Annotated in this window: 54 protein-coding genes and 1 pseudogene (2 of these 55 running past the window's edge); 27 read left to right on the forward strand and 28 right to left on the reverse strand. The window is 52.9% G+C overall.

The window, feature by feature from the left end; genetic code table 11:
• Nucleotides 1-617 carry the start of an NAD(P)/FAD-dependent oxidoreductase gene (locus WMO26_RS01030; RefSeq protein WP_349217680.1) on the reverse strand. The gene continues 943 nt to the left of window position 1, outside the view, so 617 of the gene's 1560 nt are visible here — the first part of the coding sequence; its start codon is at nt 615-617; the stop codon falls past the left edge of the window.
• Between WMO26_RS01030 and WMO26_RS13655 the strand changes: the two genes are divergently transcribed.
• Nucleotides 601-1005 (forward strand): hypothetical protein, encoded by a 405-nt coding sequence (locus WMO26_RS13655; protein WP_349217681.1) that lies wholly within the window; start codon nt 601-603, stop codon nt 1003-1005. The two genes, WMO26_RS01030 and WMO26_RS13655, sit on opposite strands and share 17 nt — an antisense overlap.
• A gap of 264 nt (nt 1006-1269) precedes the next feature.
• Here WMO26_RS13655 and WMO26_RS01040 read toward each other — a convergent pair whose 3' ends face one another.
• The 10 genes and pseudogenes from WMO26_RS01040 to WMO26_RS01085 all read right to left on the reverse strand — a co-directional run bounded on the left by WMO26_RS01040 (nt 1270) and on the right by WMO26_RS01085 (nt 12424).
• Nucleotides 1270-2688 carry an arabinose isomerase gene (locus WMO26_RS01040; RefSeq protein WP_349217682.1) on the reverse strand — a complete coding sequence of 473 codons (1419 nt, stop codon included), beginning with the start codon at nt 2686-2688 and terminating at the stop codon, nt 1270-1272.
• Between the two features lie 44 nt (nt 2689-2732).
• Nucleotides 2733-3275 (reverse strand): flavodoxin family protein, encoded by a 543-nt coding sequence (locus tag WMO26_RS01045; RefSeq protein ID WP_349217683.1) that lies wholly within the window; start codon nt 3273-3275, stop codon nt 2733-2735.
• Nucleotides 3276-3566: 291 nt separating this feature from the next.
• Entirely contained in the window at nt 3567-4796 is a 1230-nt protein-coding gene (gene rlmD, locus WMO26_RS01050; protein WP_349217684.1) for a 23S rRNA (uracil(1939)-C(5))-methyltransferase RlmD, read from the reverse strand.
• Between the two features lie 1025 nt (nt 4797-5821).
• A pseudogene (locus WMO26_RS01055) lies at nt 5822-6118 on the reverse strand (macro domain-containing protein); the annotation flags it as partial.
• A gap of 58 nt (nt 6119-6176) precedes the next feature.
• Nucleotides 6177-7904 carry a recombinase family protein gene (locus tag WMO26_RS01060; RefSeq protein ID WP_085531220.1) on the reverse strand — a complete coding sequence of 576 codons (1728 nt, stop codon included), beginning with the start codon at nt 7902-7904 and terminating at the stop codon, nt 6177-6179.
• Nucleotides 7904-8206, reverse strand: coding sequence for a hypothetical protein (locus WMO26_RS01065; protein ID WP_085531218.1), 303 nt, complete (start codon nt 8204-8206; stop codon nt 7904-7906). Before WMO26_RS01065 ends, WMO26_RS01060 begins: the two co-directional genes overlap by 1 nt.
• A gap of 18 nt (nt 8207-8224) precedes the next feature.
• Nucleotides 8225-9514, reverse strand: coding sequence for a plasmid recombination protein (locus WMO26_RS01070; RefSeq protein ID WP_109258815.1), 1290 nt, complete (start codon nt 9512-9514; stop codon nt 8225-8227).
• 326 nt (nt 9515-9840) lie between these two features.
• Entirely contained in the window at nt 9841-10056 is a 216-nt protein-coding gene (locus WMO26_RS01075; RefSeq protein WP_109258817.1) for a phosphoribosylglycinamide formyltransferase, read from the reverse strand.
• 399 nt (nt 10057-10455) lie between these two features.
• Nucleotides 10456-11829: a DNA primase family protein gene (locus WMO26_RS01080; RefSeq protein ID WP_243141398.1), complete on the reverse strand. Its 1374-nt coding sequence runs from the start codon at nt 11827-11829 to the stop codon at nt 10456-10458.
• A complete protein-coding gene (locus WMO26_RS01085) occupies nt 11813-12424 on the reverse strand; it encodes a CHC2 zinc finger domain-containing protein (RefSeq protein ID WP_109258819.1) in 612 nt (203 codons plus the stop codon). Before WMO26_RS01085 ends, WMO26_RS01080 begins: the two co-directional genes overlap by 17 nt.
• Before the next feature lie 220 nt (nt 12425-12644).
• Here WMO26_RS01085 and WMO26_RS01090 point away from each other — a divergent pair, with 220 nt between their 5' ends.
• The 7 genes from WMO26_RS01090 (at nt 12645) to WMO26_RS01120 (ending at nt 20596) form a co-directional block, all read left to right on the forward strand.
• Entirely contained in the window at nt 12645-13748 is a 1104-nt protein-coding gene (locus WMO26_RS01090) for a DUF6076 domain-containing protein (RefSeq protein WP_270441385.1), read from the forward strand.
• Between the two features lie 25 nt (nt 13749-13773).
• Nucleotides 13774-14718 (forward strand): DUF3658 domain-containing protein, encoded by a 945-nt coding sequence (locus WMO26_RS01095; protein ID WP_274271614.1) that lies wholly within the window; start codon nt 13774-13776, stop codon nt 14716-14718.
• Nucleotides 14719-14782: 64 nt separating this feature from the next.
• Nucleotides 14783-15970 carry a sigma-70 family RNA polymerase sigma factor gene (locus tag WMO26_RS01100; RefSeq protein ID WP_270441399.1) on the forward strand — a complete coding sequence of 396 codons (1188 nt, stop codon included), beginning with the start codon at nt 14783-14785 and terminating at the stop codon, nt 15968-15970.
• 77 nt (nt 15971-16047) lie between these two features.
• Nucleotides 16048-16815, forward strand: coding sequence for an ABC transporter ATP-binding protein (locus WMO26_RS01105; protein ID WP_270441397.1), 768 nt, complete (start codon nt 16048-16050; stop codon nt 16813-16815).
• The gene (locus WMO26_RS01110) at nt 16805-18877 is read left to right on the forward strand and encodes an FtsX-like permease family protein (protein WP_085531198.1); all 2073 of its coding nucleotides are present in this window, start codon (nt 16805-16807) and stop codon (nt 18875-18877) included. The genes WMO26_RS01105 and WMO26_RS01110 overlap by 11 nt, the downstream gene beginning before the upstream one ends.
• A 19-nt stretch (nt 18878-18896) precedes the next feature.
• Nucleotides 18897-19574, forward strand: a complete 678-nt coding sequence (locus WMO26_RS01115; RefSeq protein WP_085531196.1) for a response regulator transcription factor — start codon at nt 18897-18899, stop codon at nt 19572-19574.
• The gene (locus WMO26_RS01120; protein WP_085531194.1) at nt 19571-20596 is read left to right on the forward strand and encodes a sensor histidine kinase; all 1026 of its coding nucleotides are present in this window, start codon (nt 19571-19573) and stop codon (nt 20594-20596) included. Before WMO26_RS01115 ends, WMO26_RS01120 begins: the two co-directional genes overlap by 4 nt.
• Nucleotides 20597-20645: 49 nt before the next feature.
• Here WMO26_RS01120 and WMO26_RS01125 read toward each other — a convergent pair whose 3' ends face one another.
• The 3 genes from WMO26_RS01125 to WMO26_RS01135 form a co-directional block, all read right to left on the reverse strand.
• Entirely contained in the window at nt 20646-20894 is a 249-nt protein-coding gene (locus tag WMO26_RS01125) for a DUF6061 family protein (RefSeq protein ID WP_085531192.1), read from the reverse strand.
• Between the two features lie 96 nt (nt 20895-20990).
• Entirely contained in the window at nt 20991-21350 is a 360-nt protein-coding gene (locus WMO26_RS01130) for a macro domain-containing protein (RefSeq protein WP_349217685.1), read from the reverse strand.
• A gap of 171 nt (nt 21351-21521) precedes the next feature.
• Entirely contained in the window at nt 21522-22313 is a 792-nt protein-coding gene (locus WMO26_RS01135; protein WP_349217686.1) for a hypothetical protein, read from the reverse strand.
• A gap of 209 nt (nt 22314-22522) precedes the next feature.
• On the opposite strand from WMO26_RS01135, the gene WMO26_RS01140 reads away from it, so the two are divergent.
• The 7 genes from WMO26_RS01140 to WMO26_RS01170 all read left to right on the forward strand — a co-directional run bounded on the left by WMO26_RS01140 (nt 22523) and on the right by WMO26_RS01170 (nt 29821).
• Nucleotides 22523-23353 carry a ClpP family protease gene (locus tag WMO26_RS01140; protein ID WP_349217687.1) on the forward strand — a complete coding sequence of 277 codons (831 nt, stop codon included), beginning with the start codon at nt 22523-22525 and terminating at the stop codon, nt 23351-23353.
• Nucleotides 23347-23580 (forward strand): YlzJ-like family protein, encoded by a 234-nt coding sequence (locus WMO26_RS01145; protein ID WP_349217688.1) that lies wholly within the window; start codon nt 23347-23349, stop codon nt 23578-23580. The genes WMO26_RS01140 and WMO26_RS01145 overlap by 7 nt, the downstream gene beginning before the upstream one ends.
• 101 nt (nt 23581-23681) lie before the next feature.
• Nucleotides 23682-26237: an FtsK/SpoIIIE family DNA translocase gene (locus tag WMO26_RS01150; RefSeq protein WP_349217689.1), complete on the forward strand. Its 2556-nt coding sequence runs from the start codon at nt 23682-23684 to the stop codon at nt 26235-26237.
• A gap of 17 nt (nt 26238-26254) precedes the next feature.
• Nucleotides 26255-28132: a YgiQ family radical SAM protein gene (locus WMO26_RS01155; protein ID WP_349217690.1), complete on the forward strand. Its 1878-nt coding sequence runs from the start codon at nt 26255-26257 to the stop codon at nt 28130-28132.
• Nucleotides 28095-29000, forward strand: coding sequence for a ComEC/Rec2 family competence protein (locus WMO26_RS01160; RefSeq protein WP_349217691.1), 906 nt, complete (start codon nt 28095-28097; stop codon nt 28998-29000). Before WMO26_RS01155 ends, WMO26_RS01160 begins: the two co-directional genes overlap by 38 nt.
• Before the next feature lie 12 nt (nt 29001-29012).
• Nucleotides 29013-29222 (forward strand): DUF3006 domain-containing protein, encoded by a 210-nt coding sequence (locus tag WMO26_RS01165; RefSeq protein ID WP_349217692.1) that lies wholly within the window; start codon nt 29013-29015, stop codon nt 29220-29222.
• A gap of 20 nt (nt 29223-29242) precedes the next feature.
• On the forward strand, nt 29243-29821 hold the full coding sequence (locus WMO26_RS01170) for a prepilin-type N-terminal cleavage/methylation domain-containing protein (protein WP_349217693.1): 579 nt from the start codon (nt 29243-29245) through the stop codon (nt 29819-29821).
• A gap of 206 nt (nt 29822-30027) precedes the next feature.
• On the opposite strand, the gene WMO26_RS01175 is transcribed toward WMO26_RS01170, so the two are convergent.
• Together WMO26_RS01175 and WMO26_RS01180 are read right to left on the reverse strand one after the other, a co-directional pair.
• On the reverse strand, nt 30028-30597 hold the full coding sequence (locus WMO26_RS01175; protein ID WP_349217694.1) for a manganese efflux pump MntP: 570 nt from the start codon (nt 30595-30597) through the stop codon (nt 30028-30030).
• A 241-nt stretch (nt 30598-30838) separates the two neighbouring features.
• Nucleotides 30839-32911, reverse strand: coding sequence for an RNA degradosome polyphosphate kinase (locus WMO26_RS01180; RefSeq protein WP_349217695.1), 2073 nt, complete (start codon nt 32909-32911; stop codon nt 30839-30841).
• A gap of 200 nt (nt 32912-33111) precedes the next feature.
• Between WMO26_RS01180 and ispF the strand changes: the two genes are divergently transcribed.
• The 9 genes from ispF (at nt 33112) to ilvD (ending at nt 43080) form a co-directional block, all read left to right on the forward strand.
• Complete coding sequence (gene ispF, locus WMO26_RS01185; protein WP_349217696.1) at nt 33112-33609, forward strand: 2-C-methyl-D-erythritol 2,4-cyclodiphosphate synthase; 498 nt, start codon at nt 33112-33114, stop codon at nt 33607-33609.
• 114 nt (nt 33610-33723) lie between these two features.
• On the forward strand, nt 33724-33951 hold the full coding sequence (locus WMO26_RS01190; RefSeq protein ID WP_349217697.1) for a putative Se/S carrier protein: 228 nt from the start codon (nt 33724-33726) through the stop codon (nt 33949-33951).
• Entirely contained in the window at nt 33948-35129 is a 1182-nt protein-coding gene (locus WMO26_RS01195) for an aminotransferase class V-fold PLP-dependent enzyme (RefSeq protein ID WP_349217698.1), read from the forward strand. Before WMO26_RS01190 ends, WMO26_RS01195 begins: the two co-directional genes overlap by 4 nt.
• Before the next feature lie 142 nt (nt 35130-35271).
• The gene (gene cdaA / locus WMO26_RS01200; RefSeq protein ID WP_349217699.1) at nt 35272-36138 is read left to right on the forward strand and encodes a diadenylate cyclase CdaA; all 867 of its coding nucleotides are present in this window, start codon (nt 35272-35274) and stop codon (nt 36136-36138) included.
• A complete protein-coding gene (locus WMO26_RS01205; protein ID WP_349217700.1) occupies nt 36135-37481 on the forward strand; it encodes a CdaR family protein in 1347 nt (448 codons plus the stop codon). The genes cdaA and WMO26_RS01205 overlap by 4 nt, the downstream gene beginning before the upstream one ends.
• A gap of 501 nt (nt 37482-37982) precedes the next feature.
• On the forward strand, nt 37983-39644 hold the full coding sequence (ilvB, locus tag WMO26_RS01210; RefSeq protein WP_349217886.1) for a biosynthetic-type acetolactate synthase large subunit: 1662 nt from the start codon (nt 37983-37985) through the stop codon (nt 39642-39644).
• 61 nt (nt 39645-39705) lie between these two features.
• Nucleotides 39706-40212 (forward strand): acetolactate synthase small subunit, encoded by a 507-nt coding sequence (gene ilvN / locus WMO26_RS01215; RefSeq protein WP_349217701.1) that lies wholly within the window; start codon nt 39706-39708, stop codon nt 40210-40212.
• 59 nt (nt 40213-40271) lie between these two features.
• The gene (gene ilvC, locus WMO26_RS01220; RefSeq protein ID WP_349217702.1) at nt 40272-41267 is read left to right on the forward strand and encodes a ketol-acid reductoisomerase; all 996 of its coding nucleotides are present in this window, start codon (nt 40272-40274) and stop codon (nt 41265-41267) included.
• A gap of 145 nt (nt 41268-41412) precedes the next feature.
• Nucleotides 41413-43080, forward strand: a complete 1668-nt coding sequence (gene ilvD, locus WMO26_RS01225; RefSeq protein ID WP_349217703.1) for a dihydroxy-acid dehydratase — start codon at nt 41413-41415, stop codon at nt 43078-43080.
• 77 nt (nt 43081-43157) lie between these two features.
• Here the strand turns inward: ilvD and WMO26_RS01230 are convergent, their stop codons facing one another.
• Both WMO26_RS01230 and gdhA read right to left on the reverse strand, forming a co-directional pair.
• Complete coding sequence (locus WMO26_RS01230; RefSeq protein ID WP_349217704.1) at nt 43158-43790, reverse strand: hypothetical protein; 633 nt, start codon at nt 43788-43790, stop codon at nt 43158-43160.
• Between the two features lie 112 nt (nt 43791-43902).
• A complete protein-coding gene (gdhA, locus tag WMO26_RS01235) occupies nt 43903-45234 on the reverse strand; it encodes an NADP-specific glutamate dehydrogenase (protein ID WP_349217705.1) in 1332 nt (443 codons plus the stop codon).
• Nucleotides 45235-45453: 219 nt separating this feature from the next.
• Between gdhA and WMO26_RS01240 the strand changes: the two genes are divergently transcribed.
• Nucleotides 45454-45633: a hypothetical protein gene (locus tag WMO26_RS01240; protein WP_349217706.1), complete on the forward strand. Its 180-nt coding sequence runs from the start codon at nt 45454-45456 to the stop codon at nt 45631-45633.
• A 26-nt stretch (nt 45634-45659) separates the two neighbouring features.
• Here the strand turns inward: WMO26_RS01240 and WMO26_RS01245 are convergent, their stop codons facing one another.
• Both WMO26_RS01245 and WMO26_RS01250 read right to left on the reverse strand, forming a co-directional pair.
• Nucleotides 45660-46670, reverse strand: a complete 1011-nt coding sequence (locus WMO26_RS01245) for a tyrosine recombinase XerC (RefSeq protein ID WP_349217707.1) — start codon at nt 46668-46670, stop codon at nt 45660-45662.
• A gap of 230 nt (nt 46671-46900) precedes the next feature.
• Complete coding sequence (locus tag WMO26_RS01250) at nt 46901-47701, reverse strand: ZIP family metal transporter (RefSeq protein ID WP_349217708.1); 801 nt, start codon at nt 47699-47701, stop codon at nt 46901-46903.
• Nucleotides 47702-48071: 370 nt separating this feature from the next.
• Here WMO26_RS01250 and WMO26_RS01255 point away from each other — a divergent pair, with 370 nt between their 5' ends.
• Nucleotides 48072-48353, forward strand: coding sequence for a hypothetical protein (locus WMO26_RS01255; protein WP_349217709.1), 282 nt, complete (start codon nt 48072-48074; stop codon nt 48351-48353).
• A 75-nt stretch (nt 48354-48428) separates the two neighbouring features.
• Here WMO26_RS01255 and WMO26_RS01260 read toward each other — a convergent pair whose 3' ends face one another.
• The 4 genes from WMO26_RS01260 to WMO26_RS01275 form a co-directional block, all read right to left on the reverse strand.
• A complete protein-coding gene (locus tag WMO26_RS01260; protein ID WP_349217710.1) occupies nt 48429-49385 on the reverse strand; it encodes a D-2-hydroxyacid dehydrogenase in 957 nt (318 codons plus the stop codon).
• 45 nt (nt 49386-49430) lie between these two features.
• On the reverse strand, nt 49431-51371 hold the full coding sequence (gene thrS / locus WMO26_RS01265; RefSeq protein WP_349217711.1) for a threonine--tRNA ligase: 1941 nt from the start codon (nt 51369-51371) through the stop codon (nt 49431-49433).
• A 359-nt stretch (nt 51372-51730) separates the two neighbouring features.
• A complete protein-coding gene (locus tag WMO26_RS01270; RefSeq protein ID WP_349217712.1) occupies nt 51731-52915 on the reverse strand; it encodes an ABC transporter permease in 1185 nt (394 codons plus the stop codon).
• A gap of 1 nt (nt 52916) precedes the next feature.
• Entirely contained in the window at nt 52917-53936 is a 1020-nt protein-coding gene (locus WMO26_RS01275; protein ID WP_349217713.1) for an efflux RND transporter periplasmic adaptor subunit, read from the reverse strand.
• Between the two features lie 248 nt (nt 53937-54184).
• Between WMO26_RS01275 and WMO26_RS01280 the strand changes: the two genes are divergently transcribed.
• Nucleotides 54185-54364, forward strand: a complete 180-nt coding sequence (locus tag WMO26_RS01280) for a hypothetical protein (RefSeq protein WP_349217714.1) — start codon at nt 54185-54187, stop codon at nt 54362-54364.
• On the opposite strand, the gene radA is transcribed toward WMO26_RS01280, so the two are convergent.
• The 4 genes in view from radA to hisE are tightly spaced (at most 60 nt apart) and all read right to left on the reverse strand, a layout consistent with a single transcriptional unit that may run on beyond the window.
• Nucleotides 54315-55679, reverse strand: coding sequence for a DNA repair protein RadA (gene radA / locus WMO26_RS01285; protein ID WP_349217715.1), 1365 nt, complete (start codon nt 55677-55679; stop codon nt 54315-54317). The two genes, WMO26_RS01280 and radA, sit on opposite strands and share 50 nt — an antisense overlap.
• A 27-nt stretch (nt 55680-55706) precedes the next feature.
• Complete coding sequence (locus WMO26_RS01290) at nt 55707-56417, reverse strand: N-acetylmuramoyl-L-alanine amidase (RefSeq protein WP_349217716.1); 711 nt, start codon at nt 56415-56417, stop codon at nt 55707-55709.
• Nucleotides 56418-56461: 44 nt separating this feature from the next.
• Nucleotides 56462-57046 carry a hypothetical protein gene (locus WMO26_RS01295; protein WP_349217717.1) on the reverse strand — a complete coding sequence of 195 codons (585 nt, stop codon included), beginning with the start codon at nt 57044-57046 and terminating at the stop codon, nt 56462-56464.
• A 60-nt stretch (nt 57047-57106) separates the two neighbouring features.
• Nucleotides 57107-57335 carry the 3' portion of a phosphoribosyl-ATP diphosphatase gene (gene hisE / locus WMO26_RS01300; protein WP_349217718.1) on the reverse strand. Its footprint extends 98 nt past the window's final position, so 229 of the gene's 327 nt are visible here — the last part of the coding sequence; the start codon falls outside the window, past its right edge; its stop codon occupies nt 57107-57109.

Genomic DNA, 57335 nt, shown 5'->3' on the forward strand with positions numbered 1-57335 from the left:
AATCCCTTTACACGCTGCGCACCCCATTCTGCCGACATTTGGGAAGGGTGACGGCCCCAGACCTTCTCGGTGTACGACTCGAAGAACATGCTGTAGAGCACTTTGCCGAAGCGGTTTACATAAAAATCCTCCAGAGATTGTTCCTTTCGTTTGTACACGAGTGATTTCAAATAACTGAAGCCAGCACCCATGGTCTGCAGAAAGCCCATGTTGCGCAAGGTCTGCACCTTAAGGCTCACCGGGTAATCGAAGAACTTCTTCCTATAGTAGATTCGGGAAACCCGGTCGCGCACCAGCATAACCCGGTCTTCCTCCTCCGGGTCGGGCCCACGGTCCGCTAAAGGCTTCGAACGGTCGAGCACATAGTCGTCAAAAGAAGGGGCGCCCTGCAGCGGCATGAGGGAGAACCACCAGTCCATCACCCGCTTGTCCTTGGAAAAGAAACGGTGTCCGCCGATGTCCATGCGGTTTCCATGATATCGCACCGTGCGCGAGATGCCGCCGATTTCCTGGGATTCCTCCAGAATCACCACTTCGTATTGCTCCGGCGCCTTCAAAAGCTCAAAGGCAGCGGTCAGACCGGCCGGCCCGGCGCCGACAATGACGATTTTTTTCAAAGCAATCTCTCCCGTATTACTGATTTGCTCGTTTTCGGTAAAGAATGAAGCGGCGTGCGAGGAAACTCCAGAAGAACATCAGTATAATCGCTATCAGCTTGGAAAACATCATGTAAAACCCGAGAAGGTTGGCACACAGATAAACAGTTACTCCCAATCCGATGACGCCAATGACCGTGTATTCCATGAATTCATCCGCCGGCGGAGCTTTCTTCTGCGCAAAGACAAACTTTTTCGAAACGAATTAATTGACCGGTTATACTCACCAAAAAGCCGGCAGGCGCTGTCACCAGATGATCCGCTTTCCCATACTCATCAATACATAAAGCGTATCGAAATCAGAAACAGCGACAGCGCCGCCGACAAAGGCGTAACGAAAAAGCTGTAGGAAAGAGTAGTCCGTTCTTACAGAAAAAGCGCGCATAGCTCTAAGACGGACACCTCAATTTCGTTGTATATAATAAAGATTATAGCATGAAATCAAGGACAAAACAACAAATCCTTATAATTGTTCTTATTTGCGATTGTGTTTTTGTATATTTTAACACAAATATGTCATCTTGCAGAAGAAAATCACTGTTTTATTTCTCGGCCATTAGCATGGCTTTATTGGTTTTTAAGGCCATTTTTATGTACCTGATGAAGATTTTCCTTATCTGGTCACGATATCAACCGGCACATTGAAAATTTTCGCGACCTTTACAATGGTGTCAATGTGTCTGCCCGTGGCTGCCGCAAAATGGTGAGTAGGTCCGCACTCGCTCCAGCGGTTTACGAACTCTCTTGCCCCACAGGCAAAACGCGTTCTCATATTGGTATCGCCAAAGGAAAGAATCTTTCCTTCCTCATTGACGCCCTCCGCCGCAATGAACTTAAAGTGTCCGTCGCCATCCTGCGTAATGGCAAGATACGTAACCGGGCCGGTATACGGATAGAACTGCGTCAGGTAACCTCCGCCTGTTTTCCCGTGGAATACCTTTACGATCTTCATAGTCGGTTTTTTATCAGAGATATCCGCATCACCGGAGCCGCTGTGTCCAATAATGGCAATATCGTCATTGAAATCAATGGAATACATTTCAGCAAGCTGTCCGGTTCCCGAAATCGTCTTTAAAATACTCATGGCCATGGCAACCTTAATGTCGCCCTCTACCGCGCAGGCCGTTCCCTGCTTAATCAACATGGAGAATGCAGGAATCAGCATGCTGTCGAGAACGCCTGCCTTGCCGGTTGCAAATCCGTCGTAATGGGAGGCGATCAGGCCGAGCTTTTCCGTTTTTACCCACTGCTCAAAAGCTACGACATATTTTGCCATTTCCCATACTTTTTCCACACTGCCGCCGCCTTCGATATCGAAGGTGTCCAGAATGTCCTGGGCTTTGGCGCGAATCGCCTCATCATCCGTAATATCATCGGCAATCGCCCACATCTTCTCCCAATCGAACTGCTTGGTATACAGATGCATTCTTCTGTACAGGTTGGATTCGTCGATGTAAAGATCCATCATGCCGGGATAGGGTCTTCCGATCTGGGCGATGTTCGTATCCCGGAATCTTCTTCTGGTCTGGGCGGCGCGGCACCATTCTTCGATCTCTTTTTGCACACCCGGATCGCCGCCTTCCACCACGCCGGTAATGACCGCATGGCGTTTTCCGTACCGCTCCAGGTCGGCCACCATTTCACCGACAGCGCCGCAGGCATAGCCTTCTCCAAGCCAGGAAGCAATGTCCGTGTGGTCATAATCAAGAGCCTTCAGCTTCTGCAGGTTCACGAGAACCACCGGGACATCCAGATCCTTCACGGCCGGAAGCATGTTGTAGGAGGTAGCATAGGTTAAAAGCTGCAAAAACACCAGGTCAACATCGGCGCCGCGGAACAGATCGCCGGCGGCCTGAGATTGCTCCTTCGTCGTCACCATTCCTCCGTCAATGATTTCCACGGTGTCGGGAAGGCTTTTTTTGAATGCATCATACTGTGCCTCAAATTCAGGCACCAGTGACGGGAACTGAGGCAGATACGCCCCCAGCGCAATAGAGAATACACCGATTTTTGCTTTTGTGTTTACCAACATGATTGTTTGCTCCTTTCATTTATGTACTGCGTAACTATTTATAGTTATGAAATGGATTTTCCCATTTCAAACGCTTTTTTAATTGCCGGATGCTCCCTGATTTCTCCCGCTTCGTTTACGCCGCCTGCAAAAACAGTTCCCGCCAGCCGTGCCCGTTCATAACAAGCGATCCAGCCGTTTAATCCATGAATGGCGCCTTCGTCCACCCCTTCCTCCTCCTCTGCCGCAGCAGAAAGCAGGTAAATATCACGAAATGCATAGTCCGTGGGATAAAGGGAGTTTGCACGGTCGATCAAGGTCTTCATCTGGCCGCTCATCTCATAATAGTAAATCGGGGTGGCCCAGGCAATGGCTTGTGCATCCTTCATTTTCTCAGTAATGGCAAGCGCATCGTCCTGAATCACGCATTTTCCGGTTTTCTGACAGGCCAGACACCCTTTACAAAAAGCAATGGATTTATCCTTCAGCGAAACGAGCTCGACCTGATTGCCTGCTGCTAACGCGCCCTCTGCGAATGCTTCCGCCAGTGTTTGCGAATTGCTCTTGTTTCTCAGACTGGTGCTTAAAATAAGAACTTTTTTAGACAATACACAATCCTCCCCATGTAATAAATTTGGCTCCCTGCCACATTGCAGTATCCTTATATTATAATACTGAAACAGAACAGCAGGTCAAGATGCTTTCGAAATTTTTAAGCTGTTTTCCCAATGAATACAATCGATTGATAAGTAAGAACGTGTACCAAAGACAGCAGGGCTGTGATCATACTATTTTTTAGAGGATGACCACAGCCCTAATAAAGTTATGAAATCAAGGCCCGATATTTCAACTGCTTAATCCGTGCAATTCCAGGAGAGACGCCTTTCTATCGGTCGGATTCATCCCTCTGCTTTTAAATTGATTTCTCCCCTGGTAAGCAAGACCACCGTCTCCACATGATTGGTATGAGGAAACATGTCCACCGGCTGAATATGCCGCACGGCATACCCGTTTTCAGTCAGCTGGCGCAAGTCCCGGGCCAGAGTCTCCGGGTTACAGGAGATGTACACGATCCGCCTGGGTTCAAGCGCCGCCATGGAAGAGAGAAACCTGGGCGTACTGCCCGCCCGGGGCGGGTCGAGAAAAACTACGTCCGCCTGTTCGCCCTCTTTGGCCATTTCGCTTAGAAAATCTCCGGCGTCAGCCCGGGTAAAATAAGCGTTCTTCACCCCGTTGCGGCGGGCGTTGCTGATAGCGTCGCGCACCGCGTCCGGGTTCGATTCCACGCCGATGACCCGGCCGGCCCTGCGGCTGGCGATCAGGCCGATGGTGCCGATGCCGCAGTAGGCGTCGATCACCGTTTCTTTACCGGTCAGGCCGGCAAGCTCCATGGCTTTTTGGTAGAGGACCTCCGTCTGCACGGGATTGACCTGGTAAAAGGATTTGGCTGAAATGCGAAAAACGCACCCGCACAGCGTATCCTCGATATAGCCAGGGCCGTACAATATCCTCTCCGATTCCCCCAGCACCAGACTGGTGTGGTGGCGGTTGACATTCATGAGCACGGTGGTAATCTGCGGATGCTGCTTGCGCAGCGCTTCCACAAACCGGTTCTTTGCCGGGAAAACCGGCGTTGCGGTCACCAGCACCACCATGATCTGCCCGCTTTGAAAGCCACGCTTGACCAGCACATGGCGCAAAAATCCCGTTTCCCGGTCCTCGTCGTAGGGCAGGAGCTTAAAGCTTTTGAGCAGGCCGCGGATGGTGACGATAATTTCGTCCGCCTTCCTGTCCTCGATCAGGCAGTCGTTAACGTTGACCACCCGATGGGTGCTCGATTGATAGACGCCCGACCGGATTTTTGATTGGCGCCGGTCATACGAAAAGGCCGCCTGGACTTTGTTGCGATAGTGGTACGGGTCCTCCATACCGAGGATCGGCTGGACCGGCCCGTATGCGCCAAGCAGGCGCTGTACCAGCCCTTGCTTGAAGGCAAGCTGACGGGAATACTCCATGTTTTGCAGCTGGCAGCCGCCGCATTTCTTCGCAACCGGGCATAAAAGCAAATTGGTCTGTGCTTCCGGTCTGCGGGGAGGAACCGCCGCTTTTCTTTGATCACTTGCTCTCAAGTTGCATCCTCTTTTCTGACGGCTCACGGCCGGTTCTTTGAGAAAAGTATACCACAGATTCCGGAGTTCGGATACCGTTTCTTTTTTCGATCCGCAAGATCGAGAAAGATCGGATATGTAGTGGAAAAATAGAGCCGATGGCATCCCGCTTTTACCAATTTGGATGTGTCCGACCTTTTGCCCGGCATCTGTCCTGGTTTACCTATACGGGGCCGGAGCAGGAGGAGGCCTACGCCATCAATGCTTCGGTTGATCTTTTCCAAACGGGCGGATGGGACTCGGGCACAGTCGCCGCGCTGGCGGCATGGCAAGGAGCCGCATCGAAATCGGTTGTTCCATACAGTGGTGAGGGGGTAGACGTGAGCCTGCGCAATGCATCTTTTGCTTGTGAAACCTACATACTCTCGGTTGTGTCCCATTCGCTAAAACCGGTACCAGGCGCCGAATACCGCACGCAGGGGAAAAACGGCAGACCTCTTAGCTTTTTGAAGGACTCAAGGCGGATACGGAATACCTGTTTGAGGCACGCACCGCCTCCACAAGAGAACGCTTTGCATCCTTGTCTGCAAAGGTGGTCTTAACCACGGCTCAGCCCCCGTTCCTGAAGCGCTGACCGGGACGAATGGCCCAGGAAAGCCGGATACCAGCGTTGACGCGCCGGCTGCAGCCGCGGGCGCGATGGGAGCTCTGGCGCTGTAAAAGATAACCATTTTCGTTTTGAAAACAGATAAAAAGGGGAAACGGATTCTTCCGTTTCCCCTTTTTATCTGTTTTCCGCTTGGATCTGCGTCAAAGCTTTGCCGATGTCCTCCTGTAGCACAAGCGATCGGTTTGCGATCTCACGGGGAATCCACCCGTTTGACAAGTTGATCCTCGCATAAACGGGTACTGGATAATGCCAGGGGTGTTATCTCCCACGCCCAGCTCCAGAAAGAGCACAGGGGCGCCCTTGTGCTTTACCAAAAAGTCCTTGTACCGGCCGGCGGCCGCGTGCCAGCCTTCGTCCTCTACGAAGGTTTCATCCAGCAGAAGGCGATGCTTTCCACTCCGCTGGCGGCTGCCAGCGCAAGGCAGGAACGATAACAAGAGGCCAGAAGCTCCCGGTCCTCCCAGACAGGCGATCCCTGCACGATGGGACCCACCGTATGCAAAACAAAGCGGCAGGGTAAATTATAGGCGTTTGTGATTTTCGCCCGGCCTGTGGGTTCTTCCTTTCCCTGGCGCTCCATGATCCGCGCGCATTCCAGGCGAAGCTGCACTCCCGCCGCAGAATGAATTGCATTGTCAATGCAGCCGTGGCAGGGAATAAAACAGCCTAAAAGCGAAGGCTTAATAGTGACAAGTAACTATTTTGTCGCAGAGAACGGTGTGACCCGAAGGTCACGCCGTTTTTCTGCGTTCATAGGTTGTTTGTGTGACAATAGGCTCGGAAATAACGGGAATATCCACATCGTCCACAAAGTTGAAAAAAATCTTCACTTTCTGCTTGCGCTTGCCGCTGGACTTGTCCGGGGCATAGACAACGATCTTCTTGATATACTCGTTCACGATGGTCTGTGTCAGTTCCTCCACATCCACATATTTCTGTGTCAGGGCGATAAAGGCATCCAGACCGTCATTCATTTCTTCCCGCTGTTCCACCCATTCTTCGATAACTTCAATTTCGAGCTTTAACCGTTCCTGTTCGGCTTCATAGTCCGCAGACATCTTTCTGTATCTGTCCTGATTGAGATTTCCAAGAACATAGTCCTCGTACAGCCGGGAGATGATGACATCCAGATCGGCAAGGCGTTTCTTTGCCTGTTCCAGCTTCTTTTTGTCATCCCGGATGCTGCGCTCCTGGTCAGTCCTGCGGCATTGCAGCCATTCCTCCTGAAAACCGTCCACATCGCTTCGGATATACTCATTGACTGCCCGGATGCGTTCCAGAACGATTTCACGAAGCACATCTTCCCGGATATAGTGGGCAGTACAAGTACCACGGTTGCTCTTGTAGTTGTTGCAGACGTAGTGATCCTGCTTGCCCTCAAAGCTTTTGCTTGTGGCAAAGTGGAGCTTGCCGCCGCAATCGGCACAAAACAGAAGCCCTGAGAACAATCCCTGCCGTTCCGCTTTTGCGGGGCGGCGTTTGTTTTTCCTCAGTTCCTGCACCCTGTCAAACTGTGCCTGAGATACAATCGCTTCCTGTGTGTCCGGCAGATAAAACATATTCTCCGGCTCATTGGGAATCCGCTTTTTCAGCTTGTAGGACTTGGAATAAGTCTTGAAGTTGCAGGTACAGCCTGTGTACTCCTGCCGTTCCAAAATCCCTACAATGGACTGGTTGCTCCAGTGGTACGGTCTTTCCGGCATCGGCTTTTTCTTTCGCTTGGCATACAGAGCTTTTGCGGTCAGAATCTGCTTTTCTTCCAGAATCCTTGCAATCTGCTCCGGGCCTTTGCCGTCAATGCAAAGGTCGAAGATGAGCTTGACTACCGGAGCCGCTTCTTCATCCAGAATCCAGTGATCCTTGTCCTCCGGGTCACAGCGGTATCCGTAGGGCGGTTTGCCCATGTGCTTCCCACTGGTTCCTCTCTGCCGCAAACTGACACGGACTTTCTTGCTGGTATCACGGGGATACCACTCGTTGAACAGATTACGGATTGCGGCGAAGCCCTCGCTGTCTCCCCGGTTGCTGTCCACACCGTCATTTACGGCGATAAAGCGGACATCGTAGCTCGGAAAGATAATATCCGTATATTGTCCAACAGTCAGATAGTCACGACCAAATCGGCTGAGGTCTTTGACCAGCCAGCAGCCTACAAGCCCCTGCTTGACAAGCTCAAAGCCCTCCTGCACACCGGGACGATTGAAGTTCGTCCCCGTATAACCGTCATCCACCAGAATTTTCAGGTTTGTATACCCGTGGTCACGGGCATATCGGGTTAAATACTCTCGCTGATTTGCGATACTGTTACTCTCTCCATCTTGGGCATCCTCATTGCTCAAACGACAGTAGAGAATGGTAATTTTCTGCTGATCCAACATAATATCCTCCTTCGGTTGTTGGTCAGCCGACAGTACCGTTGTGCATACTGGAATTATATCATGCTTTTGTGTCGCAGTCATTAACAAATCACCCCCTTGTCAGAAAAAATGAGCCGTTTTACCTTGTCGGCAAGCGGCTCATTCCCGTCACATTCTGTTTCAATCACATACCATGTGTTCCCGATCTTACGCTCAATGGTTTTGCGGAAAGAAGACTGCGCTGTTTCCCAATGCTTGCGGCATTCTTCCAAAAAATCAATGGGCGGCTCAAAAATCGGGTCGAAGCAGGAGTAAATATCAATATAGCCGATGGCATCATTGATTTCTTCCATCGGGGCATCTTCCATAATCATCTTGTTAATTTCCTCTACGGTTTTATTCATAGGCAAATAGTTCCTTTCTTAAATTTCCATATCCTGCCTACGCTTACGGGCAGGGTGCTTATGTTCCTGTGTTTCCTTTCCTCTGGCGAGAATGGCATGAACAAAAGCCCAAACCCTTTCAGACGCAATCTCTATCGCATCCAAGAAAGGCTGGGCTTTCTGTTTCAGTTCCATATATTTTTCGTTTACTGCTTCATACCGCTGTTTCCAGATGGAAATTGTTTTTTCAGCAGAAGCCAGTTTCTCTTTCAAACGCTTATTGTCAGCATTGGCAATAATGCCGTTGACCGCATAGCGTTTGAGTGTATCGCACTGATCCGGCGTGAGCGAGACATTTCCGGTGAGGGCATTTTTCTTGCCCATTTCCTCAATATCCTGCACCGTCAGCGCAATGGTCTTTGCTGCCTTGGTTTCCTTTTGCAGAGCTTCCAGTTTCTTTTTCTGCTTCTCCGTAGCAGCCTTGGCATCCGCCAAACTCTGCTCGGCCTGTTCCACCTGTCCGGTCACAGTTTCCAGGCGGTGCTGTTCGGCCTGTAACTTGAACTGTGTCACCGTCAGATGTTCCTCGGTACTGCCACGCTCTCCACGCTCCACATCGGTATATCCGGCGGCTCGCATGAAATTAAAAAAGTCATCCTGCAGCACACTGTAGGACGACTTCAAAATCTTTTTCCCTTTTGCGTTCAACATCGGATTGCCATCTTCATTGAGAACGGGTTTGGATTCCCATTTCTTACTGCGGCTGACCTGTGTGATCGTTTCTTTTACCGTTCCCCGGAGGAATTCATCCTTGCACCGCTTCGACCACAGGATTTGCTTTTCCACCACCGGGATATAAACCACATGGAGGTGGTAGTGATACACATCCTCGCCCAGGGCTTCGGACATTGCCCGGTTGCGCTCATCGGCGTGCATCACAGCGGAGAGGATATACTGCTCGCCGCCCACAATCTCCACGGCGGCTTTGTAGGCATCGGCATAGAACTGTTTGGCATATTCATAGCCGCCGTGGTTGTGGAAGTAGGCAGAGTTTACATCAAACAGCAGCTCCCCATATTTCACCGCATCGGCTTTCAGACCACGGGTGGAGATAACACCATCTGCAATCATCTGATCGAACATGGCGGCATAGCTGTCGGTAGGTTTCTTGAAGTGGACATTGCGGTGGGTCTGGGTGGTATCAATATCTTGATTGGAGTAGCTGTCTTTTTCTCGCTCGTTATGCTCCTGAACTTTCGCCACATCGTCGAGGGTGGGCAAGTCCTGGTTACGGGCAAAGGTACGGTCAATTCCATCGTTTCTTGCCATAGGTTTTTTCCTTTCTTTCGAGAGTAGCAGACGGGCGGGGCTGCGGGGATGCACTTCTGCGGAAGTGTAATAACCCACTATAACACTTTCATCCATTCTGGCTGCAAAGTGCCGTGGGCTCTCCCGAGGGGGTGTGCGGTCACTGCGGTGACCTCTGCTGACCAAGGCAAAATGTCTGCAACTTTTCCCATGGTCAGCCCGTCTGCATGAAGCTGTTCTGCGGAACGTTTCTTGCAGACGTTGGCAGCGTCTTTCACTGCCATCCATAGGCAGCACTGCGGTGTGCCTATGGGGACGGAAGATGCGAGGGGCTGTTGCCGGGGGCATCACTTCTCCCGTCTTTGCTGCCATACAATGTCGCATCCCAGCACATCGGCAAGCTCCAATACTTCCTTGTATCGGATGCTTTCCCGCTGTAATTTTGCGGACAGGTTGGAAACGCTGTCGCTCCATCCGTACTCGTCCGAGAGCAGGTCAACAACTTCCTGCATGGTCATCCCAGCACGGATGATCTGTGCCTTGATTTCATTGCGTACATTCATATTGAAAAATCCTCCATAATTCTGTTTGTGGTTCGGTACAATCTCTGCACCCCAAAACGGAGCAGATACACCGAACAGTGAAAAATCTGCAATCTCTGAAATCCGTTCAGAATTTTGCTTGTGATGTCCTGTCCATATATGACCATATCCCGCTTTACTGTTTCGTGTGATTTGGTCTGGAAAAATGAAAACATCTATTGTTCCGTGAACAGGGTACACGGTTCAGAGAAGCACGATTTCGTGAAATAGCTTCGTCCTGCGGTCAAAAACTTTGCTGTTTCCATTGCCATTGATTTTCAATACCCGAAAACAGGTTGTCTCTGAAAGCCGTTGTTTCCTATAATGGGAGAAAACAGGGGTAAATGCTGCGTACATACGTACAGAGCATGACTGGCAAAATCAATCCCGCCATTCCTCCGGTACGTACGTACATGACGAAACATCGTAAAACCCATTTATATGAGGTCTTGCCACAGCTTCCACACCCATAAATCCCCACACCCGCCGTCCGGCAGAGTTGGTGATGTTGTTGCAATGTTCCAGATTGAATCTCCCGGCATTGGCAATCATGGCGTCGCTGAAGCTGCGGGCTTTCAGCGGTGCAAGGGAATTTTCTTCGCACCACATCCGGTAGATTTCATAGAAATCCTTGGAGCTGATGGACGCATCCGCTTTGCACCGGATGTATCCCTCCGATTCCATGAAATCAAAGATATTATTATTGTCACGCTTGACCGCTTCCCGGTTTTCCCGGATACGGTCACTCTCTGTGAATTTGAAGTTGTTGGCAACAAGCCGCTGTAAGCCTTCAAATGCCCACAGGAAGATGCCCTCGGCTTCGGCTTTCATCTTCTCCGCAAGGTCAGGATCATCAGCTCTATCCACAGGCTTTTCCTTGGTGGTCAGCACAAGCTGTCTGCGATAAAATCCGTCACTGCGATCATAAAGAGCTTGCAAATCGCCGTTGCTGAACGCAAGCAGCCGGACGAACATCCAGCCCTGATAACTCTGCTTGCCCTTGCGTTCCAAATCCATCTTGCCCTGTGCTGTCACGATGGATTTCACATAGTTGGTCTGGCGCAGAGCTTCCATCCGCATATCATCATCCACGCACAAGAGGATATGTTCCAGATCGGCACGGGCAAAGCGGTTTTCGGAAATCTTTCCGATGCTGCCGTCTTTCATATTCATGCCAAAGATTGCCGAAAGCACCGCACCGATTTGGGATTTACCCTCGCCGCCGTTGCCCTTAATCACCATCATGCGCTGTCCTTTGTTGGAGGGAATCAGGCAGTAGCCGATAAACTCCTGCAAAGTGGGAATGTCCTCTGTATGAAGCAGGTCATCCAGAAAGTTCAGCCAGACCACAGGAGCAGGAGCATCGGGATTGTAGGCAACAGGCAGACGGCTCCGCACGATAGCAGGTCTGCCCTCAGTGAATGTTCCGTTCTGCAGCAGCGTACCGTTGGCAACATGAATCCGATCCTGCTCCGGAGGAAAGTCAGGCACTTGTGCTTCCAGTTTCAGCACCTCCAGAATATTGGTGATCTTCCGGGGGATGTTGTTCACGGCACAGAATTTCAGCTTGTCGTAAATCTCACCCCGGAGAGGGAGATCGTCTGTTACCCGACCATCGGGCGTAAAAAAAGCTCCGTTTGCGAAGATGATTCTGCGCTCACGCAGAAATTCTTCACAGAACAGAGCTTCATTGATGTTCTGCCCGTCAAACCAGATCGGCAGATTCATATCCGGCATTTTACCTTTCTTCCCCATGGGACAACCCCTCCTTTCGTTTCCGTGCCACATAGTTCCGAAGGAAAGCAATCTTGCTCTCCTTCATTAGCTCGTCCACCACGGCAACCCGTTCTTCTAAATCACCGACTGTCAAAATATCTGCCAGATATTCGATATAATCAATCATCTGGCAGGCTTCCACAAAACGGTCATCCAGATCATCGTCCGGTGTTTTCGGTGCATATCGCACTTTCCAATCTTCCAGCAGATGCAGATAATCCATCAGCACCCGGAAGCACAGCATTTCGTCCTCCCGAAACTGACGGATATAGGGACGTTTGGGCTTGAGCATAGCTGCGGAAGTGGGCGGTTTCGGGTCAAGCCCAAAATCCGAAGCCAGCTTTTGTGCTGCTTCATAGCTGCTCAGATCGAACGACCTTGCCACGAAGTCGATCACATCCCCCTTGACTCCGCAGCCAAAGCAGAAGAAATAATCCTCATTCAGCTTCATGCTCGGATGCCTGTCATTGTGGAACGGGCAGCAAGCCATGCCGTTTCGGTTGACTTTCAGCCCGTAGTGTTCGGCGGCTTGCTTTACGCTGATTGCCACCTTGATGGTTTCATAGATTGTCATAGAAAACCTCCGTTCATAGTATTCAGAAAGCACGAAACACCCGCCGTGATTGGCAGGTGTTTCGCTCTTTCTACTATGGTTATGCCGGATTTCTCAAAAAACAGGCTAATAGCAGGACAAGCCTATTTCAAAAAACAGGACAACTTTTCGGAGGATATAGATTTCTTCACATTTGCATGGTATAATTGGAAAAGTAAAAAAACAGGACAAGAGGGCAAGCATGAATCAAGAACTGATGACATTGGATTTTTGGCAGGATACGGTCATATATGAGGGCAAAACATTCCCTGTCGGCACTCTTGCCTGTGATGCGCTGAATGTTCCTGCGGATGCCATTGCAAAGATGAATGAGCAATGCGAAAAAATCAATCTGCTGCTTGGAATGTTGAACGCCGGAGAGGACGCTTCTGCACTCTTTCCTATGGCAAGGGAAGCTGCTCTGGCGATGCTTGATATTCTCAGTAAAACACCGCCGTTCTCCTACATGGATATTCCAAAACACAGAGAACAGATTGAAAAAGTCTTTACTGCGGACAATGCTCTGAAATATATGGAGTTTGCCATAAAAGCCACAACCAACTCCTTGCAGCTTGAAGAAGTTCCGAGATATGCCGATGCGATGATGCTCCAACGCTATACCGCTGTATTCGGGCATCTGGCATACTCCCTTGGGGAATACCAAAAGGCAATGCTTGATTTTGCAGAAAAATCAGACGGCAACGAAGCTGACCGCACCGCAGAGGGCTTTGCAAAAATGTTTGGAAGCTATTTCCCTCCGGACTTTTCTATTACTGAGGGAAATGCCTGGATGTCTACCCTGAACAACTCCGTTCAGTATGTATCTGTCATCCGTCCCGGCGAAAATGTGGCGAAGCTCGTCAAACGGATGCACTATGTGTCCTTTGTAGGGATGTTCCGGTCAGATCTCTTTGAGGGATTGTGTGTCGGTCACGCTCCTAAGAAGTGCCGGATCTGCGGCAAATGGTTTCTGACAACCAACGCAAGGCACACCAAATACTGCGGCGGTTATGCGCCGGGAGATAAGCTGCACCGCACCTGTCGGCAGATCGGCAATCTGAAAGGCAGAGAACAACGGGAGCTTGCGGATGATCATCCAGTGAAGCAGATACATGAGAAGCGTCTGAACACCATAAACCGCTATATAAAGCGTGGTACTCTGGATGAAGATCTTGCGGAGGTCATGAAAAAGCTGGCAAAAGATAAGATGCTCCAGGCATTGAGCAATGTCGCTTATGCCAAGGGCGATTATGAAAAAGAAATGGGACAGGCGGCTTTGAAGAAAGAAGCACTAAAAAGAATTTGAATTTAGCTAAGAGGTGAGCAACGTTATGTTAGAAGTAGTATTTAGCGACAGTGCCGCAGGGACTATGGCGGTTGCGATTGGACATAAGGGTTTTTTAGGCGGAGCAACCAGTGTAATTATCTCTGATGGGACAGTTTCAAAAGAAGAAATAGAAAAGTTCCAGCATCAAGCAGAAGAACGGGAGCGTTCTGGTTGGGAGAATGCTATACCGTTGGAGGGAAATCGTAAGGACATAGTTAATCTTCCGTTGGCATTGTCTGTGGGCAACATCTCCGAAGCAGGAATTTGTTTGGAGCGTGAGTCGGCATTATCTTTGCTACTAAGCATACTGCCCGATATGGCATCTGAAATCGTAACTGAACTTCTCAATACATCCCGAAAGAACTATGCTACGCTACTGGAAAAAGCACAAAACGGAGAGCCGATTCGTGTTTGGGTCGGACGAGAACCAGATGATGTGTGCGGATTGTATTGGCTTCTGGAACAACTACGACCAATCGGCTTTGAAAAATTGGATGTTACCATTGTGGAGCTTCCAATGTGGGAAACAAGACCAGATGGATGCATTGTCCAGTATAACGGTTGGGGAGAAGTTGAACCTTATCACTTGGGACGGATGGCATCTCTTGGAAAGAAGTTGCCAACAAATTACCTTCGTAGTTTGGCTAACCGCTGGAGAGAACTCCAACAGGAAAATTCTCCTCTTCGTGCTGTTATAAACGGCAAACTGGTCAGCGTATCAGAAACTCTGTATGATACATTTATTCTTCGAGAATTGGATACACTGGACGACGAGTTTAAGGAAAGCGTGCTTGTTGGACAGGTTCTTGGAAAGAATCAATTAGGGATCGGTGATGGGTGGATTGCTTTGCGTGTGGAACAATTTATCAAAGAGGGACTTCTGGTCCCAATCACAACTCCTGCACCAAATGCACCTATTTATCACCGTATGTTAAAGAAAATAAAGTAATAAATAACCCATTAGTTGACCACGGGATATTTATGAGTATTACTAAACTGGAAGGAGGTGCGCTATGCTGAATGATTTTACATGGAATATGACTGGATACATACCGAAACATCATGTCAATCCGCACGGTGACGGCATCATTCCCTATGTGGCAGAGCGCATCTTCCAACTGGAACCGGAGCCTCCAGCGGTGGGCAATCTGAACGAATATATCCTGTCTGCCTTGCAGGAAAAGAATTTGCTATATTTCTCATTCTTCCTGCACCACTACGAGCCGCAGCTTAACAAGCGCATTAAAGACTTTCTCGGTGTGGATGGCGGCGATCTGTACGACACAGACCGATTTATAGATATAAAGCTCTCCTGCCGGGAGCAAATGCTCCAAAAGCTGATGGACTATGACCTTGCCAAGGGTGCAGAGTATGCTACATACATTTTCCCGTTCATCCGGGATGCTATGCTCCGTTTTCGCATGGGCGAAGAAAAATGGTCGGTATCCTCTCTGACTAATTACAAAATGATACGCTCAATGGCGTGGCTGTATCATAACACCAAGGATGCGGTCAACGAGTTTTCCAAGAAATACAACTGTGATCTTGCTCTTGCCGAAGACTATCTGAAAGTTGTGCGAGGTATCCGCAATCAGCAGCCATTCTATGTGACAGACGAGAACGGCGAGGAAACAGGCGAGGATGTAGCCCTTGACGATAGCTGGAACTATACCGATATCCTCTGGAACGGCATACAGGCAGAAAAGGTGCAGCGGGCATTTGAGAAACTGAATTACCGGGAACAGACCTTGCTCGAAAAACGGTTAGCAATTTGCATGACCTGTGGGCGAGTTGGCTCATGGAAGAACCGCCCCACTTTTGAAGAATTGGCGATTATGTTTGAGGGCAGCACTGCCAGCGGTGCAGAGCGAGCCTACCGGAAAGCGGCGGACAAACTGACAGAACTGCTGGTTGCCGAAGGTGCGCTCCATGCTGTCCGGCTGAAACAGAAATCCAAAACCAAGCGCAAAAAGAAAAGCGCCGCCGCAATCTACGAATACCAAGCAGACTGCGACGGCGAATGGGGCGAAGTTTCAGTTGATTTTGAGAACGGCACAGCAGAGATTATCCGACTTGCTGATTGGGATACAATTAAAACGAACTGGTTTGCCAAGGAGTCGATCCGGTGTATTTTATCATTGTCGCCTGATGCTCTTACAAAATATATGCTCGTCCCCCTTGAGCCGCCACTTATATCCTGAATCCTTACAACCACTGTAAGTGGTATTTGCTGTGTTCCCATGCTATCATTTTATTACAAATGATAGGAGGTATTCACATGAAACCCATTTTGAATATTGAAAATTTAACAAAAATCTATGGCAATGTGCCAAGTCAAACAAAGGCACTGAATGGGATCACCTTTCAGGTCATGCCGGGAGAGTTTCTTGGCATTATGGGAAGCAGTGGTTCTGGTAAATCCACACTGCTCAATTGTATTGCGACTGTGATTCAACCCACAGGTGGAAGCATTCAGGTGGAGGGCGTTAATCTGCAAGCACTCAAGGGAAGGACTCTTGCAGATTACCGTGGAAAAAAAGTTGGTTATCTATTTCAGAATTTTGAGCTACTGGATAATCTGACCGGACGTGAAAATATACTGCTTCCAACTTCTCTGCATGGGGTATCCGAAGCAGAAAGCAGCCAGCGGCTGAAGCAGTTGGCTGACTATCTGGAAATCACTGATGTTCTGAATAAGTTTCCGTCCAAGATGTCCGGCGGCCAGCGTCAGCGTGTTGCGGCAGCAAGGGCTCTGATCTTACATCCCCAAATGATCCTTGCCGATGAACCGACGGGTGCGCTGGATTCTAAGAACGCAAGAAGTCTTATGGAGAAGCTGTCCGGCCTGAATCGTGACGAACAAGCTACGATCCTGATGGTAACCCATGATTCCAATGCCGCCAGCTTCTGTAAGCGCATCCTGTTCATCCAGGATGGCGTGATCTTTCATGAGCTTCGGCGTGGAGACGAAAGCCAGCAGGAGTTCTACGGGCGCATCCTGAAGGTGATGGCTCAACTGGGAGGGGGTAGCGCAAATGTTCTCTAATCTGATTTTTCGAAACAGTCGCCGCAGCCGAAAGGAAAACGGTCTGTTTTTCAGCTCCCTGGTGATTTCTATTATTGCCTTTTATATGATTCTTTCCATCTCCACACAGGATGTAATGATTTTTTTGCAGAAAATGGAGAGCGACGCAGTGAACAGGCTCTTGCTTCTGATTCCTGTGTTTTACGGAATGACCCTGGGTATTCTTTTCTTTTTGATTTACTTCGCCTGCAAGTATCAATTTGAGCGCAGACGCCACGAGTTTGGTGTCTATCTGATGTTGGGAATGCGCAGAAGCAAACTGTTCTGGATGCTTCTGGCGGAAGATTTCCTGACCAGTATTCTTGCCATGCTCATAGGCTTACCTGTGGCTGTGGTGCTTTCAGAAATTGTCAGTCTTGTCACCGCCAAGCTGGTAGGCATGGGGATCATCGGTCATCAGTTTTCTTTATCCTGGTCTGCGATTGAATGGACGCTGGCAGGATTTCTGGCAATTAAGCTGACGGCACTTCTGATTTTGAGTGGACGAATCAGCCGCCAGGAGATCGGTACTTTGCTATCCCAGCCAACGAACCGCCCCAAAAAGCAAATGCCATCTGTTATCTATGGACTGGCTGCTATATGCGGAAGTGTGATGTTGGCAGTGGCTTACTACATGGCGATTCAGGGAATTGCATGGACAAAGGTAAGTATGATGGGACTGACTTTGCTGTTGGGCATAGTTGGTACGATGCTGCTTTTCTATGGGATGCGTGCGCTGATTGCTTTGATTGTTAAGAAAGGAAAAGGAAATAAGCAGCTTCATGTATTTACCTTCCGGCAGATTCAGGAGAATGTCATTCATCAGTCAAACTCCATGGCCATCAGCTCCCTGCTGATTCTGGCGGCGCTGTGTTGTTTTGGTGCGGGCGTAGGAATTGCAGGAACGAATAACCTGTCTTCTGGCCATGTAATCGACTATACTTTTGAAGATCATACTGCAGAAGACTCATCGCAGGTTCTTCCGAATATAAAGGCAGTCCTGAAAGAAAACAGTTTGGAAAATCAATTTTCAGAGCTTTTTGAAATGAGGGTTGGGCGTATTCGCACCACAGAAGATTATGATAATGCCTACAGCATGGACGCTGTTATGGACTCTCTTCGGAGCCTGCCCCAGTCGGAAGACCGGGATGTCCTTCTGAACAATCTTGGTTATGCCACATACCCATATTTGATTTGTTTATCGGACTATAATCGTTTGTTGGAATTGTCCGGCAAGCCTGTCATTAAATTAAGTGAGGATGAAGCCGCTGTTTATATAGGTTCCGACTTTACTACTGTAAATCGTACCGCAATGCTGAACGACATACTTACTGAACAGCCTGAAACGGAACTGGTTGGCAGTCCGATTTATCTTACTGGAGAGGTTCAGTCTGTAAATTTGATTACGGATCGTTCTATTACTTTGTCCTTTGCATTGATTCTTCCAGATGAAGCCTTCCTCTATCATACCCAAGGAATGTATGATACGTATGTGAATGCGGTACTCAGTGAGCAGGCTATGGAAGGAAATAGCCTTATGACTGCCTATTCCGATCTGAACGAGAAGCTGGACAAAATAGGTATCGAATATGAAAGCTATCTTCAGAATATGGGCCGCCAGCTTTTCTACACCATAGCATCCAGTTATATTACCCTCTATCTTGCGATTGTTTTCTTGGTAGTTGCCAACACCATCGTGGGTGTTCAGTTCCTGATGAGTCAGCAGAAAACCGGGCGCAGATACCAGACTCTGATCCGCCTGGGAGCTACTTACGAAACCCTTTGCCAGTCTGCTGGAAAGCAAATTACCTGGTTTATGGGACTTCCTGTATTGGTTGCAGCTGTCAGCAGTCTGTTTGGAGTCAGGGCGTTATTTACAGGGATACTCTCGTCCCGAACCCGTGGGACAGTGGCTGAAATGATGTTTGTATCTGCTGCTATGATTTTGCTGCTTTGCGTGATAGAATATATTTATATGAGAGTGGTCAAGCACTCCAGTGATCGGTATTTGCTGACACTGATGCAGCCGCAGAGAGAAGAATAATTTGGAAGGAGGTGCTGTCGTGAAAAGAATTGCTGTTGTGGAAGATGAAGTCTATATGCGGGAAGAACTCTGCAATATGCTCCAAAAGGACGGGTATCTTGTGGAGGCAATCACCGAGTTTGAAGATGCCGCTCGGCTCTTGGCAGCCCTCCGTCCTGACCTCGTGATCTTAGACCTGAATTTACCAGAAATCAGTGGCTTTCAAATCTGCCAGGAGTTAAAGAATAAAACCGCTATCCCCATCCTGGTGCTGACTTCCAGAGATCAGGTAAAGGATGAACTGCAAGCGTTCCAGTTGGGTGCAGATGAATATTTGACGAAGCCGTGCAGAAAAGACCGACTTCTCGCCAGGGTATCCAATATTCTCAAAAGGTATGAAGGTCGTACCAACCTCATAGAGGGATTGGACTTCTTGTTGGACCAGCAGACCTACACACTTTATATTCATAACACCTCTGTGGTGCTTCCAAAAAATCAGGGAAAACTGTTGGTTGCTCTTTTGGCAAGTGGTGATGCACTGGTTACAACGGAGCAGCTTTGCATGGCACTGTGGGGAACTACGGAATACATAGATGAAAATGCCTTGCAGGTTAACCTGACCCGGTTGAAAAAAACGATGTCCGCCCTTGAAATGAAGCAGCGAATCGTTGCAGTTCGAGGAATGGGCTACCGTTTGGAAGCGGAGGTGTCTCTATGAAGCAGCTTTGGCACATGATAGAACGGTACTACCCCTGGCTTCTGTTGCTGCTGGGCGTGGATTGCTTTTGCGCTGTCATTCTTTGGATTTCTGACATTCAGGCATTTCAAACCTTGATCGGGTTAGTAGTTCTGACGAGCATCCTTTTGTTTTCAGCGATTCTGTTTGTACTAAACAAGAGGGAGAACACCCACATGGAACTGTTCCGGGATTTCCTCAGTGATCCTACCATCTGCAATGAAGAACGGCTGCTCAGTGCCATTAGTCAGAAAGAAGGAGAATCTGTCCGATTTTTGGCTTCGGTTTTACGGGAATACAAAAACGAGAGTAACAATATGGCGGATGCCCTACGGGACTATGAAGAATACGTGGAGGGCTGGGCACATGAAGCGAAAACGCCCCTATCGTTGCTGACCATGCTCTTGGATAACCGGAACGATGAAATCTCTCCTTCCCTGCAAGCAAAGCTGGATTATGTCCGCAGTCAGCTTCAGGAGGATGTCACGCAGATGCTGTACTATGCCCGGTTGAAGAGCAGTACAAAGGATTACCGATTTGAGGATGTCAATTTGAATGACTGCTTGGGTGAAGTTCTGGAGGACTATGCCCCACTTCTTGAAGAGAAGCAGTTTGTCATTCTCAACAAACTGCAATCTGAAACAGTCTATACAGACCGTAGAGGACTTCAGTTTATGTTGGGACAGATCGTTAGCAATGCCATCAAATATAGCAGCGATAGTCCCATGCTTACGATTTCCATGATACATTCGGAGACCGCAGATATCCTTTCTGTTGAAGATAACGGCATTGGCGTAAAAAAATATGATCTGCCGTACATTTTTCAAAAGGGCTTTACCGGGGATTCTACTGACAGCAGAAAGAAGGCTACCGGTATGGGACTTTACCTGGTTAAGAAGATGGCCGACGATCTAAATCTTCATCTGGAAGCTACTTCCCAGTGGGGAAAGGGCTTCAAGATTGTCATCTTCTTTCCTAAATTGAGATCCAACGGAGGGAAATAATATAAACAGAAAAACGCCCGCAGGATTTTCTCCTGCGGGCAGCGTGTTGTCAGCTATCCAAAGGCTTGTATTCTGTTACAGTTTTCAGATAGGTTTCGGGATCGCCATTCAATATCAAGTCAGCATATGCTATCGGGTCATTGTAGATCAAATAATCCAACTCTGACCGCTGATACATATTGTCTGCAATCTCGTTCTCAACAGCGATAGTGTCAATCGCAATCATTCTGCCGTCCCTGAATTTCAGTTCCACACAGCAATTATCCATAGTGTAAGCACAAGATATTAAGGTTTTCATGGTATGTCCTCCATAATTCGAAATATAAAGCGAAAATCCCGTCTGACTTCCTGTTAGAAATCAGACGGGATTTGTCCGTATGCACCCCGGAAACCGTCAGCTAACAGTTGATAAGTAAATTAGTTCCTTATCACTGTTAAGCCAAGAATTGGCGGCGTTTACAATGGCGTCCGCCTGCAGGGTGGTAATGTCCCCCTGCCACAGGTAGATGCCGTTCTCAATGGGAGAGAGGGAGGAGAGGGAAATCCCTCCTTTTTTCGCCCGTTCCTCTGTGAGATAGGCGTCCTGCACTTCCAGGAACTCTTTCGTAACCGGCTTTGGAGGACGCACGTTCATCAGAGAACGAAGCAGCCGCTTTTGCTCCTCCTGAGAGGATGGAAGCCGGACGCCTTCATAGACGGGGTCTTCTTGGGTCAGTTCGGTAAGAAGGAAATGCAGCCGCTCGGTCTGCGTCATTGCGTTCTCCTTTCTGTTGCCCGAGGCGGGCAGACATACCCTCCTCGAAAGCCCTCTGCCTTGGTAAGCAGAGGGCTTTCGAGGCTATTCAACAGCGATATCAGCCGCCATTTTCCAATCCTTGTCTTACAGCGATCGTTTCTTTGCCTGCAAAGAAATGGCTTTCCGGCGTCAGGCGAAGAAGAAATTCGCCGTCATATCCAGATAATTCTCGCCGCTGTAAGCGGGGCACTGCTTTTTGACTTCTGCCTTAAACGAATCCGCATCCGCGCACGCAGCTGCAATTTGTTTGAGGTTTGTAAGGTAATCAATCTTGGTTTTCGCGTCCTTTAAATCCTCCGGCGTATAATGCGAGGTCAGGATCAGGTCATATCCCTTTTCGATATAGTCCCAAAGCTGCGCGATGATCCCGTCGGCGTGACCGGCGTTTGCCACGATGGAATGGCAGTCGTGGCCGAGCATATGGGTGTAGACGGCGTTGAGCTCCGGGATTTCTACGTCAAAGGCGTCCGCGGTGGGGGTAATGATGAAATCCATGCTGCCAATGGCAATCTTACCCGCGCCAATTACGTTGGTGATGGTATGAACACTGCAGTCGAAGCCATCGCCGAACACATTGGCGAAATTGTCGATCAGGGCCTTGCCGCCTCCATTTCGCGCATACTCCACCGCGTTTTGCGTGGCGTATTTGGGTACATCCGGCAAAAACGTGGCGCCCGCGCCGTGATAAGCCACCAGCATCCCCTCGACCTTCCAGTCCTTCAGATACGTTTGAAGCTCTTTGTTGTTGTCAAAAAAGCAGGGGGACTCGAGCACCACCGCTTTCCCGTTTTTCTCGAAGATGAAAACTTCATTGTCTATCGGGTCGTTGGTTTGGTAGGCATGCAGCCGGACGGCGTCGAAGTCGTAAATATGCATTTCGCCTTTTTCAAGCGTTTTGGTTTGGAATGTGTTCTTGTTCATTGCTTTGCCCTCCCAGGATATTCTTAAAACTGCGCAACGGCCGTTCTGAGCAGCTCCTGCCTTCATTATAGGCGGCCTGCCTTTCTCTGTGAAGTACGCACTTTTTTGTGCTTTGGTTACTTTTAAGTGACCGGCTACCGCGTTTTTTCTGCGCATAGTCTCCACAGCTGCGGTAACACTAAAAGGAGTCTAAAAAAGGGGAGAAAACCATGTCAAAAAAGAAGAAAAACAGTATGCAGAACAAACAAAAAGGAGAAGACCTGCTCGAGCAGAACGCCGATGACAATGATACCCAGGAGAGCGCCGACGATACCCAGGATAACGGCGATAATCAAAACAATGAAAACAACGAGGATACGTCCACCCCTACCCAGGATCAGCAGCAGCAGATCATCAAGATGGGTTCCATCACCACCGCCAAGGGCAAGCACGTCATCCACTGCCTGACGGTGGTAGGCCAGATCGAGGGGCATTATATCCTCCCGCCGCAGAACAAAACCACCAAATACGAACACGTGATCCCTCAGCTGGTGGCCATTGAGGAAGCGCCGGAGATCGAGGGACTGCTCATTCTCTTAAACACAGTGGGCGGCGACATTGAGGCGGGACTTGCCATCGCGGAGCTGATCGCAGGAATGAAAAAGCCTACCGTTTCCCTGGTGTTGGGCGGCGGACATTCCATCGGCGTGCCGCTGGCCGTATCCGCCCGCAAAAGCTTCATCGCCTCCTCGGCTACCATGACCATCCATCCGGTGCGTATGAACGGACTGGTGCTGGGCGTTCCCCAGACGTTCTCCTACTTTGATAAAATGCAGGACCGAATCATCCGTTTTGTCACAGAAAACAGCCGCATCGACGCCGATCGCTTCAAGCAGCTGATGATGACAAGCGGCGAGCTTGTCATGGACGTGGGCACGGTGCTCGATGGGGAACAGGCGGTAGCGGAAGGGCTCATCGACGAGCTCGGTTCCCTTTCCGACGCGCTTGCCTGCCTCTATGATATGATTGAGAAGAAGGACGGGGAGGAAGTCCCATGCTGATGTACACCTGTGTACCGCCCGAAATGATAATGGGCTTGCAGGACGAGGCGGAATATGAGATAATAAAAATCAATCATGGCTGTGTCAAAGCGGCGAAAACGCCCGACGGCTTGGTGGTTTCTTCCTTGCAGTCCACCGACCCGATGGATTATCTCAATCCGTCTTTTACGCCGGGGTCTTCCATTGCGCAGCCGCAAAAGCAGCAGGGGATGCAGGCCTTTTTCTGAGAGGTGTTCTTTGCTTGTCTGACCGGATGTGCGCCGCTTCGCCGAAAAGGCGTGGTATTCTTGCGGACGGACAAGATTTTTAGTAATTGAGGTGGCGTAACATGGCGGCAGCAAAGAAAAGAAAGACAACTGGCCCGGCAAAAAAGCGTCCGGGCACGCAGAAGGGGAGGACCACCGCTTCTTCCGCAAAAACGGCCAAGGAGGCCGGGCGGAAGAAAAAGCAGATTTGGGCGGTCGTCCTGTTTGCGGTCGCCCTGTTGCTTTTGGCGGTGGTGTTGATTCCGGGTCCGGCCTTGTGGGCGTGGATTCGGGGTCTGGTGTTCGGCTTGTTTGGGTCGAGCGCGTATTTGTGGCCGGTGATTTTAGTGTATATTGCGGTCATCTGCGCGCTGGACCGGCCGGTGCATTCGGTGGGCGCGAAGGTATGGCAGGCCTTCGCGCTGGTCATTCTTGCCTGCAGCGCCATACATATCTTTACCCACGAAACGGGAATTCCCAGCTTCGGCGGGTACTTTGAGGAGCTGGGAACCCTCTATGCAAACGGTGCGACCACCTTTGGCGGCGGAATTTTCGGCGGCCTTTTGGGAATGCCGTTTATTTCCCTGGTGGGGTATATCGGTGCGCGGATTATCGTTTGCCTGCTGCTCTTCGTTTTTCTGATGCTGGTGACGGGAACGGAGCTTTTGGCGCTGTTTCGCGCCGTCTGGAAGCCGGTGGAGAAGGTGGAGAAGAACGCCGGGGAACGCATTAAGAACCGTGCTCAGAAAAAGGGCGGCAGACCCCGGTTTAACCTGGACGTGCCCATCGACGGCAAGGAGGATGAGCCTCTGCCCGCCCATCCGGTGATGGCCGAAGAAGAGGAACTCAAGCAGCCGTCCAAACTAAAAAAGCTTCTGGACCTGGTAAAGGACGACAAAGCGCTGACCGAGGCGGCGAAGGAACCGCAGACCGCTTCTCCGGTACAAGCGCCGCCTCCCGCCTCAGTGGATGCGGCCGGGTCGGAAGAAAGCGTAAACATCGACGATTTGATTCAAAAGGCCGTGCGCACCCAGGAGCAAAAGAGCGCGCCGGTCCCGTCTCCCGTGCCTGTGCCCGCCCAGAAGCCGGTACCCTTTTCGCCGGCGGGCGAAACGGCGGTCTTGGCGGCTTACCGGTATCCGCCCCTGTCCCTTTTTGACGAGACGGCCCCGGGCGGGGCGAGAGGCAATATGCAGGCGGAACTGCGGGCAAACGCGGACAAGCTTGTAAACGTTTTGCGCTCCTTCGGCGTGGAAACGCGGGTGGTGGGCATCAGCCCCGGGCCCGCGGTTACCCGGTATGAATTGCAGCCGTCGGCCGGGGTGAAGATCAGCAAGATCACGAACTTGGCCGACGACATTGCGCTGAACATGGCCTCCGCCGGGGTGCGCATCGAAGCGCCTATCCCCAACAAGGCGGCGGTGGGCATCGAGATTCCCAACCGCAACGTAAATGTGGTGCACATGCGCGACCTGATCGCCTCCACGGCCTTCCAGACGGCGAAAAGCCGGCTGACGGTGGCTTTGGGGCGGGATATCGCCGGCAACGCCGCCTTTGCGGACCTGGCTAGGATGCCCCACCTGCTGATTGCCGGCGCTACCGGGTCGGGCAAATCGGTGTGCATCAATTCGATTGTGCTAAGCCTTCTCTATAAAGCATCTCCCAACGAGGTGCGCCTTCTGATGGTGGACCCGAAGGTGGTGGAGCTGGGCGTGTATAACGGCATTCCTCACCTGGTGGCCCCGGTTGTCACCGACCCGCGTAAGGCGGCGGGAGCGCTGGGCTGGGCGGTCACGGAAATGCTCGACCGGTATAAGCTCTTTGCCCAGACCAATGTGCGCGACATCACCGCCTATAACCTGATGGCGGCGGAGCACGACGATGTGGCGCCTCTTCCGCAGATCGTCATCATCATCGACGAGCTTGCCGACCTGATGATGGTCGCGCCCAACGAGGTGGAGGATTCCATCTGCCGTCTGGCCCAGATGGCCCGCGCGGCGGGGATGCACCTGGTCATCGCCACCCAGCGTCCGTCGGTGGACGTCATTACCGGCATCATCAAGGCGAACATTCCCAGCCGTATCGCCTTTGCAGTGTCCTCCCAGGTGGATTCGCGTACCATTCTCGACGCGGGCGGCGCGGAAAAGCTCTTGGGCCGGGGCGACATGCTCTTTAACCCGGTGGGCGCCAATAAGCCCACCCGTATCCAGGGCTGCTTTGTCAGCGACCGGGAGGTGGAACGGGTGGTGGAATACGTCAAGGCGGATCAGCAAAACGAATACGACCAAAAGGTCATCGAGGAAATCGACCGGCAGGCCGCCAAGGAGAAAAACAGCGGCGGCGGCGGGAATGACTTTGACGATGGGGACGCGGATTCCGCCCTCATCCGCCAGGCCATCGAGTGCGTGGTGGAGGCGGGCATGGCGTCCACCTCGCTCCTTCAGCGCCGGCTGCGCCTTGGGTATGCGAGAGCCGGGCGGATCATCGACGAACTGGAAGCCCGCGGGGTAGTGGGCCCTCACGAAGGAAGCAAGCCTCGCCAGGTGCTGCTCACCCGGCAGCAGTGGCTGGAAATGAATATGAATGAGCCGGACGGAACGCCGGATCTGCCAAAGCCGCCAGCGTCCGGGCAGGAATAGAAGACACGGAGGATTTCATGCCTTTTTTACCCATCAGCAAGCAAGAAATACAAGCCCTGGGATGGGACGAGCCGGATTTTGTGTATGTCACCGGCGACGCCTATGTGGACCATCCCAGCTTCGGCGTGGCGATTTTGTCCCGTATGCTGGAAGCCCAGGGGTACCGAGTGGCGATTTTGTCCCAGCCGGACTGGCACACCTGTAAGGATTTTACCCGGTTCGGCCGCCCAAAGCTGGGATTTCTCGTCACTTCCGGGAACATTGATTCCATGGTGGCCCATTACACGGCCGCTAAGCGAACCAGAAGCGACGATCTTTATTCCCCGGGAGGACGGGCGGGAAAACGTCCCGACCGGGCGGTCATCGTCTATTGTCAGAAAATCCGGGAAGCCTATGGAGATGTCCCTATTTTGATCGGGGGGCTGGAAGCGTCTCTGCGCCGTTTCGCCCATTACGACTATTGGGACGACCGGGTCCGCCCGTCCATTTTGCTCGACTGCGGGGCGGACCTTCTCATGTACGGCATGGGGGAACGCTCCATGACCGAGATCGCCCGGCGGCTAAAGGCCGGGGAACCGGTTGCCTCCATCACCGACGTGCGCGGCACCTGCTTTGCGGTTCCCACTTCCCAGTACATACCGCGCCCCGCGAAAGAATGCCCTTCCTTTGAACTGGTGGCTACCAATAAGCGAGAATACGCCGTGGCCGCCCGCATCCAGCAGGATGAGCAGGATGCGGTGCGGGGGAAAACCATCATTCAAAAGCACGGAAAGGTAATTTTGGTGCAAAACCCGCCGTCGCCGCCTCTTGCGCAGGCGGAGCTGGACCGGGTTTACGAGCTGCCCTATGAACGGGCCTATCATCCCATATACGAGTCCCAGGGCGGCGTACCGGCTATAAAAGAGGTGGAGTTTTCCATCACTCACAACCGGGGCTGCTTTGGCGCGTGCAACTTTTGCTCCCTTGCCTTCCACCAAGGCAGGCAGATCACCTGCCGCAGCGAGGAATCGGTGCTGCTAGAGGCAAAAAAGCTGACAAAATCCCCCAGGTTTAAGGGGTATATCCATGACGTGGGCGGACCGACCGCCAATTTCCGCCTGCCCTCCTGCAAAAAGCAGAAGGAGCTGGGGCTTTGCAAAGGGAAAAAATGTTTGGCGCCCACGCCGTGCAAGCAGCTTCAGGTGGACCACAGCGAATACCTGCAGCTGCTTCGCAAGCTGCGGGCCTTGCCGGGGGTCAAACGGGTCTTCATCCGTTCGGGCATCCGGTATGATTATCTCATCGAAGATCCGGACGAGCGCTTTTTTAAAGAGCTGGTGACCTACCACGTGTCCGGGCAGCTGAAGGTGGCGCCAGAGCATTGCGCGGCAAACGTGCTCGACCAGATGGGCAAGCCACACATCGAACAGTACCGGCGGTTTTCCAAGCGGTTTTACGAGCTGACAAAGAGCGTCGGGAAGGAGCAGTACCTAGTTCCCTACCTGATGTCTTCCCACCCGGGGAGTACCCTCAAGGATGCGGTGGAGTTGGCGGTGTTTCTCAAAAAAGAGGGCGTGCGCCCCGAGCAGGTGCAGGACTTTTATCCAACCCCCGGCACCATTTCCACCGCCATGTTTTACACCGGGCTCGACCCCTATACCATGAAGGACGTATACGTTCCCCGTTCGCCTAGGGAAAAGGCCATGCAACGGGCACTGCTGCAGTCCTTTAAGCCGGAGAACCGGGCGCTGGTACTCGAAGCGCTGAAGAAAGCAGGCCGGAGCGACCTGATCGGGTTTGGCCCCGGATGCCTCATCCGTCCGGATCAAACGGTGACTGCGGGCAAAAAGACCGAAAAAACAGGAGGAAAAAGAGGCTATGGCGCCAGAAAACCACAGAAAAAGCGCAAGAGGTAAATGGTACCTGTCCGCCGGGGCAATCCTGGTGGTTTTGGTGCTGGCCATCAGCTTTGGCGGCAAGCTGGGGCTGAGCGTCCCCAGCTGGAACGAGGTGTTCGGCGCGTTCGGCCTGGGACCAGAACCTCAGACCACTGTTACCGATGGAGAGCTTCTGGTTCACTATATCGACGTCGGGCAGGGAGACTCTATTCTCATTCAGTGCAATGGGAAAAATATGCTCATCGACGCGGGGACTTCCCAAGCGGCCGGAAAGGTGGTAGACTATCTGCAAAGCCAAGGGGTTGAGACCCTCGACTATGTAATTGCCACCCATCCCCACGCCGACCACATCGGCGGCATGGCGGACGTGATCGAAACCTTTGGTGTCGGTACCTTCCTGATGCCGCAGCTTCCAGACAGCCAGGTTCCCACCACGAAAACCTACGAACGGATGCTCGACGCGCTGGAGGCCAAAGGGATCAAAGCCACGGCCGCGAAGACGGGAGGAAAATATCGGTTGGGTGAGGCGGTGCTGGAAATCCTGTCCCCGGATAAGGACAGCAGCTTTGACGACCTGAATAACTGGTCGGTGGTAGCGGCGCTCGATTATGGAAGCACTTCCTTTTTGTTCACTGGGGACGCGGAAGAGCCGGTGGAAGAAGCTTTGCTGCAAAAGGGGTTCCAGCTCAAGGCGGATGTTCTCAAGTTTGGCCATCATGGGAGCCGGACCTCTTCCACCGAGGCGTTTCTGGAAAAGGTCAATCCCCATGCCGAAACCTTGGAAAAAGCTCAGGCGCGTGGGATGAAGGTATACCGCACCGACCTGGAGGGAACCATCGTCGTCAAAAGTGACGGAAGCGGCTATTCGGTGAAAACGGAGAAATAAGGAGGCGTTGCTATGATTGTGGATCGGTTGGAAGAAGGCTTTGCCGTCTGTGAAAAAGAGGACGGCAGCTTTGTCAATATCCCCTTGGAACAGATTGCCGGGGCCGTCCGGGAAGGGGACCTTCTCGTTTCTTTCGAACAGGGCGGATACCGAGTGGACGAAGCGGCTACCAAAGCCCGCAGGGAAAAAATGAGCAAACGCCAGCGTTCCATCTTTGAATAAAGCAGGACAAGAGGTGCGGTATGCGCATATTATCGTTTTGTTATAAAAAGAGAAACCAACGGGGATTTACCTTGGTAGAGCTGGTCATCGTCATTGCGGTGCTCGCAATTTTGGCGGCCATTGCGATTCCGGTGGTTTCCGCCATCCTCTCCAACGCCAGGCACGCCGCCCTTCTCACCGATGCCAGAAGTATTTACGAGCAGGTGGCCATCGATATTGAACGCAACAACAAAGAGGAAAGCGCTTTGTGCTATTACCTGGCCCGGCCCAGCGCCAACTTTAGTAAGGCGCTCATCGACGGAACCGGACGGATGGCCTGTCGGATTAACTACTACCACGGCCAGCAGCTAAAACTAGGCGACGCCAACGGCAACGGCGCGGCCCATGTCGATCTTGCCAAACAGCAGATCAACGATTTCTTCGGCGGCGATTACAATTACGGATACCGGGTGTATGTCGCCAAAAACGATGACGGGACCTATCAGGTGGTATGCGTAGGGGTCTATGGGCGAAAAATCGAAGAATCTAACTGGAGCGAAGCGTTCAAGCCGGACGTTTGTTTTCCGGAGGGTTCTTATGAGAAATACATACAGAAATAAAATGGAAAAGGCCCGCAAACAGATCTGTTTGCGGGCCTTTTCGGCAATATGAAGTAAAACAGTTATGCCTCCGATTATCATGCGCGTTTGTCCGTCCGGTTTTCTTCACACGCGGCAGGCGTTTTTATAGACGCGTGCGCAGCCTTCCTTTGCGAAGGAAGCGGCCGGCAACAGACAAAAGCGGGGAAACACCCCGCTTTTATTTGTTATCCAAGCAGCCCTTCGATCAGAATTTTCAGGCCGATCAAAATCAGGATCACGCCGCCGAATACCTCGGCTTTGCGCTGAAAGAGGGTTCCGAACTTTTTGCCGACGTAAGCCGCCGGCAGGCAGATGACAAAGGTGATCAGGCCGATGAGACCGGCCGCCTGCCAGATGTTCGTGTTTAGAAGCGCGAAGCTTACTCCCACCGCCAGCGCGTCAATGCTGGTAGCGACGGAAAGGACCAGCAGCATACGCAGCCGCAACGGTCCCCGCTGACATGCCTCCCGGTCCACCTCTTTTTCCTTGAGGGTTTCGTAGATCATTTTGCCGCCGATAAAGGCCAGAAGGATGAAAGCAACCCAGTGGTCGATACCGGCGATTTTATCGCTGAAGGTGATGCCGGCAAAGTACCCGATGACCGGCATGAGCGCCTGGAAAATGCCGAAACTCAGCGCCATTTTCAGCGCGTCGCGAAACCGCAGATAACGGGTGCACATACCGTTCGTAATGGATACGGCAAACGCGTCCATCGACAGTCCCACCGCCGTAATCAGAATGCTGAGGATGTTCATAGGACCTTCCTTGCTCCAGCGGCCGGAATTAAAAGGATTCCCCGCCTTTCCGCCGCCACTGGAAACGAGAAAGGCCATAAAAGTCGCAAAGCAGAAACCGTGTCTTTACGCGGGTGCTTTTGGTCCCGGTTTTTTCAGCAGAAAAAAAGAATAATTCCCTTGTATCACGCGTAGTACGCGGCAGAAACATTCTGCCGCGTACTACGGTTCTGGAATCATATATATGAACGGCTTCGCTCAATCATTCGTCGTACGTTTCTTCTCCAGCGTACCGGCGAAGCAGGATTTCCTGTGCATTTAAGAGAGTATCCGCCGTGTCTGCCAGGGAATGGTAGGAGCCGTCCTCGTACATCACCGAGGTCTGGGCGGTGTCCGTCCAATAAAGCTTCATTTCGTCGAGAATCCGCGCGGCAATGGCCGGATCCTCCACCGGGAAGAGCAGCTCCACCCGCCGGTCCATGTTGCGGGGCATCATGTCGGCGCTGGAGAGGTAAAGCTCCGTCTGCCCGTCGCAGTCGAAATAATACACCCGGCTGTGCTCCAGGAAGCGCCCTACGATGGAGTGTACCTCAATGTTTTCGCTGACTCCTTCCAGGTCCGGGCGCAGACAGCAGATTCCCCGTACCAGCAATCGGATCTTCACCCCTGCGCAGGAGGCACGGTACAGGCGCTCGATGAGCTCGGTATCCACCAGGGAGTTCATTTTAATGAAGATTTCCGCCCGCTTGCCTTCTTTCGCGCAGTCGGCGGCTTTGTCGACCAAATTCGTCAGATAGGGGCGCAGCTGAGTGGGGGCGGAAATGAGCTTTTTCATGGCAAAGGGCACTGAATACCCCGTGAGGGTATTGAAAAAAGAGGTAGCATCCTGCCCGATCTGCTCGTCGCAGGTAAAAAGGCCATAATCGGTATAGATTTTCGCGGTCACGTCGTTGTAATTGCCGGTACCTAGGTGCACATACCGTTTGGTGGCTCCATTTTCCCTCCGCACCACCAGGGTGATTTTGCTGTGGGTTTTCAGCCCCGGCAGGCCGTAGATCACATGGCATCCCGCTTTTTCTAAAGTAAGGCCCCACTGGATGTTGTTCTCCTCGTCAAAGCGCGCTTTAACCTCCAGCAGCACCGTCACCTGCTTGCCGGCCTCCGCCGCCTTTGCCAAAGCGGAGACCACCGGGGAATGGCCGCTGACCCGGTAGAGCGTCTGCTTAATGGCCAAAACCTGGGGATCGGCCGCGGCGTATTCAAGAAGCTTGACCACCGGTTCAAAGGACTGGTAAGGATGATGAAGAAGAATGTCCCGTTCCTTTACCAGTTCAAAGGGGTCCAAATCCTCTCCGAACTGCACGCTGGTTCCCTGTACCAAAGGGTGGTAGCGCAGCGTCTCGTAGCCGGGTGTGTTGTAGAGCTCTTTCATCAGGAAGTCCAGGTTCAAGGGGCCGTTGATGAAATAGATCTCGTCCTTGCTGACTTCCAGCTCCTTTTTGAGCACGGAGAGCAGCCGGTCGTCCACGTTGTAATCGGTTTCCAGGCGGATGACTGAGCCCCATTTGCGCATGCGCAGGGAGCGTTTGATCTCCGCCAGCAGGTCTTCCGCTTCCTCCTCATCAAAGGTCAGGTCCGCGTTGCGGGTGATGCGGTAGGGGTTGCAGGCAATGATTTTGCGTCCGTCGAACAGCTGCCCGATGTGCATGGCGATGACGTCTTCCAGCAGGACGAAATCCTTTCCCTCGCCGTCGGAGCCGGAGATGTCAATGAGGCGGGGGAGCACCGAGGGCACCTGTACGGTGGCGAAGACCGGTTCGTCGTCCTTTCCTTCCAACAGCAGGCCGATGTTGAGGCTTTTGCTTAAAATAAGAGGAAAGGGACGGGAGGAATCCACCGCCATGGGAGTGAGAACCGGGAAAATTTCCGTCTCAAAATAACGGGAGAGCTTCTCCACCTGGCCTTCCTCCAGCTCGCTGGGATGGAGAAACCGGATGTCGTTGCGGGAAAGCTCGGGCAGGATGCTGTTTCGATAGATGCCGTACATTTCATCCATCAGGATATGGGTGCGCCGGGAGATCAGGGAAAGCTGCTTTTTGGGAGTGAGCCCCGCCGCGTCCAGCTTTTTATAACCAGCATGGAGCTGGTCGCGCACCGATGCGACCCGGATCATAAAGAACTCGTCCAGGTTCGTCGAGGTAATGGACAAAAATTTCATCTGCTCAAAAACGGGGTTTCCCGGGTTTAACGCCTGCATCATCACACGGCTGTTAAACTCCAGCCAGGAAAGCTCCCGGTTGATATAATAAGAGGGATTGCCAAATCGGTCGCCCATCTTTCTTCCTTCCTTCCAATGGGTTTTTCCCCGAAAAACACCTGTGTGGGAAAACGGGAATTACCTTCTTATTATAGGAGAAAACCCGCATAAATTCAACTGAATCTGCCGTCTGGTAATTGTAAAATAATTATATTATAATAGTCTTAGCAGAATACGAAATATCTTGGTGAGACATTCAGAAAGGTGGGGCGGAAATTATGGCATATTCTTTTCGCATTGGGCACGGATACGACGTGCACCGGCTGGTGGAAGGCCGCCGGCTGATTATGGGCGGGGTGGAGATCCCGTTCGAAACCGGCCTTTTGGGCCATTCGGACGCGGATGTGCTGGTTCACGCCGTCTGCGACGCCCTTTTGGGGGCGGCCAAGCTGCGGGACATCGGCGCGTTGTTCCCGGACACCGATCCCCAGTATGAAAATGTGGACAGTATCGACAAGCTCCTTTCCCGCATCGTGGTGCTCTTAAAGGGGCTCGGCTATCAAATCGGCAACATCGACGCTACCGTCATCGCCCAGGCGCCCAAAATGAGCCCTTACATCGACCAGATGTGCCGCAACATCGCCAAGTGCTGCCGGATCGGGGAAGACTGCGTGAGCGTAAAGGCCACCACCGGGGAGGGCCTGGGCTTTTCCGGAAGGGGAGAGGGGATCGCCGCCCACGCCGTCTGCCTGCTCTACCGGGAGGACGAACGGTAAATTTTTGGTGTTTCACTTCACCCGCCTCTTGCATAGGATGGTACTGCGGTACTATCTATTCTTCTGTTTGCCGCACGAAGACTCCGGCGGCAATTCTGATAGAGGTGAGTGAACATGAGTTCCACGAGGATTATGATCAGCTCCGTCACCCATGCCCAGATGGGACGGGATATTTTGATGGAGGAGGGTATTCGCTCGAGTATCGAGCGCACGCCGAAAACAAACGATCCCTACGGCTGCGGCTATAGCCTGAAGGTTCAGGGAGATACCGGCCGTGCAGTGCGCCTGCTTAAGGAGGCCGGCATCCGGGTATTGGGCACTTATGAGGCGGGCGGCTTATGATTTATTTGGATAACGCCGCGACTACCTGGCCCAAACCCCCGGCGGTGCTTGCCGCGGTTGACAATGGAATGCGCCGGCTCGGTTCGAATCCCGGCCGGGGCGGCTATGAAATGAGCCTGCGGTCTTCGGACGCCATCTACGAATGCAGGAAGACGGCGGCAGGCCTGTTCGGCGCGCCCGGACCGGAATGCGTGGTATTTACCCAAAACTGTACCCATGCAATCAACATCGTTTTAAAGGGCATGCTAAAGCCGGGGGACCATGTGGTGGTGTCCAATTTGGAGCACAACGCTGTCATGCGCCCGTTAAACGCCCTGAAGGAAAAGGGGATCACCTACAGCGTAGCAAAGGTGTTCCCGGGAAACGACAAAGCGACAGTCAGCTCCTTTGCCATGGCCGTCAATGTCAATACCAGGCTGATTGTTTGTATCCACGCATCCAATGTATTCGGCACCCTCCTTCCCATTCGGGAGATCGGCGCTTTGGCAAAAAGCCGGGGAATCCTGTTTTTGGTGGATGCCGCCCAGTCGGCGGGGCTTGTGCCCATTGACATGAAGGCCTGCGGCATCGACTTTCTCTGTATGCCCGGCCACAAGGGGCTTTACGGCCCCATGAGTTCGGGTATGCTGCTGACTCCTTATGGAGAGGCACTCGGCACGCTGATGGAAGGCGGTACGGGAAGCAGTTCCTTAGCCATGGAGCAGCCGGACTACATGCCAGAACGGCACGAATCGGGTACCCTGAACACGGCAGCCATCTTCGGCCTTAAGGCGGGGATGGACTTTGTCAAGGGAAAAGGGATCGACCGCATTTACCAGCATGAGCTGGGCCTGATGAGCCGCCTTTATGACCGGCTTTGCCGGATGGACGGTGTGATTTTGTATACGCCGCGGCCGCAGGCAGGGACCTGTGTGCCGGTGCTTTCGTTTAACCTGGAGGGGCTTGACAGCACCGAGGCAGCAGCCATCCTGGGCAAGAGGGGCGTCGCCCTGCGGGCGGGCTATCACTGCGCCCCGGCGGCCCATCAGGCCTATGGAACGCTGGAAACCGGGACCGTGCGTGCAGCGCCCTCCGCTTTCACCCAGCCGGGGGAAATCGACGCGTTTGTAAAAATCGTCGGGCAGGTCATGAAAAATCAGGGAAGCACTATGCAAAACCCACGGGGTATGATAAAATAGAAGTATGGAAATATCCGTGTTTTGCCGCGGTTATCGCCGCGCGAACCCATGTTGAAATGCGCTGCCGCCGTCTAGCCAGTCGGCGGCACTCTTTCATCGGATATCGGAACGAAAAGGACTACGCACGAAGGGAAGAACAAACATGGCGGAATTTTTCAGCACCATTGCCAACAGCTTTGAGATCATGTTCAACACCGTGCATCTCAACGATTTGGCAGACATTGCGATCGTCGCCTTTATTATTTATAACGCCATCAAGCTCGTGCGCGAAACCAGGGCGGAGACGCTGGTAAAGGGAATTCTGATCCTGATCGTCATGGCGGCCCTGGCCAACTATTTTGACCTGAAAACCTTCAAATACATTATGACCAACGTCTTTCAGATCGGGCTTTTGGCGCTATTGATCGTGTTCCAGCCAGAGTTGCGGCGGGTGCTCGAGCAGATGGGGCGTACCCGTATCGGAAAGCTCAACATCCTGAGCTCGTCGGGAGAGGACGATGCAGCAAACATCCGCCACGCCATCAAGGCGGTGTGTGATTCCTGTACCATCCTGCAGCGCCAGCGAATGGGGGCGCTCATTATTTTTGAACGGGAGATCAAGCTCGGGGATATCATCAATTCCGGCACCATTGTGGATGCTTCACCGAGCCCGGAGCTCATTTGCAACGTCTTTTACAACAAGGCGCCGCTTCACGACGGCGCTATGGTCATCCGGGACGGGAAGGTTTACGCGGCCGCCTGTATCCTGCCGCTGTCTCAAAACCGGGAAATCAGCACCGAGCTTGGCACCCGGCACCGGGCGGCGCTGGGTATGAGCGAGAATTCAGACGCCATGGTGGTGGTGGTCTCGGAGGAGACCGGCTCCATTTCCGTGGCGGAAAAAGGCGTATTAAGGCGCAGCATCAGCGTGGATACTCTCAAGGCGGTGCTGGACGCAGCGCTTTTGGACGAGAAAAACGCCGATGGCTCCAAGGACAAGCCATCCTTCTGGAAGGGGAGAAACAAATGAGCAGGGAAAAACAAAAAAAGGCGCCTCGCCCTCCCAAGGAAAAGAAGGTACGCAAGGAGTTCCATCTGCGGGACATTAAGATCGGCCGGCTTTTTTATGACAACCGGTTCGTTCTGATTTTTTCCATCGTCTGTGCCATCGGTCTGTGGTTTTTCATGGTGCTGGTGGTCTATCCAGAGGAAACGCGGACCTTCCGCAACGTCCCTGTGGACGTGGCGTTTACCGATTCCCAGGTCGAGCAGGGCTTCCGGGTTTCCCAGGACAATCCTCCAGTGATCGACGAAATTGTGGTTCAGGGCGGACGGTTCGACATTGCAAAGCTCTCGGTGGACGATATCCAGGTGTCGGTGCGTCCCAGCGACGTCAGCAGCATTGAAAGCGAAGGGGAGCAGACCAAACGGGTGCTGATTACCTATCCCGACGGCATTACCGAGGTACGAAAGTCCTCGGAAACCGTGACCTTCCAGGTGGAAATTCACATTACCCGAGAGTTTACGGTGGAAATCGACGACTCGAACATCACGGCAGCAGACGGGTACAAAAAGGAAAGCCCAGTTTCCGATTATCCGCAGATTTCCGTGACCGGTTCCAGGCAGTTGGTGGACCGCATCAAACGGGTGGTCGCTGTCACGCCGGAGCAGCCAGGCCCCATTTCCTCCGCCACCAAGGTGACGAGCGCCATTCAGCTTCTGGATGCCGATGGAAACCTGATTACCGGCGTGCAGCCCCAGTATACGGAAATGGACGTGACCATCGGGGTGCAGAAGATCAAAAAGGTGCCGTTGACGGTGGAGTTTAAGAACGTGCCGGCGGATTATGAAAACAGTCCGCTCAAATATTCCATTTCTCCCGTCACGGAGATTGAGCTGTATGGCCGGCCAGACGACATCGACAACTTAAATGAATTGGTGGTAGGAACCATTGACTTTAATGAAATCGGTGCCGGATCCCAGTTTGACTTTGACATCGCCGCCGCTTTGGAAAAGCTGTCCGGTATCAAGAACAACAACTCCACCATCGTCTCGGTGACGGTGACCATTGACGGCAGTAGTTTGACCTCACGCAGCTTTAACATCAGCCAGTTTGTGGTGCTCAATGCCCCTGACGGGATGACCATTACGCCCGATGAGCAGCAGCTTGCCAATGTGACGGTTGTGGGTCCCGCAAGCCTGCTGAATACGGCGGAGGAAGGGGACGTGGTTGCGGTCATTGACATGAGAGGAAAGCCCACCGCGGCAGGGAAAGCCACCACTCCGGTCAGCTGGATTCGGGTAAAAGGGAAGGATTCCTGCTGGATTCAGGGAGACGCGGCCGCCTATCCGGTGAGCATTACAGTGCAGTAACTTGCATGACACGCAGGCATTTCCTGCAGATTTCATCCATCTTAAGCGGATTTTCTGTGACGGTTTGATACTTGTAGAACATTTCCTTTCAAAATAGTAAAAAATTCTTCCACCGGCATGGGCACATTTGTGGCTCATGCCCTTTTTTTGTTTTTCTTTTAAAAATGTGGTCAAAAGGTTTGACAGGGGGAGTATCCTGTGCTAAACTAGCAGCAAATAAAGGGACCGGAAGGTCCGATTTGGAGATTGTAGCTATGACGTGGACTTTGTTTGCAAATGTAAATATTGGTATTAGCATTATTTTCCTCGTACTTGTCGTACTGGTAGGGATTAGTGCTTCTTTGCGTTTCACTGCAAACAAAAGACCGGTTCCCGTTCGCGCGGACTAGGACGCGCATTGGAATGGCTACAGGCCCCGCAGTGAAATTTTCACTGCGGGGTTTTTTCATGGATGCAAAAGAAACTGGCAGCGATCAATGAAATGGTAAGGGAATGATGACAATGAAAATGCCGGGCGCACAGATAATCGTGGAAACGCTGATCAGTCAGGGGGTGACCACGGTATTTGGATATCCAGGAGGCCAGGTTCTCAACATTTACGACGAGCTTTATAAGGCAAGCGACCGAATCCGGCACATCATTACAGCCCATGAGCAGGGCGCGGCCCACGCGGCGGACGGATACGCCCGTTCTACAGGCAAGGTCGGGGTAGTGATTGCCACCTCCGGACCGGGCGCGTCCAATCTGGTCACCGGCATCGCCACCGCGTATCTCGACTCCACTCCCATGGTCGCCATTACCGGGAACGTCCCTTTGCCCCTCATCGGGCGGGACAGCTTCCAGGAGGTGGACATTGCCGGAATCACCATGCCGGTCACCAAGCACAATTACATCGTCAAAGATGTAGCCGTTCTGGAGGATACCATCCGCGAAGCCTTCCAGATTGCAAAGTCCGGGCGTCCGGGACCGGTGCTCATCGACGTGCCAAAGGACGTACAGATTGCTCTTTGCGACTATGTGCAGGGAGGAGAGGTTGCGGCGGACCCCTTTCAAAGCCCGGCGGATGAGGAGCTGATACAGGCGGCGAAGATGGTCGCCGCGTCCAAGCGCCCCTTTATCTACAGCGGCGGCGGCATCGTCAGCGCCGACGCCTCCAAAGAGCTCCTTTCCTTTGCCGGCCGGATTGATGCTCCCATCGGTACGAGCATGATGGGGCTTTCCGCCGTTCCAAGCGGCTATCCCGGCTTTCTGGGGATGACGGGAATGCACGGCAGGTACGCGGCCTCCAAAGCCATGGCGGAGGCGGATTTGATCATCGCGGTAGGCACCCGGTTCAGCGACCGGGCCACCGGGAACAAGGACGAATTTGCAAAGAAAGCCCAGGTTCTTCACATCGACATTGATCCGGCCGAAATCGGCAAGAATATCCCGGCCCAAAAGTCCCTCATCGGCAACATCAAGGACATCCTGGCCCGGCTGTGCGCCCTCCTTTCTCCGCAAACCCACGGGGCGTGGAAGGCGCAGGTGGAAACTATGCGGGCTTACGAGAAGGAAAACCAGGAAGTCTTTCTGGGGCTGAGTCCTCAGTACGTCATCCAGGCGGCCAACCGCATTTTAGGAGACGACCTTCTGGTGGCCACCGATGTGGGCCAGCACCAGATGTGGGCGGCTCAGTATTATCCCTTCTCAAGGCCTCGTTCCTTCATTACCTCCGGCGGCCTTGGAACCATGGGCTTCGGCATGGGCGCTGCCATCGGTTCGTGCATCGCCAATGGGGAAAAGCGTACCGTCCTTTTTACCGGTGACGGCAGCTTTCATATGAACTTAAACGAAATGTCCACCGCCGTAGCCAACCGGCTGCCTCTGGTGATTGTGGTGATGAATAACGGCGTGCTCGGTATGGTTCGCCAGTGGCAGACCCTGTTCTACGGCCAGCGGTATTCGAACACCACTTTGGACCGGCAGACCGATTTTGTCAAATTGGCCGAGGCCTTCGGCGCCAAGGGAATCCGGGTAACCAATGAGGAGGAAGTGGACGCCGCTTACCGCGAGGCCATGGAGACGCAGGGGCCGGTACTCATCGACTGCGTCATTCATCCGGACGAAAAGGTGCTTCCGATGATTCCGCCCGGCGGAACCATCGACGACATTATGCTCAAATAATCCGCCCGGCGTGGCAGAAAACACAAAACCTTTACTTTCGCAAAGAAAAGAGGGAAAGGCAATGGAACAGGAACAGTTTGTCTTGAGTGTCATCGTGCAAAACCGGGCCGGCGTACTCACGCGGGTGTCGGGACTCTTTTCCCGGCGGGGGTTTAATATTGATTCCCTTACCGTGGGAGAGACGGAAAATCCGGAGTTTTCCCGCATGACGATTATGGCAACCGGCGACGATTATATCAAGGACCAGATCGTCAAGCAGCTGGGAAAGCTTCACGAAGTCCGCAAAATCCAGCTTATGGAGCCGGAAAACACGGTGACCAGGGAGCTGATGCTCATTAAGGTGGACGCTAGGAACGGGCACCGGGCCGAAATCATGGAGGCGGTTCACGTCTTTCGCGCCAAAGCGGTGGACTTCACGCCCAAATCCATCGGCATTGAAATCACCGGCGAGGCTTCCAAGCTCAACGCATTTGTCGAATACGTCCGGCCCTTCGGCATCATTGAAATGTGCCGTACCGGCGTAACGGCCATCGGGCGGGGTACCTCCTGTCTGGCGACCGGAGAATAACACTTTCATTGGTTCGCAAAGGTTTTCCAAAAATCTATTTGATAAAGGGGAAATTTACTATGGCAACGATGTACTACGAAAAGGATTGCAACCCAGGTGTGCTCAAGGACAAGACGGTGGCGGTTGTCGGCTACGGCAGCCAGGGACACGCCCATGCCCTTAATCTGCACGACAGCGGCGTAAAGGTCATTGTGGGCCTCTACGAGGGTTCCAAGTCCGCCCAGAAGGCCAAGGACGCGGGCCTGACAGTGATGAACACCGCCGACGCGGTAAAGCAGGCCGATATCGTCATGATCCTGGTCAACGACGAAAAGCAGCCGGCTCTTTATGAAAAGGACATCGCCCCTTATCTGCGCGCAGGCATGACTCTGGCCTTTGCCCACGGCTTTAACATCCACTATGGCCAGATCGTTCCTCCTGCCGATGTCAATGTCATCATGGTGGCTCCCAAGGGCCCCGGCCATACCGTTCGCAGCCAGTATCTCGAGGGCAAAGGCGTCCCGGATCTGGTGGCGGTGGAACAGGACGCCACCGGCAATGCGCTCGAAATTGCGCTGGCTTACGCTCAGGGGATCGGCGGCGCGAGAGCAGGCGTTCTGCAGACTACGTTCCGGGAAGAAACCGAAACCGATCTCTTCGGCGAGCAGGCGGTTCTGTGCGGCGGTGTTTCCGCGCTGATGAAGGCGGGCTTCGAGACCCTGGTGGAAGCCGGGTATCAGCCGGAGAATGCTTACTTCGAGTGTGTCCATGAGATGAAGCTGATCATCGACCTGGTGGTGCAGGGCGGTCTTTCCATGATGCGCTATTCCATCAGCGATACGGCGGAGTACGGCGATTACACGGTGGGCAACCGCATCATCACGGAGGAAACCAAAAAGGAAATGAAGAAGGTCCTCACCGAAATCCAGAACGGCACCTTTGCGCGCAACTGGCTGTTGGAAAACAAGGCAAACCGCCCCTACTTCAACGCCACCCGCAGAATGGAAGCCAACCATCCGGTGGAGAAGGTGGGCGCCGAGCTGCGTGAGAAGATGAGCTGGAAGCCGGGCAAATAAAAACGTTTGGTTTTTCTGCTGCGCCTGGGGCGATTTTCCCCCAGGCGCAACGCCTATCATTCCCAGGGAAGTTCTTCGCGAACCTGGGGCTCTTTCTATCTGAAATCTCTGCCGGTGCGAAGCGGCGAAACGGAGTGAAGTTTCCATGATTAGCGACCAAATCAAGAAGGGCCCCGAGCGCGCGCCGCACCGCTCCCTTCTCAAAGCCATCGGTTATACCGACAACCAGATCAAAAAGCCGCTTATCGGCGTGGTCAATTCCTTTAACGAGATCGTACCCGGGCATGTCCATCTGCAGCAGATTTCCCGTGCGGTCAAGGATGGGATTCTGGCGGCGGGGGGCACGCCGGTGGAGTTTAACACCATCGCCGTGTGCGATGGTATTTCCATGGGCCATACGGGGATGAAGTATTCTCTGGCGTCCCGTGAGCTGATCGCCGACAGCGTGGAGTGTATGGCCCGGGCCCACTGCTTTGACGGCCTGGTGTTCATCCCCAGCTGCGACAAAATCGTCCCCGGTATGCTGATGGCGGCGGCCCGCCTCAACCTGCCCTCCATCTTTGTCTCCGGAGGCCCTATGCTTTCCTTGACCTCCGATGAAGGAAAGGCCATGGACTTAAACAGCGTGTTTGAAGCGGTAGGCGCTTATATGGCAGGAAACATGGAGGAGGACCGGCTTTCTTATTTTGAGGACAATGCTTGTCCCGGCTGCGGTTCCTGTTCGGGCATGTTCACCGCCAATTCCATGAATTGCTTGTGTGAGGCGCTGGGCATCGCTCTTTCGGGCAACGGTACCATTCCCGCCGTTTATGCCCATCGGCTGCGCCAGGCAAAAGCAACCGGCGAACGGATCCTTTCCTTGGTGAAGGAGAACATCACCGCCCTGGACATTCTCAACGAAAAGGCGTTTTACAATGCCTTTACGGTGGATATGGCGCTGGGCTGCTCCACCAATTCCATGCTTCATCTGGCAGCCATCGCCAACGAGGCGGGGGTTCCCTTCGATCTCAAGAAGGTAAACGAAATCAGCGCAAAAACGCCCAACCTCTGTCATCTGGCGCCGGCAGGACACCATCATATGCAGGACCTGTACCAAGCCGGCGGGGTGTACGCGGTGATGAGCGAGCTCAATAAAAAGGGGCTGCTTGAACTGGATGCGAACACCATTTACGGGGTGGCTATGGGCGAAGCCATAAAGGGCGCAAAGGTTCTGGATCCAAATGTGATCCGGCCGGTTCAGACGCCTTATTCCGAAACGGGAGGAATTGCGGTACTCTTCGGCTCCATCGCGCCGAATGGAGCGGTGGTGAAACGCAGCGCGGTAGCCAAAGAGATGCTCACCCACAAGGGGCCTGCTCGGGTATTTGACAGCGAGGAGGAAGCCATCGCGGCTATTTACGCAGGGAAGATTACAGCGGGCGACGTGGTGGTCATCCGGTACGAAGGCCCCTCTGGCGGTCCCGGGATGCGGGAGATGCTGTCGCCCACCTCAGCGATTGCAGGGATGGGACTCGATAAGCAGGTGGCTCTCATCACCGACGGGCGCTTCTCCGGCGCCACCAGAGGCGCCGCCATCGGCCACATTTCCCCGGAAGCCGCACGCGGCGGTCCCATTGCCTACATCAAGGAAGGGGACCTTGTTTCCATCGACATTCCCCATTACCGCATCGACCTTGAAATCTCCGAAGAGGAGATGGCAAAGCGCAGAAAAGATATGCAGGTCAAGCCTCCTAGAGAGGTTTCCGGCTATATCAAACGGTATGCCGGAATGGTGTCCTCTGCGGACAAAGGCGCGGTATTGCAAAGTGAATAAAACAATCCCCTGGTCAGCTTTATGACCAGGGGATTGTTTCTACATCAAAAATATCCGCAATGATAATTTACAGCGCGTTACAACCAATCCCCGCGTTCCTTTTTGGCATAGGCATAGCCATAAAACCGCGGGGTTTTGTTCGCAATATCCTCTTCGGAAACACCCCGCCATATCACTAGGTCCCGGTGAAACGCATCGCAGCCGTTTTCCATACAGAGATACTCCGATGTTAGCTCCATCAGTACCATCGCGTCCTCCTGGCAGTCGCACAAAAGCTTTGTCCGGATGGATTGGGCAGGAACCCGGTAAGCATGAAAGGAAAGGCCCAACCTTTCCGCCGGATATTCCCGCGCCTGTTCAAATGAGGTATCCTCTTTGAGATAGCGCCGCAACTCCCGGCGCCTGGGATGAGCGGAAAGGGGAGAGGGGAGAGTTAAAAGATGAGGGTAGTGGTTTAGGATAACATTGACTTTGAGCATCTGAAGCTGCCCGGTGGAGAGAGAACATTCCACCGCATTGTATTCTACTTTGAGATAGGCGATCAGATTTGAAAACGGGCGCAAGTTCACGGTGGTATTCTCTGCCGCCCATTGCAAAAACGCATCCGTTTCCTCCTCTTTTTTGCTCAGATAGACGGCGGTGGGGCCGTCTGCCCCGCCGATGATCCCGATGGAACCGGCAGCTTTACCAAATGCTTTTTTAATGTACATATGGATCGCCTCCTTTTTCTATCTTACCGGAAGTTGGCGCGGAAAACAACACAGCAAAAGTAAAAAGCAGGCTTGCCTTCGGAGCAAGCCTGCTTTTCTGAAACGTTTTTCCTTACACAATACCCTGATCCATCATCGCGTTGGCAACCTTCAGGAAGCCGGCAATGTTGGCACCGAGTACGAAATTACCGGGCGCGTCGTAAGCGGCGGCCGCCTCGGAAATCTGGCGATAAATATTGACCATGATGCCCTGGAGCTTCTGGTCCACTTCTTCAAAGGACCAGCTCAGACGCTGGGCATTCTGGCTCATTTCCAGCGCAGAGGTGGCCACGCCGCCGGCATTTGCCGCCTTGCCGGGAATGTACATAATCTTATTCTTGAGGAATTCCTCGGTCGCTTCCAGGGTGGAAGGCATGTTGGCGCCTTCGGCAACCGCAAGGACGCCGTTCTTAATCAGAGTGCGGGCGTCGTCGCCGTTCAGTTCATTCTGGGTCGCGCAGGGGAGAGCCACGTCACAGGGAATAGTCCAGATGCCCTTGCCCTCGTGATACTCCGCGTTGGTGCGGGTCTGCACGTATTCCTTGATACGGCCGCGGCGCACTTCCTTGATTTCCTTGACAAGAGCAAGATCGATGCCTTCCTCGTCATAAATCCAGCCGTTGGAGTCAGACAAGGCGACCACCTTCGCGCCCAGCTGCTGGGCTTTCTCGGTGGCGTAGATGGCCACGTTGCCCGAGCCGGACACGACGACCTTCTTGCCGGCGAGGGTATCATTGTGGGCCCGCAGCATTTCCGCGGTGATGTAAACCAAGCCGTAACCGGTCGCTTCCTTACGGGCAAGAGAACCGCCGTAGGTCAGGCCCTTGCCAGTCAGAACGCTTTCGTAGCGGTTGGTAATGCGCTTATACTGGCCGTACAGGTAGCCGATCTCACGGCCGCCTACGCCAATGTCGCCGGCGGGTACGTCGGTATCCGCGCCGATATGGCGGTAGAGTTCGGTCATAAAGCTCTGGCAGAAGGCCATCACTTCGTTGTCCGACTTGCCCTTGGGATCAAAGTCGGAACCGCCTTTGCCGCCGCCGATGGGCAGGCCGGTCAGGGAATTCTTGAAAATCTGCTCAAAGCCCAAGAACTTGATGATACCGATGTTTACCGAAGGATGGAACCGCAGACCGCCCTTATAGGGACCGATGGCGCTGTTGAACTCTACCCGGTAGCCCACGTTCACCTGGACATTGCCCTTGTCGTCCACCCACGGCACGCGGAACTTCAGCTGGCGCTCCGGCTCCACGAGGCGCTCCAAAAGCGCTGCCTTCTGAAACTGCGGGTTTTTCTCGATGACCGGCTCCAACGTGGTCAGAACCTCGGTCGCCGCCTGGTGGAACTCTTTCTCACCCGGGTTTTTACGGATCAGTTCCTCAAGGACTTCACTGACATATGACATACTGGAAAAACCTCCTTAGAATATGAATAGACATAAAAAAAGGGCGCAGTTCTCCCTTATAATCGGGAGGCGCCATTGCCTTTACCTATATACTACACGGTTTTCCTCTATATTTCAAGAGGAAATTGCAGAAAATGAAAAAAATATAAAGCAGTCGATTGTAATCCGGTCCCAATCCAGGTATAATAACACAAAGAAAAGACGTAGAGGGGGAGACGGATGCCAGAAGAAAAAGAGCTTCAGGATACGCCAAAGACCCAGCTGGAAGAACCGTCCAAGCAGACAGGACTTGGGGCAACCATCGGAAAGGTTTTGTTTGTAGTGGTACTGCTGGCGATCATTACCGCGGTCGTTATTTTTTCCGACAGCATCATCAACTGGGTGGTCGGCCTGTTTTAAAAAAGAAAAAGAGCCGGAATGAGATTTCATTCCGGCTCTTTTTCTTTTCGCGGCTTTACATGAGCCAAGGGATTTGCGTCCACTGCCTTTTGCAGCTGTTCGTCCACAATATGGGTATAAATTTCCGTGGTGGCCAGATTTTCATGACCTAATATTTCCTTGAGTGCTCGGATGTCCACATTACCATGCTGGTACATCAAAGTAGCGGCGGTATGGCGCAGCTTATGTACCGAATAGCCTTGCCCGTCCAAACCGATTTTTTTGAGATTGGCGTACACCATGGCCTGTACGGTCTTCGGGCTGATCCGCTTTCCGCGGCTGCTGAGGAACAAGGCCTCTCGGTCCACGATCACTTTGATTTCCTCTGCACGTACCTTCCAATATCGGTCCAGCGCGTCCAGGCATGCCTGGTTTAGGTATACCGTTCGTTCCTTATTTCCTTTTCCTACCACACGCATGGTATGATCGGTGCGAATGTCTTTTCCATTTAATCCCACTAACTCAGACAGGCGCAGGCCGCAGTTTAACAGCAATGTCAAAATGCAGTAATCCCGTTCCTTATGAGCGCCGTCTACACTGTTAAGCAGCTCCAAAGACTGCTCGAGCGTCAGATATTTGGGCAGCGATTTTCGCTGATGGGGCACGTCCAGCTCCTTGACCGGGTTTTCTTCCAATCGCATGGATTCGGGGGCCTTCACCGTCAGATACTGAAAAAAGGATTTGAGGCTGGAAACCTTACGGGCACGGGCAGCCGCCTGATTGTGACGTTCCACACGGGCGTACCGAAAAAATTCGTAGGCATCGGTCAGAGTAACTGAACGGATCAAATCTATGTCTACATCATCAATCGGAATGGTTTCAAAGTCCGCATCCTTAGGCACCAAACCGCGCTGCCATTTGATAAACCGGAAAAAGGTGCGCAGATCCATAAAGTATTCTTCCACCGTGGACGGTGACTTGTTGCGGGTGGTTTCCAAGTATCCAAGAAAGTTACGGATGGGTACCGACGCCTGCTCGTAGATGTTATGGCTTGCCAAGAATCTTCCTCCTACTAAGGAAGTAACCTTGGAGGACTATGAAGAGGCTTTTTGCCCTCACCTATTATACAAAACATTTATTTTGTATAATTACCTCTGGGAAAAGCCAGGTATATTTCCGGGCGTTTGCAACGCCCTCCTGTCCCTGGCCTTTCCCAACATATCACCCGATACGGCAACTAAACAAAATGCGCCGTTCTTGTATCATCGGCGGAGCCATGCCTCTTTCCTTACCCCAAAGCTACGTCCAGAATCATCATAATGAGAAAGCCGAGCATCACCCCGGCGGTCCCGGTATGCGAATGCTCTCCCAAATGGGCTTCCGGAATCAGTTCTTCCACCACCACGTAAATCATCGCGCCTGCGGCAAAAGCCAGAAGCCATGGCATGATGCCAGTGACGCTTCCCACCAGCAGCACGCCGATGATACCCGCAATCGGTTCCACAATCCCGGACAGGGCTCCGTATACAAAAGATTTTACACTGGAGAGGCCCTCTTTTTTCAGTGGCAGCGATATGGCCGCGCCTTCGGGGAAGTTTTGCAGACCCATACCAAGAGCTAGCACGGCCGCCGAGGTAACCGTGACCGCACTGTCCACCCCTTGGGCCGCCAGACCGCAGGCAAGGCCTACCGCCAGGCCTTCCGGGATATTGTGGAGAGTGACGGCGAACACCAGCATGGTGGTGCGCTTAAAGGAGGAGCGGACTCCTTCCGGCTCACTTTCACCCGGATGCAGGTGTGGTAAAAGCCGGTCGAGAACCAGAAGGAACAATCCGCCAAGCACAAAACCGCCCGCGGCAGGAATCCAACCGATCTGCCCCTGGTCCTCTGCCATTTCTACGGCTGGAATCAGCAGCGACCAGATGGACGCTGCAATCATGACCCCGGCGGCGAACCCCAGAAAAATCCGTTCCGCTTTCCGCCCGATCCCGCCGCCAAATAAAAATACGGTGGCCGAGCCAAACGCGGTCATGAGAAAGGTAAAGCCGGTCCCAGCCGCCGCCAAGGCAAGCGCAGACCAGTTTTCCATACTTCCACCTCCAAAATGACGTACCGTCGTTTTTCCCATTGTAACACATTCTTTTTTTCTTTCCTAGAGTATTTTGTTCGCTGCGGTCGGTTCTCATACAAAACCAAACAAAAGAAACGGACGGCTTTTCGCCGTCCGTTTTAAGATACCATTCTATTCAGAAAAATAACGGCATTCGGATAGACCTCCTGCTTTTGCAGCCAGACTCCCAGCAGATACCATACAGGAATCAACGCCAGCAATTCCAAACGGACAAAATCCGTAATCATATAAGACAAGCATCCCTTCGCACCAGTGTATGCGGCCGAATACGAATGTGTGTGCATGTCTTCCCTCCTTTTTCGCACACTAAGAAAAAGGAGTTGACTGCATGACTACGCTGATCGCCTATCGGTTTACCAAGGCCCAGGAAGCCTACCAAGCTTTTTTTGATGAGATTCATTCCCTTGCAAAGGGAGAGGAATTGGAGCTGTTCGACGGCTGTATCCTGATGCCATTTGGTATGACGGCGCTTGGCCTTCGAAACCGGTTGCGCCCTTTTCTTGCCCCTGCCGACCGGCTTTTTCTCTGCAACTTTGCGGAGGATTGCGCCGGCCAGCTGCCCCAACGACAGAAAAATTGGCTGAAAGAACATGTGTTCTGGTTCCGATAGCAAACAAAAAACACGCACAGAAGGTTCTGTGCGTGTTTTTTGTTTGCTATCGTTGGGGATCTCTCCCCCTCTTCCCTATTTCACCACATTATTGACCGGATTGCCGTTTAAATAGGCCTTAAAATTCTCTATGGCAACCTGATAAAGCCGGGCGCGGGTTTCATGGGCGGCCCAGGCAATGTGTGGGGTAATGACGCAGTTTTTAGCAAGAAAAAGCGGATTGTCCGGCTTTGGCGGTTCCTTTCGCAGCACGTCCACGCCGGCGCCGGCCAGGTGTCCAGAGTTGAGAGCTTCGGCCAGGTCCTCCTCATTGACCACTGGACCCCGGGAGGTATTGATGAGATAGGAGCCCTCTTTCATCAAAGCCAGGGTATCCCGGTTAATGAGGCCTTTTGTTTCCTCATTGAGAGGGCAATGCAGGCAGAGCACATCCGCCTCCTTCAGTACTGTGTCCCGGTCAGCCCAGCGCACTCCGGAAAAATCCAGTTCCTTTTTCCGGGGCGAGTAGGCCACCACCTGCATCCCCATGGCAAGAGCCACCCGGGCGGTCTGTTGCCCGGTCTGCCCCATACCGATGATACCCATGGTTTTACCGGTAAGCTCAGTCAGCGGTGTCAGCCAGAAACAAAAGTCCTTTGAAGCGCACCAAGCGCCCGCACGGACCGCTTCACTGTGCCGGCTTACCTGATTTGTAAGCTCCAAAAGCAGGGCAAACACCATCTGGGTCACCGCATAGGTGCTGTAGGCGGGGATATTGGTAACAACCAGGCCCAGCTCCTTGGCGGCGGACAGGTCCACCACGTTAAAGCCGGTGGAGAACAAACCGATGTATCTGAGATTTGGGAGAGCGTACAAAATGTCCCGGGTCAGGATGCTCTTATTGACGAACAGCGCCTGCGCGTCCTTCGCACGCTCGATAATCTGCTCTGGGGCCGTGCGGTCGTATACCGTCAGTTCCCCCAAGGCGGACAGGGCATCCCAGCTCAAGTCCCCCGTGTTCAGCGGAACTCCTTCCAACACCACCAGCTTCATGGACATCCTCCTTGCCAAAATGACGAATCTAGAACCATACGATACTTATCTTGCCCGGGTTTTGATTTCTTCCAGCGCCCCGTCGATAAATTCCTCTACCGTCATAGAACCCTTGTCCCCATCCTTGCGGGAGCGTACCGATACAGTTCCCGCCTCCACTTCCTTGTCGCCGATAATCAGCATATACGGGATCTTTTCCATCTGCGCTTCCCGAATTTTGTAACCGATTTTCTCATTGCGCTCGTCCATGGTAGCGCGGATACCCGCATCTTTCAGCCTCTGGTTGATTTCAGCGGCTTTATCGAACAGGCGTTCGCTGATGGGAAGCACTCGTACCTGTTCCGGGCTTAACCACATGGGCATGGCGCCCGCGTACTTTTCCAGAAGCAAAGCCAGGGTGCGTTCGTAGCAGCCGATAGAGGTACGGTGAATGATATAGGGGTTCTTTTTCACACCATCCCGGTCCACATACTCCATGCCGAACTTCTCCGCCAGCATTTGGTCAATCTGGATGGTGATGAGGGTATCCTCCTTGCCGTGGACGTTCTTGATCTGAATATCCAGCTTCGGGCCATAGAAGGCGGCCTCGCCCACTCCAATGACATAAGGAATTTCCAGGTGATCGAGGATTTTCTTCATCGCGCCCTGGGCCTCATCCCACTGCTCAGGAGTGCCGATGTATTTTTCCCGGTCATCCGGGTCCCACTGGGAGAACCGGTAGGACACATCCTCGTATAGGCCAAGGGTCTTGAGCATGTAGATGGCAAGCTCCAAACAGCCCTTGAACTCGCCTTCCAGCTGTTCCGGGGTGCACATCAGGTGGCCTTCCGAAATGGTAAACTGCCGTACCCGGATCAGGCCGTGCATCTCGCCGCTGGCTTCGTTGCGGAACAGCGTGGAGGTTTCGTTGTACCGCAAAGGCAGGTCCCGGTAAGACCGGCTGCGGTTTAAGTACGCCTGGTACTGGAAAGGACAGGTCATGGGACGCAGGGCGAACACTTCGTCGTCCTTCTCCGGGTCGCCCAGCACGAACATGCCGTCCATGTAATGATCCCAGTGGCCGGAGAGCTTATACAGATCGCTCTTGGCCATGTAGGGGGTCTTGGTCAGCAGCCAGCCGCGCTTTTGCTCCTCGTCCTCCACGAAGCGCTGCAAGGTCTGAATGACTCTGGCGCCCTTTGGAAGCAGGATGGGCAGGCCCTGGCCAATGAGGTCGGAGGTGGTGAAATACTCGAGCTCCCGGCCGATTTTGTTATGGTCCCGCTTTTTCGCTTCTTCCACCGCCGTCAGGTATTCTTCCAGCTGGGCATTCTTCGGAAACGCCGTGCCGTAGACCCGGGCCAGCTGCTTGCTGGTGGCGTCGCCCCGCCAATAGGCACCGGTGCACTGTGTAAGTTTAAAGGCCTTTACCACGCCGGTAGACATCAGATGCGGCCCGGCGCACAGGTCCACAAACTCGCCCTGGCGGTACAGGGTGATGCGCTCGCCTTTGCCGGAGTGCTCCTCCACCAGCTCCACCTTATAGTTCTCGCCCGCCTCTTCAAAGAGCTTTTTCGCTTCCTCGGGCGAAACCTCGATGCGCTCTAAGGCCAGGTTTTCCTTGACGATCTTCTTCATTTCCCCTTCGATCTTTGTAAGATCTTCGGGCGTAAAGGGCGTATCGGTATCGAAATCGTAGTAAAATCCGTTGTCAATAGCCGGACCGATGGCCAGCTTTACCTTCGGATAAAGGCGCTTGACAGCCTGGGCCAGAATGTGAGACGCCGTATGCCGAAACGCCCAGCGTCCGTCCGGATCGTCAAAGGTGAGAATTTCCACTTGGCAGTCCTCGGTCAAAGGGGTGCGCAGGTCCACGGCTTTGCCGTTGACACGGGCCGCACAGGCAGCCTTGTAAAGCCCCATGCCGATGGATTTGGCGAACTGAGCCGCCGAAATGCCGGCCTCGGCTTCCTTAACAGAGCCATCTTTCAGAGTAATCTGGATCATCAAAACATCTCCTCACGTAAAATAAAAAGCCCCGTCCCTGTTAACAGGGGCGAGGCAAACGACCACACGGTTCCACCCTGATTCGGCGAAGCTGGCAAAACCGCCTTCTCCGTCTTCTCAGACGAGCCCTTAACGCGGGCAATCCACACGGCGCGCCATTTCCTGCGCGCGGCTCGGGAGGCGGTATCCGAAGCAATGCTCTTTTTTTGCCGCCGAACACACTCTCAGCCGGTGGTGCGTTCTCTCTGCTTGCGGTGCGCACAAAATGGCGCAGGGCATTGGGCTTCCTCCGTCGACACGGTTACTCTTGTTTTGATCATCTTAGCACTGTTTTTTTGGAAAGTCAAGGGGGTCCTTATCTATTCGATGCGCAGCGCTTCCACCGGGCGAAGCTTGGAGGCCTTGTAGGCCGGGTAAACGCCGAAGAAAACACCAATGAGCATGGAGACGCCGATGGCGTTTAGAATGGTGGGCCACTGAATGGCGGCGGACATACCTACCGCCATAAGCCCCAGCATGGAAATCCCCAAGCCCACCAGCGCCCCTAAGAGACTGCCAATGGCGGTTATGAACACCGCTTCTAAGAGAAACTCCACCATGATCTTATGGTTTTTGGCGCCGATGGCTTTCTTGATGCCGATTTCTCTGGTCCGTTCGGTGACGGACACCAGCATGATGGTCATAATCCCAAGCCCTGCCACAATCAGGGAGATGCCGCCGATGAGGGAAAGAACCAGGGTGATGATATCCAGCATGGACATGAGCTGATCCCGCTGCTTAGCCAGGTTTTCCGCATGGAAGGCGCCGGTGGTGCCGCTTACCTGGTCGAGGGCGGAAATGATGCTGCTCTGGGCATCCTCCACGTTGCTGCCGGGGTTTACCTTGACGGCGATCTGGTCAAACTTATTGATGACCGCGTATTCCTGCAAGGAAGTATAGGGCACGTACACGATGGAGGGCACATAGTTGCCGATGACGTTTTGCATGATGCTGCTGCCGGCACTGACGATGCCGACGATTTCATAGGTTTCCTCATTGCCGTTCATGAGAATCTGCATGGTTTTGCCCACGATGTTTTCCCGCCCATAGGTGGACAGGGCATAGTTTTGGTCCACAAGGCAGACCTTAGCGGTATCCTCCACATCGTTTTTGTTGATCAGCCGGCCGTGAAGCAGCTCCAGGGAAATGATCTGCTTGGCGCCTGAGTCGATTCCCCAGACCAACGAATCGGACTTCTCCCCTTTTAGGGTGGAATCGGTATAATACATAATCAGGGGCATGGCGTTTTCCACCGAAGGCAGCTCCCGGATGGCGTTGAGCTCGTCCATCTGCAAGTGTACAGAGGTGGAGGTTCCGTAAGCAGCGGTGGAAACGCTCAAACCGGTAATACCCATGTTGTCAAGCTCGCTGGTGACCGCTGCTTTGCCCGCGTCGCCGATGGCGCCGATGACCACCACTGACGCAATTCCGATGGAGATGCTCACAATGGTAAGCCAGGTTCGCATGCTTTTGCGGGTCAGGTTACGCACTGCGATTTTGAGCATTTCAAGCATCCGCATCCACCCCATTCGCAAGCTTTACCCGCACTCCATGGCCGGTGATGTCGTCCGGGTTTAAAATGATTTTGTCCCCCGCCTTGAGTCCACTGGTGATCTCCACCCCATCGGTCAGCTCCCGCCCGGTGGTCACGTCCACCCGATGGGCTTGGGCCATGGAGTAGATATACACGTATTCGTTGCCCTCCTCGTCCTGACGCACCGCTTCATAGGGCACCAGGATGGACTGGCTGAGCTGTGAGGTGGTGATGCTCGCTTCCACATTGTAGTTGGGCTTTAGATGTTCGTCCGCCCCGTCGATGGATACAATGGCGTCCACCACCGTTTCATACGCAGCGCCGCTTAGCTGCTGCCGGGCGGAAGGAAAGATTTTCTGGATGGTACCGGTGTACGTATGGTCTTTAAAGGCTGTCCCGGTAATGGAAACCGGCTGGCCCACGGCCACGTCCCCGATTTTGGATTCGTTGATGGACACCTTTACCTGCAAGCTCTCCAGGTCGGAGATGGTGACTACGGCGGTGCCCGGCGTGGTCAGCCCGCTTTGGGAGACGCTCAGGCTGGTGACGGTGCCGGAAATGGGGGCCTTGACCACACCGGGAATGTCATCCACGCTCTCGACCGTGGAGCTCTGTTGCTTGGAGGAAGAAGGAACAGAGGAACTGGATGTCCCCAGGCTTCCCAGCACCTCCTGGGACAGGCCCATGGAACTGCTGTAGGAAAGCAAGGTAAAGGTTGCCTGCTGGTCCACATAAAAAAGCGGCTGGCCTTCGGTAACCGTGTCCCCCACGGCCACCTTTACTTCCGATGCCACCACCGGCGTGTCCAAAACTACGTCTTTTTTATTGGTTTCCTCGATTTTTCCGGAGCACTTGACGGTATTCTCCACTTCGCTGACCTGAGCGGTATAGATGGTTACCTCGGTTACAGGCGGCGCAAACAGGTTCGCACCCGTAAAGACACAGGCAATCACCAACGCGGTGGAAATCAACAGAATCACATACTTTTTCATCCAATAACCCTCTCCTTATCCCACAAAACCGCCTTTTCCAATGGAAATGACGGTATGTAATGGAAAAAATAAAGCCAAGACGGCGCGCGTTCGGCTGTCTGGCTTTATTCTTTGAAGGAAAGGCGGTTTTATGTCCGTCTTTTTCTAAAAAAGCAAGTCAATTCTTAGTAATCGGACCTTTCGCATATTTCCGGGAAAGAAAGGAATCCTATAGGAAAAAGAGCGCATGGAAAAGGAAGGTGACGAGCATGTGCCTCATTCCCTGCAGTGCCGACTGCCAGTACCAGTCAGATGGCTACTGCCAGCTGGAACATCCCACCACGGTCAACAGTGTGCAGGAACATGGCTGCGCCCATTACATTCAGCGAAATCCCGGCGTCAGCCAAGACTTGCCTCAAACGCCTCCCGAACATTGCGCACAGGAATAAGCTCCACCCCCGCAAGGGAGAGGCCCATAAGCGCCTTCATATTATGCTGGGGTAGAATAATCCGCTGAAAGCCCAGTCTCGCCGCTTCCTTGACCCGTTCCATGGCATGGCTGACTGCCCGGATTTCCCCGGCTAGCCCCACTTCTCCAAAGGCGATGACGCTTTGACTCACCGGCACGTCCTTTAAACTGCTCACCAGTGCCAGCGACACCGTCAGGTCGGCTGCCGGTTCATCCAGCCGCAGGCCGCCGATGACGTTTAAAAACGCGTCCTGGTTGCTGAAAAAGTACCCCGCCCGTTTTTCCAGCACCGCCAGCAGCAAGGACATCCGGTTATAATCAAACCCGGTGGACATCCGGCGGGGGTTGCCAAAGCAAGTGGGGGTCACCAGGCCCTGCACCTCGGCTAAAATGGGCCGGGTTCCTTCCATAATACAGGCGACGCAGGAACCGGATACGTTTTTCGGCCGGCCTGAGAGCAGCATCATGGATGGGTTCGGTACCTCACATAGACCCGTGTCCCGCATTTCAAAGACCCCGATTTCATTGGTGGAGCCGTAGCGGTTTTTGACCGCCCGCAAAATCCGGTAGGACATGTTGCGGTCCCCTTCAAAGAAAAGCACTGCGTCCACAATGTGCTCGAGCACCTTTGGCCCGGCAATGGCCCCGTCTTTATTGACGTGGCCCACCAGGAGAATGGGAATTTCCATGTCCTTGGCGGTATGCATCAGGGCGTTGGTGCATTCGCGCACCTGGGTGATGCTGCCGGGAGAGGACTGGGTTAGTTCCGAGTTCATGGTCTGGATGGAGTCGACAATCACAATATCCGGCCGGATGGCGTTTATTTGTTCCAAAACGTTTTCCAGATGGGTTTCCGAAAGCAGCAGCAGGTTTTCGCTTGTCACCCCAAGCCGGTCCGCCCGCAGTTTAATCTGCCTGACCGATTCTTCACCCGATACATAAAGGATCGTGCAGGTTTCGCCGATAAACTGACACACCTGCAAAAGAATGGTGGATTTGCCGATGCCGGGGTCGCCTCCCAAAAGGACGATGGACCCTTTGACGATGCCGCCGCCTAGCACCCGGTCCAGTTCCCCAAGGCCGGTGTGGTAGCGCTGTTCATCCTCGAATACCACGTCTTTTACCGCCACCGCCCTGGAAATGCCTCTGCTGCGGGACGCCGTCCCTGCCGAAGCTACGACGGGGACTTCTTCGTTCATGGTGTTCCATTCCCCGCAACCGGGACATTTCCCATACCATTTGGCCGACTCATAGCCGCATTCGCTGCATACATAGATGGATTTGGACTTTGCCATTTTCTACTTCCTCCTGAAAGATACCCGTCAAAAGCATCCGCTGTTTAAAAGCCCGCAAAGGATGCTCATGGTAAGTTGGTTTTGATAGTCCTCGTCTTGCAGCTTGGCTTCCTCCTCAGGGTTCGACAAAAAGCCGCACTCGACGATGACCGCCGGGATCTTCGCCTTGCTCAAAAGGTAAGATTCGCTTCCCAGCGGCTTTGCCACCCGGTTGTTGTCCGGTTGGAGCATCTCCACCACCGCGCTTTGCACTGATTTTGCGATGAGCTCGCTGTCGGCGTGGTTCTTTGAATAGAAAACCTGGGTGCCATGGTATTGGGACTGCTCAAATTTATTTTGGTGGATGCTTAAAAAGATCCCCTGAGGATATTGTTCGATAATCGCCAGGCGCGCATGCATATCGGCCACCTTCTGGGAGCGGACGGTGGAAAGTTTTGGATCGTGTAAGGAAATGTCGCTGTCCCTTGTTAAAACCACCCGGTAGCCCATCGCCCGCAGAGCGTCCCGCAGCTTTAGGGTAATCGCTAGGTTCAGGTCCTTTTCCAGAATGCCGCTTTTCCCTACCGCACCCCCGTCCATTCCTCCATGACCCGCATCCAGCACAATTACCTTGCCGCTGACCACCGGGCCCGCTGCCGTGGGTTCGGCCAGCAGTATGTCACTGGAGACATATACCATGGAGACAAACACCAGCGCCAGGCAGCTGATGAGAATGCAAATTCGTTTTTTTGTCAGCAAAAAAGATCACCCCCACACATGTATATGCGCAGGGGTGTAAAAAATCATTTGGAGGACTTGGTTTTTGTTTTTTTGTAGACGATGGAATGAAGAACGGAAACCTTCCGGTATCCCATATTGTAAACCACGCCTGCGTAGATGGGAAGAAACAGGTTGAGGGCAACCACTGCCAGAATAGAAAGATAAGACACGTTGACAATGGACAGGAACATGGAAGACGGATCCGCCGACATACCCGGCGCCATCAAGGCGTTAAAGATATGCAGGTACTGAGGATTGAGCACCCGGTAGGCCACTGCGAGAAATGGGATATCCATTACCTTCCCAAGCACCAGCATTACCGCAAAGATTGCATAAGGAATCAGCGCAAACAGGCCGATCTTAACGCCGCGGAACTTGTCGTATTTCATTTGGTTGATGTCCACAAGAATCTGGTCTTCATGCCCCATCTGCCAGATGGTCCCGTAAAGAGAGCCGAAATAAACGAGAATCAGCAGGATTTGAGTCAGCACGACAAATGCGGTTCCCTCTGCGGTCAGTGCCAGAACCCAACAGAGCAGAGCGAAAAAAGAAGCCAGGAGACAACTAAGCATCAGCTGAGCGCCCTGCCTTGGAATGCTTTTATTCAAATAGAGCACGTCCTTTCTCACTTGAAACACCCTCGATGTTTCTGACATGTCTCTATTCTACTACGAATTCCGGTCCGTTTTATGAAATTTTTTTAAATTTCCAATCTTTTTACGCCGTTCTTCCAGCACCGCCGACACATCCTCCACCGAAATCCCTTCCTGGGCCATCAAAACAAGCACATGATAGGTAAGATCGCAGATTTCGTTGACCGTGTCTACCTTTTCTCCGTTCTTCGCCGCAATGATGACCTCCGCAGCTTCCTCCCCTACCTTTTTTAGAATCTTATCC

It is taken from the genome of Solibaculum intestinale (genome assembly GCF_040096205.1).
Lineage (GTDB): Bacteria > Bacillota > Clostridia > Oscillospirales > Acutalibacteraceae > Solibaculum_A > Solibaculum_A intestinale.

Coding starts and splice junctions, on each gene's coding strand:
- WMO26_RS01160 (WP_349217691.1), top strand. CDS start 28,095: ATGGCGCCAGAAAACCACAGAAAAAGCGCAAGAGGTAAATGGTACCTG.
- WMO26_RS13655 (WP_349217681.1), top strand. CDS start 601: ATGACGATTTTTTTCAAAGCAATCTCTCCCGTATTACTGATTTGCTCG.
- WMO26_RS01275 (WP_349217713.1), bottom strand. CDS start 53,936: ATGAAAAAGTATGTGATTCTGTTGATTTCCACCGCGTTGGTGATTGCC.
- WMO26_RS01095 (WP_274271614.1), top strand. CDS start 13,774: ATGTTAGAAGTAGTATTTAGCGACAGTGCCGCAGGGACTATGGCGGTT.
- WMO26_RS01130 (WP_349217685.1), bottom strand. CDS start 21,350: ATGACGCAGACCGAGCGGCTGCATTTCCTTCTTACCGAACTGACCCAA.
- WMO26_RS01260 (WP_349217710.1), bottom strand. CDS start 49,385: ATGAAGCTGGTGGTGTTGGAAGGAGTTCCGCTGAACACGGGGGACTTG.
- WMO26_RS01110 (WP_085531198.1), top strand. CDS start 16,805: ATGTTCTCTAATCTGATTTTTCGAAACAGTCGCCGCAGCCGAAAGGAA.
- WMO26_RS01180 (WP_349217695.1), bottom strand. CDS start 32,911: ATGGGCGACCGATTTGGCAATCCCTCTTATTATATCAACCGGGAGCTT.
- WMO26_RS01280 (WP_349217714.1), top strand. CDS start 54,185: ATGTGCCTCATTCCCTGCAGTGCCGACTGCCAGTACCAGTCAGATGGC.
- ilvC (WP_349217702.1), top strand. CDS start 40,272: ATGGCAACGATGTACTACGAAAAGGATTGCAACCCAGGTGTGCTCAAG.
- WMO26_RS01140 (WP_349217687.1), top strand. CDS start 22,523: ATGTCAAAAAAGAAGAAAAACAGTATGCAGAACAAACAAAAAGGAGAA.
- WMO26_RS01040 (WP_349217682.1), bottom strand. CDS start 2,688: ATGTTGGTAAACACAAAAGCAAAAATCGGTGTATTCTCTATTGCGCTG.
- WMO26_RS01075 (WP_109258817.1), bottom strand. CDS start 10,056: ATGAATGTACGCAATGAAATCAAGGCACAGATCATCCGTGCTGGGATG.
- WMO26_RS01240 (WP_349217706.1), top strand. CDS start 45,454: ATGCCAGAAGAAAAAGAGCTTCAGGATACGCCAAAGACCCAGCTGGAA.
- WMO26_RS01065 (WP_085531218.1), bottom strand. CDS start 8,206: ATGAATAAAACCGTAGAGGAAATTAACAAGATGATTATGGAAGATGCC.
- WMO26_RS01135 (WP_349217686.1), bottom strand. CDS start 22,313: ATGAACAAGAACACATTCCAAACCAAAACGCTTGAAAAAGGCGAAATG.
- WMO26_RS01070 (WP_109258815.1), bottom strand. CDS start 9,514: ATGGCAAGAAACGATGGAATTGACCGTACCTTTGCCCGTAACCAGGAC.
- WMO26_RS01155 (WP_349217690.1), top strand. CDS start 26,255: ATGCCTTTTTTACCCATCAGCAAGCAAGAAATACAAGCCCTGGGATGG.
- radA (WP_349217715.1), bottom strand. CDS start 55,679: ATGGCAAAGTCCAAATCCATCTATGTATGCAGCGAATGCGGCTATGAG.
- ilvD (WP_349217703.1), top strand. CDS start 41,413: ATGATTAGCGACCAAATCAAGAAGGGCCCCGAGCGCGCGCCGCACCGC.
- WMO26_RS01205 (WP_349217700.1), top strand. CDS start 36,135: ATGAGCAGGGAAAAACAAAAAAAGGCGCCTCGCCCTCCCAAGGAAAAG.
- WMO26_RS01145 (WP_349217688.1), top strand. CDS start 23,347: ATGCTGATGTACACCTGTGTACCGCCCGAAATGATAATGGGCTTGCAG.
- WMO26_RS01150 (WP_349217689.1), top strand. CDS start 23,682: ATGGCGGCAGCAAAGAAAAGAAAGACAACTGGCCCGGCAAAAAAGCGT.
- WMO26_RS01165 (WP_349217692.1), top strand. CDS start 29,013: ATGATTGTGGATCGGTTGGAAGAAGGCTTTGCCGTCTGTGAAAAAGAG.
- ilvN (WP_349217701.1), top strand. CDS start 39,706: ATGGAACAGGAACAGTTTGTCTTGAGTGTCATCGTGCAAAACCGGGCC.
- thrS (WP_349217711.1), bottom strand. CDS start 51,371: ATGATCCAGATTACTCTGAAAGATGGCTCTGTTAAGGAAGCCGAGGCC.
- WMO26_RS01270 (WP_349217712.1), bottom strand. CDS start 52,915: ATGCTCAAAATCGCAGTGCGTAACCTGACCCGCAAAAGCATGCGAACC.
- WMO26_RS01190 (WP_349217697.1), top strand. CDS start 33,724: ATGAGTTCCACGAGGATTATGATCAGCTCCGTCACCCATGCCCAGATG.
- ispF (WP_349217696.1), top strand. CDS start 33,112: ATGGCATATTCTTTTCGCATTGGGCACGGATACGACGTGCACCGGCTG.
- WMO26_RS01175 (WP_349217694.1), bottom strand. CDS start 30,597: ATGAACATCCTCAGCATTCTGATTACGGCGGTGGGACTGTCGATGGAC.
- WMO26_RS01125 (WP_085531192.1), bottom strand. CDS start 20,894: ATGAAAACCTTAATATCTTGTGCTTACACTATGGATAATTGCTGTGTG.
- WMO26_RS01170 (WP_349217693.1), top strand. CDS start 29,243: ATGCGCATATTATCGTTTTGTTATAAAAAGAGAAACCAACGGGGATTT.
- ilvB (WP_349217886.1), top strand. CDS start 37,983: ATGAAAATGCCGGGCGCACAGATAATCGTGGAAACGCTGATCAGTCAG.
- WMO26_RS01195 (WP_349217698.1), top strand. CDS start 33,948: ATGATTTATTTGGATAACGCCGCGACTACCTGGCCCAAACCCCCGGCG.
- WMO26_RS01100 (WP_270441399.1), top strand. CDS start 14,783: ATGCTGAATGATTTTACATGGAATATGACTGGATACATACCGAAACAT.
- gdhA (WP_349217705.1), bottom strand. CDS start 45,234: ATGTCATATGTCAGTGAAGTCCTTGAGGAACTGATCCGTAAAAACCCG.
- WMO26_RS01085 (WP_109258819.1), bottom strand. CDS start 12,424: ATGACAATCTATGAAACCATCAAGGTGGCAATCAGCGTAAAGCAAGCC.
- WMO26_RS01230 (WP_349217704.1), bottom strand. CDS start 43,790: ATGTACATTAAAAAAGCATTTGGTAAAGCTGCCGGTTCCATCGGGATC.
- WMO26_RS01090 (WP_270441385.1), top strand. CDS start 12,645: ATGAATCAAGAACTGATGACATTGGATTTTTGGCAGGATACGGTCATA.
- WMO26_RS01105 (WP_270441397.1), top strand. CDS start 16,048: ATGAAACCCATTTTGAATATTGAAAATTTAACAAAAATCTATGGCAAT.
- WMO26_RS01250 (WP_349217708.1), bottom strand. CDS start 47,701: ATGGAAAACTGGTCTGCGCTTGCCTTGGCGGCGGCTGGGACCGGCTTT.
- WMO26_RS01255 (WP_349217709.1), top strand. CDS start 48,072: ATGACTACGCTGATCGCCTATCGGTTTACCAAGGCCCAGGAAGCCTAC.
- cdaA (WP_349217699.1), top strand. CDS start 35,272: ATGGCGGAATTTTTCAGCACCATTGCCAACAGCTTTGAGATCATGTTC.
- WMO26_RS01120 (WP_085531194.1), top strand. CDS start 19,571: ATGAAGCAGCTTTGGCACATGATAGAACGGTACTACCCCTGGCTTCTG.
- WMO26_RS01080 (WP_243141398.1), bottom strand. CDS start 11,829: ATGGGGAAGAAAGGTAAAATGCCGGATATGAATCTGCCGATCTGGTTT.
- WMO26_RS01060 (WP_085531220.1), bottom strand. CDS start 7,904: ATGACTGCGACACAAAAGCATGATATAATTCCAGTATGCACAACGGTA.